The sequence below is a fragment of the Butyrivibrio sp. NC2007 genome, assembly GCF_000421405.1.
Lineage (GTDB): Bacteria > Bacillota > Clostridia > Lachnospirales > Lachnospiraceae > Butyrivibrio.
The window spans coordinates 230,687-274,310 of the sequence record NZ_ATWY01000002.1; the positions used below are offsets into that span (position 1 = coordinate 230,687).

A 43,624-nucleotide genomic window follows, 5' to 3' on the forward strand; every position below is an offset into this window, starting at 1 on the left:
ATGTTGAACTTAAGAGTATACTTTCCTCCGTCGTCTCCGTACACCTCAAGTAAAAGAGCTTTTCCTTCAGCCAGAGTAGCATCCTCGCTGTCGAGATTGCCCTTCATGTATGTGGCCTTGGTTCCCTCTCCGTCCATATAGTCAACCATCTTGGTTGTGATGTTTCCATCCTCATCTGTCTCAGTAACGGGCTTTCTGTCGATGAGTCTGAGCTTTGTAACAGCTGCTCCGTCAGCAACTCCGCCATCTCCCATTACACCCATTACGTAGTATCCGTTGTTTTGGGTTACGAGATCACCCTCAGCATCGATTGAGAATGAACCGTCTCTGCCGTAGTTGAGGATCTGGCTGTCAGGGCTGATGATAAAGAATGATGGTCCTGTGATCATCAGGTCCATAACATTGTTGGTTGTGATGGCTGAACCCTGTGCTGCAATATTTGTATATACAGAACCGAGCTTTGATCCAAGACCGACCTGAGCTATATTGGTGGCTGCAACTCTCTGACCTGCTCCTGTTCCCTCTTTTACAGTCTGATAAAGAACATCCTGGAAGCCGGTAGCCTGTGATTTATATGCAGTTGTATTAACATTGGCAATGTTATTACCAATGACATCCATTTCAAGCTGATGGGTTTTAAGTCCGGCGACAGCCGACCACATTGATCTCATCATAGTACACGTACCTCCAAAACTATTATAAGGCTCTTCCTTTGTACATCCGTGTACCTAAGTGAAATCCATTTTCCGAAGATTTTTACATATCAAAAGACAGGCGGAGATATTCCGTCATATTTTTTATCGAATTATTAAACAAATAACTTTAGAGCTAAATCAAACTTTTTGATATTATTTTTATTCACTTAGTGTATAATTGGTGAAAAGACCATGTATTATGGGAGATGATAATCTATGGATTTCAAACAGAATAACAATTCACCGGAACTTAAGAATGAGATAAAAGACATCGTTGATCTTATTCTCTCCGACTATGAGAAGGGACGCGACGTCGATAAGATGGACGTTTACAACCAGCCCGATCGCGACGCGGTAAAAGACATTGTCATCAAGCTCATTCGCATCATCTATCCGGGCTATTACAGGGACAAGGTTTATAAGAGCTACAACGACAACAACAGAATTGCCGTTGTAATCGAGGACGTTATCTACAACCTGCAGAAGCAGATTGCCATCGCCTTCCACCACAGTCCTGAATATTTAAACGCAACCGACAGCACTCTCGACTGCGGAGCAAGATGCATAACTCATGAGTTTTTCAAGCAGCTCCCCAAGATCAGAGAGTACGTGGACACAGACCTTCAGGCCTGCTATGACGGTGACCCGGCAGCCTACAGCAAGGGAGAGATCATCCTCTCCTATCCGGGGCTTACGGCATCTACTATTAACAGGATCGCCCACGAGCTCTATCTTCTCAAAGTGCCTCTCATCCCCAGAATGATGACTGAGTATGCTCATTCCAAAACCGGTATAGATATTCATCCCGGAGCCACCATCGGCAAATATCTGATGATTGATCACGGAACCGGAATAGTTATCGGCGAGACCTCCATAATCGGTGACAACGTCAAGATCTATCAGGGCGTAACCATCGGTGGTCTCTCCACAAGAGGAGGCCAGCAGCTCAAGGGCACCAAGCGTCACCCCACCATTGAGAACAACGTAACTATTTACGCAGGAGCTTCAATCCTGGGAGGCGAGACCGTCATCGGCGAGGGCTCGGTCATCGGAGCTAACGCCTTCATCACATCATCAGTTCCTGCAGGCAGCAAGATCAGCATGCAGAACAGGTAACTTAAACAAACTCACAACTGGCAAAGATATTATTGACCGCAGCATGGTACTCACCCTTGCTGCGGCTTTTTCTTATAGTCTTAAGGCATTTATCGCAGTCTTTGAAATGAACGTGCAGAAACGCCCAGTGCTCAAGCATCTTGAAGATGACATTCCTATCTTCAGGAATATATTCAGCATAAGCAGCATAGAGCCTATCAAGATATTCCTTAAGCTCACCGGGCTTTAGTCCTTCTCCGCCTTTTAGCTGCCTTACAAGGGACGGATCTGTCAAAAGACCTCTCCCAATCATCACATTATCGAAGGTAAGTTTTTTCGTTTCTTCTATATTAATAGTAGAAACGTTTCCATTGTAGCAAATATCAGCTTTTCCTCCATTTGACTTATAGGCTGATACAGCTCTTTCAAATGCATCGTATCTCGGGCTTCCGCTGTAGAAATCTTCTCTTACCCTTGCGTGGATCGTCAGCTCTTTTACCGGATATTTCGCATAAATATTCATGAGGTTTTCTGCTTCGGCCTCATCCTTAAATCCAAGCCTGGTCTTTAATGACACCTTAGGAAAAGAGCCTTTTTCTATCCCATCAAATATCTCATATAACATCTCATCCAGATGCCCCGGGTCCTGTAAAAGACCTGCTCCCTTATGCCTATTTACAACCGTTGGAGCAGGACAACCAAGGTTTAGATTGACCTCCTCATATCCAAGCTTTTTCATCTCTCCTGCTGCCCAGAGAAAGTCACCGGCATTTCCTGCCATTATCTGCGGAACTACCTGGTTTCCATAATCATCAAACGCGTAGTTCTTGTCGGGAAGCACATCTTTCTTTTCCCTGTTCTTGAAATGATGGACGCTTGTTGCAGTTAAAAAAGGCGTGAAGTACTTGTCTACTCCATCGCCCATTATCTCTTTGTGTATATTGCGGAGGGGATAAAGAGTTATCCCCTCCATAGGTGCATAGTAAAATTTCATTCCGGTCTCTCGTATTTCTTCTCAAATTCTTCCACCGGCATCGGCTTATCAAAATAGTATCCCTGGAACATCCTACAGCCCATATCCTGTAAAAATTCCAGCTGTTCCAAGGTCTCAACGCCCTCGGTAACGACACTCATACCAAGCTCATGCGCCATGTCGATGGTGTAGTTCAAAATAACCCGTGCTCTGTTCTGATTCTCGGTCTTTCTAAGGAATCCCATATCAATCTTGAGCACATCGGCATTAATATCTTTTAACATATTGAGAGAAGAATATCCAGACCCAAAATCATCAATCTCAACCTTAAAGCCTGCCTTTTGCAGTTCAAGTATGAGCTTTGCGCACTTGGTTACATCAGAAGTTACCGCCGTCTCCGTAATCTCAATATTTAGAAGTGCCGGGTCAATCTGGTATCGGTTTATCAGCTCAGTGAATTCCTTCTTGATATCGAGATAATACAGATCTTTTGGTGATACATTTACCGAGATCTGGATCCGATCCCTCTCAGTGCCCTTCCACTTTGCAAGCTGAAGAGCCGCCAGTTCCCATATATACCTGTCAAGCTTGTAGATAAGGTCAGCCCTCTCAAGTACATCAATGAATACTCCGGGCTGGATCAGACCGTTATCCGGATGCATCCACCTGGCAAGAGCTTCTGCTCCGAATATCCTTCCGTCAGAATAAACCTGTGGCTGCAGATAGATTCCAAACTGCCTGTTGATGATGGCAAAGTCAAAGCTTGATAAGATCTCTTTTTCCAAAAGAGCATTGACCATCATCTCATCGCTGTACCAGGCTATCTCGCATACGCCATCTTTCTTGATGGACTTGCAAGCCATATAAGCCCTGTCACACATAAGGGTTATGTCCATTGTAGGGTCTGTGATCTCGTAGATTCCAATCTGCATGTGAAGGGAATAAGACTTGCTGGTAACCTTACTGGTGACCTCTCTTACAAGCTTCTTAAAGTCCTTCTCAACAAACCTTTCCTTCGGCATGCAAATAGCAAAGTGATCGCCGTTTATCCTTCCGTAGATATCATCTTCTTTGACATGCTGGATCATCAGATCGGCGATATTGATAAGGATATCATTACCCTTCTCCAGACCAAAGAGCTGGTTAAAGAGCTTGAAATCCTTGATATTTGAATACAAAAGAATATATCTTTTATCTGTTTCTCTGAGTCTGCTCTGGGCAGCCTCTTTAAAGCCTTCCCTGTTATAAAGTGTTGTCAGCTCATCATGGGTCAGTCTGTACTGCTCTCCTGTTCCGTTCTCAACAATATCCGACAGGTTCTGGATCGTGTACATATAACCGATGGGCTTATTGTTAGAATCCAAAAGATATCTGTAACGAACCCTGTACAGGCGCTCCCTCTCCTGGCTCTCAAAAAGCCTTGTCCAGGCAGCTGAGCTCTGCTCAATACCAAGGCTGTTCATCCAGTCCTTAAAAGCTTTATATACGCTCTCTAAACTGAACTCCGCATGGAGCAAACTAAAGGCGTGCCGATTGGCATAGACACACTTTCTGTTGACATCAAGAAAGATTATGCCCAGGCCCATCTGTTGCACGCCAAAGTTAAGAAGTCTGGCAATAGTTGCCGGCTCCACAGTTTCATCTACATAGTATGCATTTTCCCCATAAGTTTTTTCTGCATCCATAATGTAATTTTACTGTTTTTTCGAAATAAAATCTATCTTATTTTGATTTATTTTGCAATTCAGCTTCTTCTGTTGTGCCTCTCAAGTGCCCACCAGACAAGGACAAGGGCTACAATCGCAAGCAAAAAAAGATACTGAGTCTTTATGGCAAATCTCGAGTGCTCACGACTGTCATTTTCCTTGCCATCCTGATAAAGGATAAGCGTTGTTCCGACATCTCGTGTACTGATTGAAAGTGTGTCAGCCTCCTCATCCACATCCTTTTCAAGCTCGCATACACCCATGACATTGGTCATGGCATAGTAAACACGCTTTTCTGCCACAAGATATCTGGGAATCTCATACTGAAACTCCACTTCATCATAAAGAGTATCTATTTCGCTTTTTTCTCCACCGCTGACACTCTTTTCCGCCTCAACTTCAAAATATACTCCGCTGTTTAAAGAGCCTGTCAGCATCTCTGCCTTTTCTATTCCTTCCTCAAAGCGCTGAACCTCATCTTCGTCATCAAGTTCATCGGTCATGGAATACCTGAATTCCAAAGCAGCATTGCTTCCCTCACTGATCTCTTCCAATTCTCTGGCAGTAAAGCAAGCCTCTACAGCTTTGTAATAGTCGCCAAACCTGATCTCGGGCGCAGCTACTTCAATTTCGCTCTGAGAGCTCTCCATTATCGTTACGGTTCCTGTACCATATGTAAGCTGAGTTGTTTCCTGCATCTATCCCTCCGGACAAATTCTTCTTAATTTGATTATACAACAGAAAAAGCCCGCTAAAAAGCGGGCCTGTACTATCTGTTATTTTGACAGGAAATTTTGAACTTCCTCTTTCTTTGGCATTACCGAAAGCGCTCCTCTTCTAGTGGTGATTATTGAAGCTGCAGCATTAGCAAAATCAAGGCACGAAAGGAGCTTATCCTCACTTAAGTCCTCAAGGCCGTTTTTGCAGACATAATCGATCGCGCAAGCGCAGAATGTATCTCCTGCTCCTGTTGTCTCAATTGTATCAGGATTTCTGTAGCCGTCTTTCTTAACCACCATGTCTTTATACAGGGCCATGCTTCCGTCAGGACCAAGTGTAGCAAAAACAAGTGGTATATCGAATTCCTCTTTAATCTGTCGGGCGCCTTCAAGGACATCACTCATCCCTGTAAAGAGCTCAACTTCATTGTCTGATATCTTTAGAATATCGCAATTCTCAAACCCATATCTCATGGCCTCTAAAGCCTTTTCTTCCGACTCCCACAGAGGTGCTCTGTAATTGGGATCAAAAGAGATCAATGCTCCGGTTTTCTTTGCATGAGAAATTGCCAGCTTTGTTGCTGCAGCTGCCGGTTCATCAGTCATGGAGAGCGTTCCGAAATGGAATACTTTTGTTTCCTCCAAAAGCTCTTTTACCCTGTCCACATCGCCTTCGCTCAACATCATATCCGCTCCGGGCTTTCTGTAGAAAGAAAAGTCGCGATCACCGTTTGCAAGCTTATTTACAAAGGCCAGGGTTGTGTGTACTTCGTTATCCAGGAAAAGACCTCTCGTATCAATTCCCTGCTTCTCAACTCTCTCCTTGAGCATCCTTCCGAAGAAGTCATCGCCGACTTTACCGATGAACGCTGTCTTGTTTCCGAGATTCTCCAGCATGGACAGCACGTTACAGGGCGCGCCTCCTGGATTAGCCTCGAACATGGGATTTCCCTGCTCGCTTTCGGCATTGTTGGTAAAATCTATAAGTAGCTCACCAAGGGCAACTACGTCAAATTTACTCATCTGTCTTTCCTTTCAAGCTCATACATCTCTACATCCATATTCAGCTCTCCAACAGCTTTAAAGCTGATGCCTTCAGCCTTTACATCAGTGAGAACAACCATTGACATAACCTGCTCTCCGTCATTTATGAACAGCTCCATTGAGTAACGGTCAAGGATGAGTCTGAGCTTTATGTTTCCTTTGTTATTTGCCACTCTGCATCTTCTCTGATGCACGATGGCTCTTCTGCTGCCGGAATGCTTTCTGTCTATCTTTACAATGTTAAGCTCAGGGTCATACTCAACGGTTGAGTATGCCTTACCGTTATCTGCAAAGCGAACTTCAAACTTCTTGTAAGAAAGCTCATCCGATAAGCTGCTGACATTTATTGTCATGTCTATGCATCTGCCCTCAATACTTGAGAGTGATACGCTGTCAGATACAAGTACATTTTGTCTGCTAATTCTTTTGCCGTAATAGTTCTCAATCTCTCTGACAGGTTTCTGGATCAGCTTGCCACCTCTAAGGCTGATCTCCCTTGGGAAACTCATCTGACCAAACCAAGGGAAATCATCGCGCCTTATGCCACAGGTATCCCAGTTCTGCATCCATCCGATCATCACTCTTCTGCCGTCATCTGTAAGGATTGTCTGAGGTGCATAGAAATCGATTCCGTAATCAACTGCCTGGCAATTCTCCTCACAAAAATCGCCTTTTTCGTTGAAGGCACCGATCACACATAAGGTTCCGTTTCCGTTGTGGAACTCAAGTTCCTCTGGCAGCATATCTTGTGGGCTTGTAAGCAGGAGCTGCTTACCATCAAGTGAAAAGTAATCAGGGCACTCCCACATAACGCCGAATCTGTGGTTATTCTTGATGACGAGCTTATCATAGGTCCACTTAAAGCCGTCCTCGCTGACAAACTGAAGTATCTGGCCATCTTTGTCCACAGTCTTATTTCCGACTACCATGTAGTACTTGCCGTTTTCTCTCCATACCTTAGGGTCTCTGAAGTCGAATTTGCCTGCACCTTCAGGAAGTACATCCGCTGTGATAACAGGATTTCCATCAAATTTCTTGTAATCTGTTCCATCCCCAACTGCAACACACTGTGTCTGATACTCTGATATTTCCCCGTTTTCTCCCTGAACCTTGTTAACTCCGGTGTAAACAAGGAGCTGCCTTCCATCCTCCATCTCGATGGCGCTTCCGGAAAAACATCCGTCCTTGTCGTACTCTTCATCCGGTGCCATTGCTGCCGGAAGATATTCCCAGGTTATAAGGTCTTTGCTCTTTGCATGCCCCCAATGCATCGGTCCCCAAACCGTATCGTAAGGGTAATACTGGTAAAAGAGATGGTACTCTCCCTTATAGCTGCTAAAACCGTTGGGATCATTCATCCATCCGCATCTGGGAGTCAAATGAAACTTAGGTCTTTGCTCCTCAGGGATAGCCAGCTCTTTCTTAACTTCATATTCCCTTGCCTTATCTAATTTGCCACTCATATTAATCCTTAATCCTTTTTACCAATTACTTAATTTAGAGCTAAAAATCGGGGAGGAGATTTCTCCTCCCCGGGTACTGATTCTTATTTGTAGAACTCATCGAGGTACTTCTGATAGATTGAGAGGTAATTCTCAAGTCCGTAAGCATCTACCTGCTTAAGGTACTCATCCCAATCGCTGTCAGAAAGTCCGTTCATAACGAAGTTACTTCTGCTTGTGTTGATGTAGCTGATAAGATCCTGCTGGATTGTTGTAAGCTTCTCTGTGTCATCAGCTGTCATGAATACGTTAGGATATACATACTTGCAGTTCATGTCATCTGTGTAGTACTCCTTGATCCAGTCAAGACGATACTGAGCATCATCAGGGCATGTAACGTATACACCGTAGTACTCGTCAAGGATTGCAAGAGGTCCGCCTACAGCCTCAGCCTCACGAACTTCAACAGGTGAAGCATCGCCAAGAGGTGCGTGCTTAAGCATCTTCCCACCGTTAGCATTCTCTGAAAGTTCGAAGATATCGAACTCATCATCCTCGCCGTAAGTTCCCCAGTTATTCTGAGGTGACTGGAATGGATCATACATAAGGTCAAGCCATGCACAAACAAATGCAGGGTTGTCGCACTTAGCTGTGATAACACATCTTCCTCTGTCAAATCCGGAAGTGAATGAACCGTTCATAGGTGTTACGTTTGTTGTATCTGCCTTAAGTGCAGCAAGTGGCTCGAAGTCTTCAAGGTTATCGATGTTAGCAACATCCCATGTGAAGCATACGCCGTATCTGTGTGACTTACCCTTTGCTACATATGTTGACCAATCCTGTGTGAAGCACTCAGGGTCAATAAGTCCCTCTTCATAGAGCTTGTGAAGCCACTGCATACCTGACTTAAATCCGTCCTGTGTAGCTGTGCAGATAACCTTCTTGTCGTCTGTAACTGCAATGTGCTGTCCTATATCGTTGTCACCATATCCCTCGCCAAAGCCGTTGATAAGAAGGCTTGGATCCTGGTCGTTCATAATGCAGCTCATAGGGATGATGTCACCCTCGATACCGAACTCTGCCTGGAGCTCTGAAGCGTGATCCTTGAATGCCTTAAGAACTTCTTCGAACTCATCAACTGTTGTGGGCTTCTCAAGTCCAAGGAAGTTAAGCCACTTTGTGTTGATATATGTGAAGTTGTTACCTACTGTCTGGATAGCTGTCTTGTTTGATCCGAGCTGCTCGATCCATGGAAGAGCCCAGATATGTCCCTCTGAATCCTCACACATTGTGCGGTACTCAGGATACTTGTCAAATACTGCCTTAAGGTTAGGCATGTTGTTGTCGATGTAATCCTCTAAAGGAAGAATAACTCCCTGATCTGCATATCTGATAAGATCTGAATTGCTGAAGCTTGCATTGAAGACCATATCAGTAAGAGTGCCCTTGTTGGCCATGTTAAGCTGGATCTTGTCTCCCCACTGATCATTTGAAATTGCTGTCCACTCAACATGTACGTTTGTTGCCTCTTCAAGTCTCTTGAAGATGGTTCTCTTATTGGGATCTGACTCTGTTCCTGATGGATAACTGATGGTACCTGTAATGGTAACCTGATCTGCCAGCGGGAAGCTGATGCCATCTGCTGACACTTCAGCTGTGCTGCTTGATGCTGCCCCTTTGCCGCAGCCTGCAAGCATGCTTACTGACATAGCTGCTACAAGGGCTGCACTGAGTAACCTTGATGTTTTCTTTTTCATTTTCCTCTCCTTTTAAACCTTCTTTTTTTTATAAGATCATCCTTGAATAACAAGGAAGCTCTGTTTCCACTACGTTAGCCTTTTACTGAACCAACCATGATTCCTGAGTCGAAATACTTCTGGAAGAACGGATACATCACAACCAGCGGAAGGCTGGAAACGATGATCGTTGCATACTTAAGGAGCTCTGCAAGCTGTGCTCTCTGAGCTGTACTCTGCATGTCCGCGATCATTCCGGGATCAGGCTCGTTCTGGATAAGTATTGCCCTGAGCACCAGCTGAAGTGGCTGCTTGCTGGCTGAGTTCAAATAGATCATTGCGTCAAAGTAGCTGTTCCACATTCCTACAAACTGCCACAGTGTAAGTACGGCGATAAGGGGTGTACACACCGGAAGCAGAATTCTGAAGAAGAACACCAGCTCATTCGCACCGTCAACATCCGCTGCTTCTCTGAGCTCAGTGGGAATACCTTTGTAATAAGTTCTTGCAATTATCATGTTCCATACACTAAAGGAACCTGGAAGGATTACAGCCCACATACTGTCCAAAAGTCCCATGTTACTGATAAGAAGGTATGTAGGGATAAGTCCGCCGCCAAAAAACATTGTGATAATGAAGATTGTGTTGAAGATCTTTTTTCCCTTAAAATCATCCCTGGACATGGGGTATGCACACAGCAGTGTGATAAATACTGAGATTGCTGCAAACAGAACCGAGTACAGGACTGCGTTAAAGAAGCCGGTCCAGATCTGTGAGTTTGACATAACTCTCTCGTAAGCTGTTAAAGTCCATTTACTTGTATCAAAAACTATACCCTTGTTCTGCAGTGTTATCGGATCCATGAAGGATGCGATGATAATGTAAACTACCGGTCCGATAATAGCTGCTACGAAAAGCCCCAACAGTACGTATCCTGTTAAAAGAAATATCTTATCCCCAATGGAAGCTCTCGCGAATTCACTCTTTTTCATGCTAAGTGTCTTTTCCATCTGAGTTCCTCCTTATAGTCCCTGTCCATCATTCATCTTCTCTACTATCTTATTTACTACAACAAGAAGTATTACATTGATGATGGTGTTAAAAAGTCCAACGGCTGTCGAATAACTGTAGTCACCGTTCAAAAGACCTTTCTTGTAAACGTAAGTTGCTATGATCTCAGATGATGACAGATTCATGTCTGACTGAAGTGCGTATGCCTTCTCAAATCCGATGCTCATGATGTTTCCGGCCTGAAGGATGAACTGGATAACTACCATATCCTTGATAGCCGGCCATTCAACGGCCTTTATCTGCTGCCAGATATTCGCTCCGTCAATCTGTGCTGCTTCCTTGAGCTCTTTGCTGGCATTTGAGAGAGCTGCGGTGTACATGATCGATGCCCATCCTGCTCCCTGCCAGATTCCGCTTATGATGTAGATCGGTCTGAACGCTGCAGGGATTGTAAGGAAGTTGATGTTACTTCCCATCATCATGTTCAGTGGTCCTGTTACGGAAAGAAGGATTCTTACCATACCACAGAGGACGATGACTGAAATGAAGTTTGGCATGTACAGTACAAGCTGGATCTTCTGCTTGATCTTGCTGCTAGCTATTCTGTTAAGAAGCAGTGCAAGTATGATCGGCATCGGGAATCCCCAAAGGAGTCCGAAGATACTCAGCTTCAATGTGTTCATAAGGTATTGCAGGAAATCCGGCGATGACAGGAACTGCTGGAAGTACTTAAGTCCTACCCATTCGCTTCCCAGGATTCCTTTAAAAGGATTGTATTTCTGGAACGCTATGAGGATTCCTCCCATGGGCAAATACTTAAATACAATAGTAAGGATCAGTGCCGGTCCCAAAAAGAATACATAAAGCTGCCAGTGCTGTTTTATATACACCAGCGTGTTATGTAGATTGTTGTCCTTTGCTTTCGCATTCATATAACTCCCCTTCTCACTTTTACATTTGTAACATTTCGTTTGCGTATGTAAAATATAACACGGCATAAATAATGTGTCAATATAGAAATTTTACATTTGTAACATTTTTAATTTACATTTGACACATAGAATTTTACATTTTATAATGAATAAGGTGATTGCGCCCTCTTATGTGCATGAGCCCAGTCTATACTAATATATCGGAGATTTTACATGGCAACTAAAGTTACCCTTCAGGATATCGCGGATGCTCTGGGAGTGTCTCGCAATACCGTATCAAAGGCTATTAATAATACCGGAGTTTTAGCTGAATCGACCAGACAGAAGGTCTTGGAAAAAGCTATAGAAATGGGATATAAACAGTTTTCATATGCAAACTCTGTTTCAGAAATAAGAAACCCTTCCGTAGCAAAAGCAAAAGCCTCCGGAGAGATAGCTCTTTTCACCGGAAGTTTCCTTAACAATTCACATTTTGCTTCTACCATGCTGGATAAGTTTCAGCATGAGGTTTCTTTATTAGGATACAGTCTGACAATGCACAGAGTAGATGAACACAATGTTGCAGAGCTCTCTCTCCCGCTTTCCTTCAGACAGGAAAACACTAAGGCCATTGCCTGCATTGAGATGTTCAATCATCCGTACTGCGAGATGCTCTGCAGCCTTGGTATTCCGGTTCTTATGATCGATGCGCCGGTTGCCAGCTACTGGAAGCCTTTAGATGCAGACATTCTGCTGATGGACAATTTCTCAAGTATATATACTGTTGTCAATGATATGAGTAAAAGAGGTATAACCTCCATCGGCTTTGTCGGACAGGTCACTCACTGCCGCTCTTTCTACGAGAGATTCATGGCCTTTAGAGAAGCGATGTACATCAATAACCTTACTGTTAATGATGACTACTGCCTCACAGAGGTTCACCCTCACGGCGACGATTACAAAGACTATCTATACAAAGCCCTTGAGAACATGAAGAGCTTTCCTGAGATGTTTATCTGCGCCAACGACTTCGTGGCCCTTGACCTGTTGTACGGTCTTAAGATGATGGGTGTTGAATGTCCTCGTGACATCAAGCTCTTTGGCTTTGATGATTCACCGGAGTCCAAGATTGTAACCCCGTCGCTCTCAACCAGCCACATTCACAGCCAGATCATCGGCTACTCAGCTGCAAACCTTGTTATGTCAAGGATTGAACAGCCGGATCTCAATTATCGAATAACCTATACAGAGACGGATCTGATCTACAGAGATTCTACCATGTAAAGATTTTGACTTAATGTAAAAAATGGATATAAAGCCTTGTGAGCTTTATATCCATTTTATTATGTGCTTATTGCTATTATGCTTTCACAGACTCCTTTATGGAATCCCAGTTATAGACTCTTGTGTAATTAGCTCCCGGCAGTTCACAGTCCCTGTTCCAGGGGCGATCAAAGACCTTGACCTGCAAATTTGGTAAATGGTCAAAGAATCCAAATGCAGCCGGAGAATCTTCTACAGCAACATCAAAGTGCATCTTGTAGTAGTCCTCAAGTTCAAGACCAAACTCACTGTTCTTGATAAAGCTGTCACGCCCATACTTGTTAAGGCAATAAAGCTTAACTCTCTTAAGGTCATGCTCATCAAGCCACTGCCTTGAAGCTTGATAGGCACTATCCGGACGTCCTGTTATGATAAAGACGCTGTGTCCCTCATCTATCCAACCATTGATGGTTTTTGATGCCCCGGGTGTCTCTTCATACGCCAAAAGACTCTTTGGAGTATGCGCTTCTATCATCATCTGTTCATACTGCTCATCAGTAAGATCAAAAGACTTCTGAAGATTGAAGGAATGTATAGCTTCGTAGGGAACATCTATATCAAACAAATCTTTAACCAAAGTCGAAAAGCCTTGGGCAGTCTCGCATAAGCAGTCATCAAAATCAACGTAAATATTCATATTATCCTCACATACAATTAGTTTTCAATTCTTCGGAGCAGGTCTTTCTTCTTAAGACCGTTTTGCTTTGCTGCCTTGGGCCAGCCTCTGCCGGCCATAAACATATATGCTGCTCTCGGGAATTTATATGCATCCGCGTAAATGTCGTCAATAGCTGATGAATTCCCAATCACAGCACCCAGTGTCTGCAGAGCTTCAACTACATATTTCACAGGACCGGCCGGAGCATTGATGGTCTGAATGAGCGCTCCCATCATTTCGCCGCCTCCTATAGCAACTCCTCCGCCATAGGAAAATCCGCATTTCTGACTCCACTTTCTCACCTGTCTCAAAACATTTTTTATCTGGCAGCTCTCATAGAAGCCCATGTTTACTACAGTGTAAATCTTTTTATCACCGGGCGGACATATCTTTTCCATAAGCTCCATGACCTTTAGAACTTCTGAAGGAATTCCGTCGACGTACATCGGAAATCCAAGGACAATCTTGTCTGCGCCTGACAGGGTCTGCACGAGTTCTTCAGGCTTATTCAGGTATGGCACAAGACTGATTGTTTCTGCCTCTTCTCCAATGCTTTCTGAGAGCTTGTTAAGGAATTTTGATGTGTTTGAGTTATCGCCTCTAAGACTTCCGTTAAAGAGGATGGTTTTACCGGAAGCCATATCCGAAGCCGGCTGCGAACCGGCAGAAGATTCTTTTACTTCCTGTAACTGAGTGGTTTCCTCAAATCTGATATCTTTGATCACGCCGTTGAAGTTCCGGCAAACAGCTTCCACATAGTGCTTAGCATCCGCCTGATCTTCTTTGGTAAGGTCATGTCCTCTGAAGATGACCGTGATCTTTTTTGACTCAGGATAGCGCATCTTGTGATGCATCTCATTATCTACAATGCGGAAATATGGAAGAACCCATCCGATACTTCTGTCGAATACATTCTTAACAAAGCTGCTAAATCCGCCATAGGTGTACCTGGTCATTACCACAAGCTCATCAGCCTTATGGATGAGATACCCCATCCTGTTATAGCCATCTTTGATAACGCATTCTCCCGGTGTCTTTAACCAGCAGCCAAAACACCCTGCGCAGGGCTTAATCTCTTTTGACGGAGCTATTACTTCCCATCCCTGATAATCCTGTGAAATCTGTCCCCACTCTTTTTCATCAAGATCATGAATCAGTAAATTCATACACTTCTCCCCCTTTAGTAATTCAATAATAGCAATCATCACGCAAAAAGACCAGCCGTTTTCACGACCGGTCTTTTCTTGTTGCGGGTGATTCGTTGTTAAATGAAGAAGGTTATATTAAAATATAAAGTAGTTAGCGATATAGAGACAAGAAAAATGAGGCCAAAAATGCTGAAAAAAATCAACACGCTGAAAGTTAAATTTCCACTGATCAGTTTTTTTACATATTTAGCGCTTGTAAGCGTGGTCCTGATTGCTTGCTATATGAGATTTTCCAGCAATATGAAGGAAACTTATATAGAGCACGGAGAAGAGATACTTAACCTCGCAGCCGAGGACATTGTTATCGACCACATTCCTGATTATCTAAATGGGAACTACGATATTGCCGAATATGAAAAAACCGCAAAAAAACTGGACTTATATCCACGTTATTTTGATGAAGTTTTCTATCTGTATGCCTATCACTTAAATGATGATGGCGTGAATGCAACATATCTTTTTGATGCCCAGGTCAATCATGATGATGAGGCAAGTCAGCTTGGAGAAAATTATGAGATTGAGGAGGATATTCTTGCTCAAATAGCTAACCACGGCGCAGGAGAACCACTTGATGCAGTAACTGATAATACTAAATGGGGATATCTGCTTACCGTTTCCAAACCTCTATTAGATTCCAAAGGCAATTTTCAAGGATATCTGCTGATAGATTTTGATCTCACCAAGGTAAGGAATGATAACAGGGCCTTCTTTTTAAGACTTTTTGGCATTGCCTTTGCCAATATGCTGGTCGTTTTTGCTCTTGGAATGCAGGCCGTAGCAGTCAGGATCACAAATCCCATCGAGAAGATTTTCCTTTGCCTGTCCAAATTCAGATATGCAACCATCAAAGACAGGGAAGAAAATCTCCGCAGTTTACAAGATCTGAAGATCCATACCAACCACGAGATCCAGTCCCTATATGAGACCCTTATTTCAAGCGCTGAAAGCAATCTGCGATATATGAGTGAGTACAAAACTGTCTCTGAAAAGGCTCATACCGATGTCATGACCGGTGTCAAAAACAAAGCAGCCTTTGAGGAAATGGCCATGGTACTCCTTGAAAAGATTGATAATGAAGAATCCCCTGAAATAGCCATTATCATGGCAGACGTCAATAACCTTAAGTATGTCAATGATCAGTTCGGACACAAGGCAGGTGATGAATACATCATAGGCTGTTGCAAGGTGATTTCGGATCTGTGCAAAGAATCCCATATATTCAGGATTGGAGGGGATGAATTCGTTGTTGTCCTTGACGGAAATGATTATACCAACAGGAAATACCTGTATGAAATGTTAAAGTCTCAGTTCATAGACACATTTATAGATGATACAAAAGATCCATGGCAGCGTTATTCAGTTTCTTTGGGTTTTGCTGAGTATCAAGCATCTGATACAGGAATAACAGATGTTATGAAACGTGCTGATGAGGCCATGTACAAGGAAAAAGAGATTTTCAAGAAAACCTATGGCAGCTACAGATGAGCTTGCGATCATTACAGATAAAAAACCGCTCATTATGAGCGGTTTTCATGAATCGGAGTGACGTGATTCGAACACGCGGCCCCTACCTCCCTAAGATAGTGCTCTACCAACTGAGCCACACCCCGATTTGGGTTGTCGCAAGTATCTCGACCAGCGACAAAAGCTATTATATAACGTCCTCGCCATAAAAGCAACCATAAATTTGAAATTCATTCAGATAATCGTACTGACGTACATTTCTTCATATAATATCCCATCACAAATTACCTGCCGATGAACTGAATGATATTCGAGGAAGTTACCTTGGCATAAGGAAGCCTGATATATCTTTCGTTTTCAATGGTGTATTTATCCGAAAGTTCATCAATACTGCCGCCCTTAGCCAGCACACAGGCAAGCTCAAACATGGCAGTCGCCTGTCCTTCTTTGTCGTTGTAGACGGTTCCTACCATTTTGTCATCCTTAACGGCTTCCAGTCCTACATCCGTTCCGTCTATTCCAAGAATTGCCGGCCATTTGTTTCTGGGTATGGCCATGGCTTCGTATGCATCAATGGCTCCCAGGGCCATGTCATCGTTGTTTGAAAGGACCAGCTCAATATCATCGCCGTAGTCCTCAATAAACTGCGTCGCCTTGGTCTGTGCCTGTGCCCTGTTCCAGTTGGCAATGGCATAGCCAAGCTTGTCGATCTCAATCCCCTGCTTTTTCATGGTATTTATGGAAGCCTCAGTCCTGACAATAGCGTCCTGATGCCCGGCTTCTCCCTCTAATACCACGAACTGGATCATGCCATCTCCATTCCTGTCAAGCTCCTTGTTCGTAATGCACGCCCAGGCTGCCAGCTCACCCTCCATGACTCCCGACTGCTCAGCATCTGCTCCCACGTAAAAGAGCTTGTCCCACCTTCCGATGTCTCCCTCAACCAGCTCTCTGTTAAAGAAAATAACCGGCACATCGGCTTTTCTGGCTGCATCTATGACAGCAGTCGGGTCCGTTCTGTCCACAAGGTTTACGCAGATTACATCCATCCCATCCTCTATCATCTTCCTGACCTGGGAATTCTGGGTCTGCTGACTCTGCGCTGCGTTGTAGACTACGATCTCAACATTCTCGTTCTGAAAGCTCTGAAACTGCTCCACAAGCTGCCCCAGAAATGTGTCGTACATGTCATAGGCTGAGACACCAATCTTTATCTTTGATTCACTTTTATTTTCGCTTTGCTTACCGCAGCCGGACAATATTGTTGTCAAAAGACATAATGCAGTAAGCAGCGTTACCAAAACTTTTTTCATATTCACGATCCCGATACTTTCCTAAGATGCTTTAGTGGACCACAGGGAAAAGGATTCTTTGATTGCTCTCATCAAACAGATTGTCCCTGTTTACAACCCTGAAAGGTATCTTCTCATCCTCCATGGGAGTAAGCTTGTTATCAAGGCGCCGTGCAATGGCTGCCACCGACTGATACCCCATGTAATACTCATTTGGAACCACCATGCTGGTAATCAGTCCATCATCCAAATAGCTGACATTCTTAATGGAAATTCCAACGCCGAAGATTGCCGGAGCGCTCTCCTGCTTCAGCGCATATTCAGCTGCACATTCAAGCCCGTTGTTATCAAGAGCGACTATAATATCCGCCTCTGATTCATTCTGTCTTCTGACCACTCTGTCGGCCATGCTGACAGGATCATAATCAGACCAGGCAATCTCTGCCCCAGATGTTTCTATGTTTTCGGTAAATCCTTTAAACCTCTCCGCAAGGGCATTTTGTCTTAAATTGCCGGTGATGATTCCAATCTTCTTGCCTTCAAGTTTATTATCAAAGGCTATCCTAACTTCATTGGCCAGGGCTCTTCCCAGCTCTACGTTGTCAACCTGTATGCAGGCAGATCTGCCCTCAACATCAACGTCTGTATCCGCACTGGTATCGACCAGAAGAAGTACTGCCTTGTTGCTGATATCAGATATCATATTCTCAGTTCCTCTGCTGCTGTTTACCTGAAATACAATACCATCGGCTCCATCGTATATCTCCTCGTTTATCAGCTTGTACTGCTGACTCAGACTTAAGTTTTTACCGGTGGATACCACATTGAGTTTTATATTATTATCCTTGGCAGCCTGTTCAAGTCCCGAAATAAATGTCGTCCATCTTCCTGAGCCGGAATCATCTATGACCACAGACACCTCGGGAGAGTCCTCTCTCATTCCGCTGAGGATAAGAGCAGAGGTTGAAGCTGCAAATGTAATAAACAGAAGTATTGCCACCACAAGGATAAACAGATTTCTATTCTTCATCCGCCTTCTCCTTTCCTGTTTCCAGCATCTTCCGATTCTCCTCATTGTACGGAATAGCCGGAAGATGAATGGTCACAGTCGTGCCCTCATCCGGCTCACTCTCGATCTTAAGTCCGTACTGTTCTCCGAAACGCAGCTGAATTCTTCTCTGTACATTTATAAGTCCAACGCCGGAGCCCTTCTTTCTGACTCTGGTATCATCCGTCAAAAGAAGCTCTGTCTGGCTGCTGCTCATACCAAAACCATTGTCGGATACAGTGATGTAAATATCTCCGTCATCACCCATAAAGCCCTTCACAACTATCTCGCCATCCTCCATGTCTTTTACACCATAATAGACAGCGTTCTCCAAAATAGGCTGAACGATAAGCTTGACGGTACAGTAATTCTTAATCTCTTCATCTATATCAAATTCTATGGAGAAGGCATCTTTAAATCTCACCTTCTGGATATTCATGTAGTTGCTGGCGTGGCGGATCTCATCACCGATGGGGATAATGGTCTTTCCGCTGGATAAGCTGACTCTGAACAAAGACGCCAGCTGCGTTATCATAAAGACCGCATCATTGTACTTCTCACCCTCGATCATCCACACAATGGAATCAAGCGTGTTATACAAAAAGTGAGGATTTATCTGAGACTGAAGGGCATCAAGCTCAGCTTTTCTCTTCTCTTCCTGAGATGCAACCATGTCGCGCATCAGCTCATTTATCTGATCGTAACTGGCCCTGAGAGTCCTTCCCAGATGCTCTACTTCAGATGGTCCACCGATATAAACATCCGGATCAGCCTTTCCCATCTCGATTTCTCTGATGGAATCATTGAGCTTTATAAGAGGTCTTGTAACACGTCTTGCAACAAACCTATTAAGTATCAGCATGGCAAGAAGCGTTATTGAGATTACCATCATAACGAAGTATCTGATATCCTTCATTCCCATGTAAGAATTACTTGTGGGAATGACACTTACCAGCTTCCAGCCCGTGTAGCTCATGGTATCAACGGTAACGATTCTCTCATTTCCCTCAAAGATTTCCTTGTAGCTTCCATCGTCATATCCTGCAGCCCGTGAATTGTTTTCCTTAAAAAGGCCTGCACTGATCTGCATCAGCATTGGATGGTAGATAAGAGATCCTTTATTGTCCATAAGGTACACATATTGCTCTGATGGATTGTCATTGACAGACTCCATCATGTCTTCTATGACGGCGTAGTTCATGTCAACCAAAAGCACTCCCTGCTCGGGAACGCCGCCGTTATTAAGCTCAACATTTCTGCTAAGGGAAGTGACCCAGTAATACTTAAAAGTGGGGTCGTCTACAAATATGTTCTGAACATGGGGAAGTGAAAAATGAAGGTTCTCAGGCTTAGAAAGAGCTGCCTGAAACCACGTCTGACCCGTTACATCCACACCGTCCTTCTCGACGCCTACGGGAGATGCGGCGATGAGAGTTCCGTCCTCCGAAAAAAGAGCGAGACTTATAAGATAGTCCTTGTGTGCCTCGTAAAGAAGGTTCATCTGAGTTATGGGAGTTTCTTTGCTGATGTCCTGATCCTTGACTACGTTATAGTAGATGGCATCAGACATTCTGCGCATGCTTCGAAGATAGTCCTCAAGCGTGATTACGCTCTGATCAAGAGTGAGCTCCGCCGCGTCCGTCAGCATCTTCTCCGACCTAACTGCGAATCTCTGATAAAGAGCCACTCCCATAGCAAGCATACAAACTAAGGCTACAATTGTGAATGAAACCGCAATTGTAACCTGAATACTCCTGGTGGCAATAGGTCTCATGTATCTCGAGATCAGCCACTGCATTTTTAAGTTATCAAACTTCCCCTTCAAAAACTTTTTCAAACCGGCTCCTGTTTATTCCTTGCCGTTTTTATACTTTGACGGCGAAACACCAAACTGTTTTTTGAATACATAGCTGAAATAATTAGGATCGGAATATCCAACTTCCTGGGCTATTATATAGGTCTTTTCATCGGTCTCAAGAAGCATCCTCTCAGCCTTCTCCATGCGGTAGTCCGTCAGATACCCGACAAAGGTCTTGCCGGTCTCCTTCTTGAAAACCGTGGAGAAATAAGCGCTGCTGACTCCGAGATAGTTGCAGATAAAATCCACGGACAGGTCCTGATCCGCATAGTGGTCTGCCACATATTCCTGTGCCTTTGTGACAAAAGACCTTGTGGTGTCATTTCTCTTGTAGTCGATGAGCTCGTGCATCTTAAGGCACACTCCGGTAAACCAGCCGGAGAGCTCCCCGGGCTCCATCTGAGAAGCCACCGAATATACATCACTGCTAAGGTCAAAGACATCACCCAGCTCAAGCTGATTGGTCCTTGCAAACTTGTAGAGCTCACTCACAAGTTCCATGACAAAGAATCTGTAGTTCTGGATAGTGGCCTGTGCTTTTGTGTTGTTCTCTATATATTTCTCCGCTGCCTTTTTAACGTCCTCAGCATCAGCCATCTTCATCTTCTTGAAGACATCCAAAAGAGTATTCTCTTCCGCCGGAGCCGAATCGTCTTTTTCCATAGGCGAAATCTCGGAGATATTGATTGCCTTGGTGTGTCCGTACAAAACCCTGTAGGAGACTGCATCTCTTGCTCCATGATAGGATGTATCAATTTCAGAGAGGCTCTCTGTAGTGCTTCCGACACCTATGGTTACATTCGCTTTACAGATACTCTCTGCAAGTCTGCAGAGTCTGTCGCAGTCATCAGTAAATGCAGATGCATCCTTCTGCGATGGGAGCTGGGCTATCATAACGGTAGACCCCTGATAGGAAAAGAACTTACAGCCCCACTTTTCGTCCATCCTCTCCTCAAGGAGCTTCCTCACCGATACGGACAGTAGCACGGGATTCATACCCTCAGGTATATTGGACTTGCTGACGTGGACGATAGCAGCTACATAAACAGGGCCTGTCAGTTCAATCCTGTAATCGGACATAAACTTCTCAATCCTGTCATCCTCTATTCTGCCTTCAACAAGGGATGCAAAGAAATCCTCCTGCAAAAGAGGAAGTGAATCCATGTAATAATTCTCAAGCTTAGCAACGTTAAGCTTCTCGTCAATATCACGGTCGAGAGCCTCGTGAACTCTCTTAAATACTGCCTTAAGCTCATCGGCATCAATAGGCTTTAAGATATACTCCTCCGCCTCGAGCCTGATGGCTTCCTTGGCATACTCAAACTCATCAAAGCCCGAAAAGAAAATGATCCTTATATTGGGATAGAGGCGCTTTAAGTTCCTTGCCAGCTCCATTCCATCCATATAAGGCATCTTAATATCGGACATAACAATATCCGGCCTTAGCTCCTCTGCAAACTCAAGAGCTTCAAGGCCGTTATGTGCGTATCTGGGAGTATCAAAACCCATTTCCTCCCAGTTAAGTTTTCTCATGATTGCCTGTGCAACATCTTCCTCATCGTCCACAAGCATAACTTTATATTTATTCATAGCTCTCCGACTGATCACTCAGCATATTTCTCGTAAACAATCTTCCACATAAATCCCATGATCACTACAGCTGCCACAATAACTATAAGCGCCGCTATCTGATTGAAGAAAGACACAATTCCCATTGCAATGGCTGATATGCCCAGGAATATTATGATCAGTCCTGCGTAAAAGGTATATTCATTAGGATGCTTGATGCTCTCGGGATTCTCCTTTTTAAGAATCTTAACATCTCTGGTTATTATAAGTCTGATGCCAAAGAACATGCATACTGCAAATGCCAGAATCTCAATTCCCATCTGATTAACTATTGTCTGTATGTCCATAATCACTCTCCTGCATTTTTTCTCTCATCAGGTCATCTACCCTGTTTAATACTATATTAATATCTTTTGTCCCATACAAACAATACACAAAAGAAACATTTGCTTCAATAGCATTTTCTTTAAATATCTTTTTTAATCTCTCCACATCATTCTCAAAGAAGCTCTCTTCGCTCTCAAATCCAAAAGCAACAAACTGTGTTCCGCTTACCCTGAAGACATTTGCATCTCCGAAAATCTCCATCAGAGACTTGGCTGTGAGTACTATTATCTGATCCCCGACTTCATACCCCTCTGCAATATTGATCTCATTGAGTTTTGACAGATCGCAGCGAACACATCCAAAGGATGAGGATAAATCCAGCTCCTGCTCAAGATATTTTTTAAATGCCGTGTAATTACCTGTACCTGAGAGATTGTCTTTGAAAGTATAATGCTGAGCTCTGCTCTGTTCTTCTCTCTCTAAAACCAGCTGTGCCAGGAAGTACGAAATAAGATTTATGATCTCCGATATGGACTCAAGCTTTTTCTGAGGAGCCTCCACAACACCCAATACTCCGAACAGGTGGCCACCGGCTTCCAAAGGACCGATTATCATATTCTCAACCTTATTGGTCTTTAGCATATTGTAGAACCCGGGTATTGAGTTTCTGAAAGCCTCCGGGTCTCTTACTATCAGCCTGTGATCGTTCTTATTGAACTCATCATAGATCTTATCAATAATATCTTCCGACGAGAGATACATCATTGTAAGGTCAAAAGACTCTGCTCCTTCCCTGTACCATTCATAAGTACCTCTGTACTTTCCGTTTTTCTGATCCTCAAAGATAAACAGACGCTTTGCTTCAAGCTCTTTTCCTAAAAAAGCAAGAATAGACCTGATGTTTGCATCCGGAGAATCGGATGAGAGTGCATACTGTAGAGCTCTGTTGATAAAACGATCTCTCTCCATGGCAGCGTTGTCCTTCATCCACCAACGCAGGAACGCAAGCAGCATCAGGGCTGCAAAAATAACAGCACCAAACCTTGTAAAGATTCCGTGGTTGTCCGTGATCCTTCCGGCCATTAAAAATTGTATCAGATCCATTGCTCCGCATACTACAAAGACACCTCCTGCGATATAGAGGTACCTGAGCTTATTCTTCTTACCTGTCCTGTTGCAGTAGAGTGCATTTTCGACAGCCATGATGACAGCGACCGTCATTCCGGCCACAAGATAAGCAATAATGAACCAATGATAGGAATCCAGCATGTCTATTTTAAGAGTATAACGCAGATTGGTAATCCCAAGGATTGGCACTAAGGTGATAAAGAATCCCAGGTGCTTATAGATCCGGCGCTTTTTCTCCGTCAGAGAATTGATCAGGCAAATGCTGGGATAAGCAATCATAAAGGGAAGTGTTTTGTTTATATCTCTACAAACATAGATATGCCCTGTGATGAGCTGGAAAATATTGGTATCGATAAGGAGCCAGATGCCTATCAGTATTGCGCAACATCCCCCTGCAAGAATATCATAGGGGAATTGAGCCTTACTTGATGCACCTGTATAAGCAATGATAAATATAACTCCCAGGAAAATTTCGAGAACGCACAATATAATAGAAAGCAGATTGTTCCTAATGATCATCTGCACAAAGTCGGTTACGGAACATAAGTATATGTCATAGAGACGACCTTTTTTCTGGCCCTCATATATCTCCTCAAACTCAAGTCTGATGGTCTTTCCCGAATCGATCTTGCCAAGTCCGACTTCATGGTATGTGAGGCCATAACCCATTCCGGTAAGGTTTGGCTTACTGTAAAATCTGTAAACCTGTCTTCCGCCAATAAACACTCTTATGTTGGTATTTTCAGATTTAAAGCACAGTGCATCTTTATCGGTGATGCCATTGGAGAGCTTTTTTTCAATGGCAACTCTTCCGTCGTAATCACCTATATCAAGGTCATCGGCGCAGACTTTCTCGCCGCCCGGAAGAGTCCAGCCTTCAGAAAAGCCGTCAATCTTCTCATGGACCGTGATCTGTCTGTCAGTGGACAAGGGCACACCAACAAGGATTGACAGTATCATCAATCCAAAAACGATGGTGTATATCAGATTTATCACAGGCTGCTTACTCTTCATTGCATTCCTTCTTTATCCCGTCGTAGTCCTGTCTCTCAAAGCATTCTTTTATCCGGTTCACTCTGTCTAAATGCTTTTTTGGAATATCAAACTCCGCAAGATCATTTAAAGTCATGCCGATCATTCTGTCATCCTTCTCTTCAGCCGCCTTGCGCAGTGTGTCATAGGCGCTCTGCAAAAGGATGTCGTCATAACTGGGCTCGTCTTTTATTTCTTCAGCAAAGTAAGGCGCAAGCCTCTCCTTATACTTATCAAGATCCTTTAAAAGCTCGTCATTGTGCTGCCTTATATATTCGATATTGTCCTCTTTTCCTGCCATCTCAAGCTTCTCGGCAGCATCTCCGAGGATCATGGCTCCAACCAGCCTTGCAGAGCTCTTAAGGGCATGGACCTTGATGGTATAATCCTTCCAGTTTTCTTCCAAATACAGGCCTTTGATTTCCTCCTCCTTAAGTTCAAGTGACTCATAGAATATCTTAAGCACAGACCTGAATGCATCCTCTGAGCCACTGTTTTCTATAGCCTTTACAGGGTCTATTCCGGGTATTTCCTCATACCACTCCCTGCTAATCTCTTCAATCTCTTTTTCCCCATTCTCCTCGTTAAGCTCAGATTCAGCCATGCCTTCAGGAACGCCTGCAAGAACGTTCGAGATCACCTGACTAAGGCCATAAGGCTGATCACCCTTTTTCAGGTACATGATACCCATAGCACCTCTTCCGCAGTTAAAAGACATAACGGAAGAAACCTTCTGGAACAGAATATGCTCGAAGCCGAATTTATTCCTGATGGCTTTTTCTATAATATCCCTCTCCTCTTCGGTCAGGGTTATGTAATCGACGATTGCAACATCAAGGTCAGGATTGGCATTTCCTGGAAGCGCATAATCAAGATACTTCATATAACACTCATCAAGTTCCCCGGTAAATATCCTTGCTATGGTTACCTTTCCGCCCTTGATATTGATAACAGGCCTTAGTCCAAAGGTGTTAACAAAGCCAAAGGTGGATTTCTTCATTCCTCCGCGCCTCATAAGGAACTCCGCATCACCTGTAACAAAGCTGCAACGGAGGTCCTTCTTGATCTTTTCAAGATCACTGATTATCCTGTCAACCTGTCTGCCCTGGAGAGTCATCTTGTAAGCTATGAGCACAAGCATACCAATAGCACTGGAGTTTACTCCCGAGTCTAATACAGATACATTTCCGTATGCCCTAGCAGCTTCTCTGGCATTGTTATACTCTTCGCTGATACCTGCGGAAACCGTTATATAAATGATCTGATGCGCTTTTTTAACTTCCTTTGCAAAAAACCTCTCGTACTCCTCTACTGTAGGCGGCGAGGAAGTAAATGTTGCTCCTTCTGCCACATAGCGCATTACCTCGTCAGCACTGGCTTCATCATAGTCATAGAATGCCATACCGTCCGACATGATAGAGAACGGGATAACATCAATCTGATAGCCCCAAAGAACCTTTCTCGGAAGATCACACATACTGCTGGTAGCAATAATGATAGGCATCTTCTTGGAATAATCTCTGGAGGAATACATCTTGGCATTCGAAATCTCAGGCCCTTCTGTCCTTATGATCTTGGCCTCAGGAAGGTGATTTAAGATCATCCTCTCCAGCTGATCTCCGGATATAGGCTTTACAAGATATCCGTCAAATCCGCTTCTGTCATAGAGTTCTTTGCTCTCACTGTCAGCATTTGCAGTAAGTGCAATGACAGGGGTATGGTTATTTCGTCCTCCAAGCTGCTTTCTTATATTCTGAAGACACTCTATTCCGTCCATCTCAGGCATGAGGTGGTCCATGAATATGATGTCGTAGGCTTCTTTTGCAGTCATGATCATTGCTTCGAGACCGCTCATGACAGTATCGACAACTATGTCTGTGCCATCAAGGAGTTTCTTCTCAACCTCCAGATTCATTTCATTGTCATCAACGATAAGGACTCTGGCCTCAGGCGCCTTAAATCCCGGCATGTACCTTCCGCCTGCATCTCGCCTGCCAAAGCTCTGAATATTGATATCGCCAATAGGATCTCTTCTGGTTACCTTCTGCTTGAGGACAACGATGAAGGTTGAACCTTCAGTATAGGTACTGTTTACAGTGATCTTGCCATCCATCAGCTCAACCAACTGCTTAACGATGGACAGACCAAGGCCGGTTCCCTCGATCTTGGCGTTTTTCTCCTCATCCATTCTGGCAAAGGCATCAAAAAGGTAAGGAATAACATCCTGCTTTATTCCCATACCCGTATCGATAACAGAGAACAAGAGAAGTACTTCATCCTTTGATGTGTCCTCTCCCTTTTCTATGCGCAGAGTAACAGAACCTTCCTGGGTGTATTTCACCGCATTGTTAAGAAGGTTTACGAGTATCTGCTTTATACGAACTTCATCTCCGAAGAGCTCAGCCGGAATTGTTGGATCAACCTCGAGGTTTAACTTAAGGTTCTTTTGCTGCGCCCTGAGACTTATCATGCTGATGATCTCGGAAATCGTATCACCAAGATTATAGTTTATGGGTACGATATCCATCTTTCCCGCTTCGATCTTGGACATATCTAAGATGTCATTGATAAGCGAGAGCAGCATCTTGCCTGCGCCCTGGATGTTTTTGGCATCGTTTATTATCTCTTCCGACGCATCTTCCTGCCTTAGGATGATCTCATTAAGACCAAGAATTGAATTTATAGGAGTCCTGATCTCATGGCTCATATTGGAAAAGAATCGGTTCTGAGACCTGTTGAGTTCTTCAACCTTCCTGGTCTCTTCCTTAGCTCTTTTGTTCTCCTCGTTAAGGAGCCACTCCTCAAACCACACCATGAAGCAGCAGATAATACCCACAAGTACCATTGATATAAGTGAATCTGCAAAGAAAGCTTCTCTGGTATGCTCTGTAACGCGCTCAGGATAAAAATAACCGACAGCATAAAGGATTACGGACTCAATTGTAAGTACCACCAGTATAAGAGGCTTCCAGAAACCCGAGAGGACAAGACCGGCATAAAGAAACGTGAATATCATCCAAAGAATTCCGCCGCCATATATACCGCCGCCTGAAAAATACACGATTGGAAGCGCGAAAAATACCATGCCCAAAACGATAAGTTTTACCGCTATGGACACACGATTTCTTTTGACAGCCACAAAAGTCACAATGGGAATACCTGTTACAATGATGACCAGCGCTATTATTTCCACAGTATTTTCACCAAGGATAATATCGCCGATAAGCGCCAGGATTATAAATAATTCCGTGACCATGGTAAGGAGAATGAATACTCTCTCCTTAAAGCTTCTTGAAGGGTCTTTTAAAAGAGCTTTTATGTTCTGAGCAATCTTGGTAATCATGAGACACCTCCGTTCCGGCCTTTCTTGCCTGACATAACGCGGTTCATGACTCTCTCAAAATCGCTTATAATGATGGGCTTACTGATAAATCCGTCAAATCCCTCTTTCAGGAACATCTCTCTTGCGCCGCTAACAGCATTGGCCGTAAGAGCGATGACAATGACTTTTCTCTCCCTCTGATCAGCGATGGCCTTAAGCTTTTTCATCGCCTCAACGCCATCCATTTCCGGCATCATATGATCCATAAACACTACATCATACTCACCGAGGTCGTACTTAGCCAGCGCCTCTTTTCCGCTGCCTGCCGTATCAACCTCCATCTTATAGTCTTTAAAAAGACCTGTAGCCACCACCAGATTCATAGGCTCATCGTCAACTATAAGAGCCTTTACTCCCTCAAGATTAAGGGCATTATTTTCAGCACCCACTCGTAAGGATGCAAAATCGTTATCTCCGTTTAGAACCTTTGCAACCGTATAGCCATATACTGGCTTCGGAATTACAATTATCCTGCTCTTTTTACTCAGTTTAAAGTCACGGCCAGCATACACTGCCACCGTAACATTTCCCATTGCCAGCTCTTCAAAGAAATCCGGTGCCTGTTCATACTCATCTACTCCCATGAATACATGGGTTATCTTGCCGGTCTTTAATAGCCTCTTAAGCTCATCCAAAGACGGTGCAGAATATAGGTTGAGCCTAAGGCCTGCTGCAAGATTGGTGGCCATCATCTCGTATGCTCCGCCTACTCTAAAGTCAGCGAGCTTTTCTGCAAGTACGTGGAAGGCAACACCAAGGAACCTGCTTGACTCTACTGAAATACAAGGATTTGGATCAACAACCTCCTGAACGATACTTACCCTAACAATGGTACCTGCACCGGGATTACTCTCAAGGGAAACAAAGCCCTTCATAAGCCTTGTAAAGCCGTAAACGATGGAAAGACCAAGTCCGATACCTCCGGTACTCCTGTTTCTTTTTTTATCCGCCTGATAGCTTCCTGTTGCAACCTTATTGCGGACCTTCTCGGTCATACCTATTCCGGTATCCATGACCTCAATGATGAGGTTGATGCCGTAGCCATGCTTTATACCAAAGACTCTCAGAAGCACTCCACCCTTTTTTGTGAATTTAAATCCGTTGTCTATAAGGTGAGTTATTATCTTTTTTATTTTCTTTGAATCACCCTTTAAAACAGCAGGCAGCGATGGATCAAGGTCGATTGTGAACTCAAGTCCCTGAGCCTGATACATGGTCTCATAATCACTTGCAATATCTCCAAGGATCGAAGTGATCATATATTTCTCTTCTTCAAGGACAGCATCGCCTCTCTCTATCTCACTGTAGTCCTGAATATCCTCAATCTGATTGGAAAGACGAATTCCTGCATCTCTTATAGCTATCACATCATCTCTTGATTCCTTTTTCAGGATAAGAGTGGACATTCCGCTTATTACATTTACCGGAGTTCTAAGCTCATGGGAAATATTCGCAAGGAAGTCCTCCATACCTTTTCTGGCACTCTCCTCGGTATCCTGAATGGATTCTATATCATTTTCAATCCTGCTCATGTTGCGAAGGATCTCGTGAAGTGCTCTGTAAATACTAAGCTCAACCACGATATGAAGAATTATTCTGGAAACGCTTAAGGGATCAATTGTGATACTGCCTGTAGAAACGCCAATGATAAGCTGGCTGAAGGTAACGACAATGTATTCCAGCAAAATAAAAGGCAGGAACTTTCTTCTGCCCATTACAGATGCTGTGATCATAAGAAGAACCGAAACAATGATGATATCGTAGAAACTGGTTATGTGAACACCATGAAAGAAAGCCACCATCATCGAAAAGATCATGAAGAAGTTTTCTCTGAACCTGGTCTCACCATATCCGTTAATATGAATAGCCCAGCAAGCTATTATTCCGCCTGCAATAAGAGGGATGGTCCAAAGTTCCCACCCCTGGGAGATACTCTCTAAAATCGCGCCGATACAGGTGACCGTAATAATAACTATAACAACGTTGTGGGCCCTTAATTTCCGATTCGCTTTTTCGTTCAAAATACAATCCTCTTTACAGGAGACAAAAAGCACAATTAAAAAGGGATGCAGCCCATAAAGACTACATCCCTATTATAACATGACGTTTTTATTATTGAGGTAATTTCGTTAATAAATATACATTAAATTTTACTAAATTACTTCTTAGCAACGTACTTACGGATATCAAGTGAGATAGCTACGAAGATAACCAGACCGATGAAGATGTACTGTGCGTTAGCATCAACACCAAGGTACTGGAGAGCTGCCTTTAAGAGCTCGAATACGGCAACACCGATGATGGCACTTGAAACCTTACCACGTCCACCTGTAACTGATACACCACCGATTGTACAAGCAGCGATAGCTTCCATCTCATAACCAAGACCAAGGTTAACTGATGCACCACCGGCCTTAGCACCAAGCATGAATCCTGCAAGACCATACATCATAGCGGCCTTCATGTAGATAAGTACCATTGTAAGACGAACAGGAACACCGGCAACTTCTGCAGCCTGTGGGTTTCCACCGATTGCATACATATATTTACCGTGACGGGTCATGTTGAAGATGAACCATGTAATTGCTGCTACAATAAGTGCGATCCAGATAAGGTAGCTTATACCAAGGAACTTACCTGTTGCGATGTTTGTGTACTGTGTTGTGTATCCACCAAGAGGTGTAGCACCTGTGTAGATAAGAGCAAGTCCATATACGATTTCCATCATAGCAAGGGTTGCGATGAATGGAGGAACGTGAAGGAATGCGATGAAAAATCCTGTGATCGCACCAAAGCATCCTGTGATAGCAAGCACGATAAGAAGTGCAACGAAGATGTTAAGTGGCTGCATATCAGGGAAGAACTTACCTGAGTAGTCAATCTTCTGAAGAAGTGTACCTGCAATACATGCTGCAAAACCGATCATACGTCCGGCTGACAGGTCACAACCTGCAGTAATAACACAGCCTGCGATACCAAGGGCAATAACAAGTCTTGAACTCATATTCATAAGAATGTTGAACAGGTTGTTTGATGTAAGGAACCTGTCGTTTGTAATACCTGTGTAAATAACCAGGATGAACATAACGATGATAACACCGTTATTTATAAGAAAATCAATTGCTTTTTGCTGTTTTGTCTTAACCATTTCTTTTTCCTCTCTTATAATAGCTGCGGATATCAAAACTGAGTAGCATAGCTCATAACCTTCTCCTGGGTCATGTCTGCTTCTTCAGTTATCTCGCCTCGTAGTTTACCGTTACACATTACATAAATTCGATCTGACATACCAAGAAGTTCTGCCATCTCGGAGGATATCATTATGATAGCCTTACCCTGCTTGGCAAGATCAGTCATAATCTCATAAATCTCATGCTTGGCACCTACGTCAATACCTCTTGTAGGTTCGTCCATTATAAGAATGTCAGGATCATTAGCAAGCCATCTTGATACAATAACCTTCTGCTGGTTACCACCGGAAAGGTTAGCGATGTGCTCCTGCATGCTTGGTGTCTTGATGCTGAGCTTTTCAATGCTGTCATCAACTACTTTGTTGATCTTAGGATGATCAAGAACAAAACCGGCTGTGAGATACTTGTTGTAAACTGAAACGCCTACGTTATCCTTGATTGAAAGACATCCGAAGATACCGTTTCCTCTTCTGTCCTCTGTGATCATACCGATTCCGGCGTTCATTGCATCTCTTGGGCTCTTGATCTTAACCTCTTTGCCGTGAATCTTAATTGTACCGGCTGAAAGGTTTCTTATACCGAACAGACCTTCCATAAGCTCTGTTCTCTGGGCTCCGACAAGTCCTCCGAATCCGAGGATCTCACCCTTCCTTAAGTTGAAGGATACATCCTGGAAGGACTTCTCATGGATTGATGAAAGTCCGTTTACTTCCATAACCACTTCGCCCGGTGTTCTGTCTTTTACAGGATAAATATTTGTGAGCTCACGGCCTACCATCTTGGCGATGATATCATCAATTGTAAGTTCCTTAGCAGGCCATGTTCCGATGTATGTACCATCTCGCATGATGGTAACATCATCAGCGATGCGCTTGATCTCATCCATCTTGTGTGAGATATAGATCATGGCAACTCCTTTTTCTCTGAGCATTTCCATGATTCTGAAAAGCGCTTCAACTTCACTATCTGAAAGAGAAGATGTTGGCTCGTCGAAGATAATAACCTTGGCGTCGTGTGATACTGCCTTTGCAATCTCAACTGACTGCATCTGTCCGATGGACAGTGTATCAAGCTGTGCCTTTGGATCGAAATCCATATTAACTTCTTTCAGCCACTTCTCTGTTTCTTCGTACATCTTTTTATGGTCGATGATCTGAAGTGGACCATATTTCTTTACCGGGAATCTTCCAAGAAACATGTTCTCTCCAACGCTTCTTGCAAGTACCGGCTGAAGTTCCTGATGCACCATGGCTATACCTTTTTTCATAGCCTCATCAGGATTTTCGATTGTTGTCTTTTCTCCGTCGATGTATATCTCTCCGGCATCCATCTTGTAAATACCGAAAAGACACTTCATAAGTGTTGATTTACCGGCTCCGTTCTCTCCCATAAGTGCATGGACGGTACCGGGCTTTACTGCCAATTGTACGTTATCCAGTGCCTTTACACCGGGAAAGGACTTGGATACGCCCCGTAGTTCCAATTTGTACTCTGATGCCATATCGTGTCCCTCTCTACTAACTATCTAACTTGTGTTCCCTTTAAAAAGTGGTGCGGATGCAAGCATCCGCGCCACCGTTTATAACTTTAAAACATCTAAACCGATTACTGCTTAATTACTTAAGTGAATCAAGAACTGACTGTGCGTTGTCTGTTGTTACCTTTACATAGTCACATCCGATGTAGTAATCGTTGCCAGCACCTGTGATGTAGTTGATAGCTGCATCAGCTGCACCGTGTGACTGAGCGATGTGATCGTTGAATACTGTACCTGTCATTGTTCCAGCAAGTACGTCCTCAAGAGCCTCTGTAAGAGCGTCAACACCTACAAGGTAGATGTCCTCACCAACCTTACGTCCAGCTGCCTCGATTGACTGAAGAGCACCAAGTGCCATAGCATCGTTGTTGCAGAATACAACTTCTGTCTCAGGATGAGCTGAAAGTGAGTTAGCAACGAGCTGCTGAGCTGTAGCCTGATCCCAGTTACCTACCTGGTCATCAAGACAATCAACTGTCCAACCTGCATCCTCAAGAGCCTTAACTGAGAACTCTGTTCTGTACTGAGCATCAACGTTCTCAGGGTCACCCTCGATCATGATGTACTGGATCTTGCCATCGCCGTTAAGGTCAACCTTATCCTGACCAAGGTCAACGATGATCTCGCCCTGCATTGTTCCTGACTGACGAGCGTCACATCCAACATAAGTTACGTTCCAGCTGTTAGCTGACCATCTTGCTTCCTCGTCAGCATCAGGCTCACGGTTGATGTATACAAGAGGGATATCAGCGCCAACTACAAGGTCTGTAATTGTTGCAGCTGAAGATGAGTTAACGGGATTGATGATAAGAACATCAACACCCTGTGTGATAAAGTTCTGAATCTGGTTTGTCTGTGTTGCCTGGTCGTTAGCACCATCAACGATTGTGATGTTGTCCTTTGAGAATCCCTGTGAAATGAGATAATTCTCAAGCTCTGTTCTGAAGAGTGTCATGAAGTTATCAGCGAACTGATAGATACAAACACCAACCTTCTTGTCTGCAAGATCAGCATTTCCTGCTGTCTCTGCAACTGCTTCAGCAGCTGTCTCTGCAGTCTCTGCTGCAGGTGCCTCTGTAGCTGTCTCTGCTGCAGGAGCCTGTGTAGCTGTATCTGCTGCTGCCTCTCCGCAACCAACGAGCATAGCCATTGTCATTGCAGAAACTGTTAAAAGACTTACCAATTTCTTTTTCATTTGTAACATCCTCCTTAAAGTAAGTTATTGAGGCACATCATAAGTAGAGCCCCAACGTTTGTTTACAATGGATATGTTAACAAAAGCATTTGTGCAAAAACATAGAGAATTCTTCTTTTTATCTTAGAAATCCTTTTGTTTTTTGTTCTATACTGTGAATTTTGGACAATAAAAGACACTCTGTTTTAGTAATATTTACCTTTCGGAAACGTTTTCTAAAAACAGAGTGTCGTCATGTTGTATCATTGTATGATTTTATCAGTTTACTTTATTCAATTTCTGTGGTTCCATCATCGTAAGTTATAACCCAGTATCCCTTGCCTGTTCCGCAGTCCTCATGATACTCTTTGTCAACTATCACGTGCTCTGCTTCTGAAGGCTGGCCTTCTAAAGGTATGGAATCATTGTTTATATAAGTAATCTTATAATATGAGTCGGGCTTTACTTCCGGTTCTATGACCGCATTGTCAATATTTATATCCTCTTGCACCTTGGGCACGTCAGTTACAGTGACTGTAGGTATGTCGTCATCTGCAACAAGACCTTCAAGCAAGTACCTGTATGCAGGTACTGCAGAGTACAGCACTATGTTGAATATAAAGACGCATAATACTGTTCCTGCGAATATGCTCAAAAATGTAAGAATCCTTCTCATATCTTTTCCTCTTTAATAATTTACTTTGTAGCTTGCTTCCTTGATGATAGGTCCGGCAGGATAGCTATCATAGGTCTGCTTGTAGTATCCGCTTCCCTTTGCTCTTTGCATCTCCGCGTCGAAGATGTACCAGTTGTTTCCAATCTTGACCTCAGTCCAGGCATGAGGTGTTCTGCCTCCAAGAGCTGATGTAACGCTTCCGGTGCAGACTCTTGCTTCATATCCAAGTCCCAGGGCTATATATGCAAAAGCTGATGCAAAGTTGTAGCAGTTGCCCTTTGAATTCAGCAGAATATCTGTCGCGTAGCTCTCAGTCCAGTCGCCCTCGGGTACTCCCAACTTTCTCTCATAGACAGATGCCTTTACGAAGTAGTCAAAGCATCTTTCAAGCTGCTTTTTCTGTGACATGTCACCGGTGGTGCTCATTTCCACCACGGAGGCTACCAGCTTCATGATATCCGTCTCTGGATTTTTAAGTGTTCCGTCGGTGTCCTTCCACTTGATGCCGTATTCTGTATGGATAAAGTGAGGACCTGTTATCTCCCATTCCATCATGTTCTCGGATGCCTGGCTGTTAACCAATCCCCTTATCTGGGTCGTCAGATCTTTATCCAGTCCGTAGAGTGCATTTGATCCTATCCTAACCACCGTATCCGGAATCACAGCTCCCTTAAGCGCAGCCGGAAAACATATAAGCTCTGTCAGATCCTTGTTGTAGAGGCAGTCACTATAGGAGGTGTAGTATGGATTGTTTGTGCTTACCGTAATGGACCTCAAGTTATTGAGTCCCTTAAAGGCATTTGAAGAAATATCGACCACATCACTTCCTATATGAATGGTGGAAATCGATGTATTGCCTCTGAAAGTCGTATAGTCGATACTGGTTATAGTCACTGCCTTGGCGCTTACAGAAGGCACCATGGTAAATGCAAGAGCAAGTATCAGTACGCTGCACCATATCTTTATTCTTTTAAAAGACATTTCGGAAAAGAGTTTCATCAATCAACCTTCGGCTTCTTAATGGTTATAACGTCGCTTTCATTAGCATAGTTGTAATAGTTCTTTATATCCTTCTTGGTTCCGCCCTGGTTCGGGTGCTTTCCGTATCCGGCCCAGGAATTTATCGGATCCGCATATGCCTCGTGATTGTCGCATACGATCTGGCACCACTGATCATCCCACTTGTTAGCATTTACATGCACCCACTTAAGAGGAGGATCATCATCCATTACAGCGTCCAGATAATCCAGGATAAGTCCCAGTGCTCTTGTGGATCCTGCGCAGGTATATTCCTGGCCGATGAAAACTCCGTAGGCTGTTCTGTATATCTTGCTGTTTGAGCTCTTAACCTGGTCCTGTGTCAGCTCCACACCAAGGTCGCAATAAGCTCTGACAATTCCTGTCGCATATACGATCATCTTAATCTGATCGCCATCTTTGTAAGCGTCATGTTTTGGTTTAACGTGATCATACACATGCTGCGCAATCTGATAAGCAATATCTCTTGCTGCAACTTCCTGAGCTCTTGTCATTCCACCGTTGCTGTGCAGGTTTCCGGAAATTACAACCATTCCGTCCTGCTTTTTGCTGGTCTTCTGATAAGAAGGAACAACATACTCATAACTGCTGCTCTGAGGATAAGCCCCTAGAACGATCTGCTTGTCGGCAACACGTTTTTCTTTTATTCCAAACTCTACGTAGTGCTTGATAAGCAGATCCGGATTTGGACCAAAAGCATCACGCAGATCAGAGTAGTTTAAATAGTAATAAAGCGGATTATAGTAATAAGGAGCCCCCGAATAATCCACGCCATTGTACTTAGTTGTGCCCTTTTCCAGTGTTTTTCGTGTATCCTCGGAGAGCTTTATACCATCTCCCTGAGTATATCCGGCTGCCTGAGCTTTTATTGCATTAACCGGGAAAAGAACCAGTCCACAGATCATGGTAATTCCAAACACTGCGCAGACCACTCTCTTCAATGACAACCTCATGAAAAGCACCTCACTTTCGACTGAACTTTGGGTAAAAAAGAGCATAAAAAAAGCCAACAAGATTTTCATACATTAATCTTATCGGCTTATTTTATAAAATATTTATACTAATTCGAATGTTTTCCGTTAATTAAAGTTAACGCTGCAAAAGCAAAACCTGATATCAGCACCAGTAGTCTGATATGATAGTCATCGGCAGTATCTGAAGTATCAGCTCTTCTTGCTCCCAGAACTCTTTGCGAAACAGTGCTGTTACCTGCTGCCTGAAGAGAGTCCATCACCACGTTTCCTGTGGTGGCTGTGAGTCCTGAATTCGTTCTTATGACTGAAATGATTGATGTAGTCCCGGAAGCTGATGTATTCTCACTTCCACTAACCGTTGCAGATTCTCCGGTTCCCGGATCTACCAGTATCAGCTCACCGTTTACCTTTTTGATATTGTAGAGGTCATTAACAGGTTTGCCGTTTTCATCAACTATGATGACAGTGGTTATCTCGTTAACCGATTTTCCTACACCGGTCTGGCTTCCGTTAATAACTACTTTTTCTATCCTGTGTCCCTCAAGGAGTGATCCTGAGGTAATGGTAAAACTGTCATCCGTAAGAGTCTGACCCTGGTTGTTTTTAACCGTAGTGCCTGCCTCAACTGTAATATCCCTGGCTTTTACATTTACCGTTCCTGTAACAGGAAGGACATTAAACTTGGCGGGAAGAATATTGCCGGCTGAATCCTTGATGATAAAATCAGCAGCACTCCTTAATGGGTGATCATCAGCGTCATAGAAAACAACTTCCTGTGAATCGCCGATATTTGTGACCTTGGCAAAGGCCTTAACAACATTAACCCAGAAGTTCTGTCCACGGTAAGTAAACTCTGTGCCCTGTCCATTATCCGCATAGGATTTGGTTCCGATAAACTGACCATAGCACTCGTAGAGGTATCCGATAATGGGATTATCGCTCTCTTTGTCTTTTACCACAATCTCAAAACCACCAACGATATGCTCTTTGCCGTCAAAGACGATTTCCTTGCACTCTTCCCCATTTTCAAGAAACAGTGCTCTGATCTCCAGCGTAACATCAGAAATAGGATCGGCTACTTCTACAGGTTTATCTTGATCTTTTGGATCTTCTGTTTCCTGTGGGTCTTTTGGATCCTGTGGATCTTCTGTTTCCTGTGGGTCTTTCGGATCCTGTGGATCTTCTAATTCCTGTGGATCATTTGGATCCTGTGGGTCTTCTGTTTCCGCAATAGTTCTTTCTCTTATTACACCGTCAACATGAATTGTGACGTCGGCATTAGGATAGCCGGTTGTAGCACTTTTAATGACATACCAAACAACGTAGTGCTTAGTCTCATCAAATTCTCCAACCGCTTCCTTTATGTCTGCCGCCTGTGGGAGCCTGCTCAGCATCTGTGAAACCTCATTGGATGCTGTGAATCCATCAGATAAAAGAGACTCCTCAGAGCCATCAACTGCATGAGCACTCTCAGAATAAGAAGTAGAAACTGCTCCGTCAACTCTGATAGCAGATGAATACTGGGCTGCAGAGTAGTTACCGGGTTCTTCCGGTATATCAGCCCCGACTGCTGCTCCTCTTATAAAGAAGCACACATCAAGAGCTCTTTCGGTATCCTCCATGATATCTGTCTGGATAAAGTCCTGATCGCTATTTAGTTCTTCAGCTCTGACACTGATTGACGTGCTACCGCTCCCCAGCACAGCACAAAATATCATCAGCGTCATCAGAATGCAAAGCGCATTCCTGACCCGGATTTTCATAACGAATGCAACTCCCAAAATTGATTTATATAAACATACTGAAATATCATAGCAAATATTCTATCATATCAGCTATCATATCTGCGTGTTTTTTTGTATGGAATCAAAATATCCTCATGGCATCGGATATAGATGAAACACCGATTATCTCTACATCTTTGAAGGTACTTTTTAGCTTGGATTCAAGAGCTCTGGGTACAATGCAGGTCTTAAAGCCGAGTTTCCTTGCTTCTGACACTCTGGCTTCTGCCATGTTTACTGAACGCACTTCTCCTGATAATCCAACTTCACCGAAGGCAATCACATCTCCGCTTATGGGTTTGTTCTTAAAGCTTGAGATTAGTGCAAGGCAGATTCCAAGATCAAGCGAAGGCTCTGCTATTCTCATTCCTCCTGCAAGATTTACATAGGCATCCGATTCACCCATCTGAAGACCTACTCTCTTTTCAAGAACTGCCATTAAGAGATTAACTCTGTTGTAGTCTGTTCCGTTTGCCTGTCTCTTTGGAAATCCGAAATTGCTCCTGCAGACAAGGGCCTGAATCTCAATAAGTATCGGTCTTGTTCCTTCGACAGAGCAGGTCACGATTGATCCGCTGGCATTTTCAGGTCTTCCATCCAGCATGAACTCTGAAGGATTGGTAACCTCCACAAGGCCCTTCTCCTGCATCTCGAAGACTCCGATTTCGTTGGTGGAGCCAAAACGGTTTTTTACTGCCCTGAGAATCCTGTAGGATGCATGCCTGTCGCCCTCAAAGTAAAGAACAGTATCAACCATGTGTTCAAGAACTCTTGGTCCTGCAACCTGGCCTTCCTTGGTCACATGTCCCACGATGAATATTGAAATATTCATGCTCTTGGCAATGCGAAGCAGCACCGAGGTAGACTCCCTGACCTGAGAAACACTTCCCGGAGCTGATGAAACAGCCTCATTGTACATGGTCTGAATTGAATCGATGATGACAACCTTGGGTTTAGCCCTCGTAATAGCTTCCTCAATATTTCCAAGATTGGTCTCACACATGAATTTGAGTTTATCCGAGAACTCCCCTATTCTGTTGGCTCTTAGCTTGATCTGGCGAAGAGATTCCTCACCTGAAATATATAAAACGTCTTTATCATCAGATGAAATATTGCCTGCCACCTGCAAAAGGATAGTTGACTTACCAATTCCCGGATCGCCTCCCACAAGGATGAGCGAACCCTTAACAAGTCCTCCTCCGAGGACTCTGTTCAGCTCCCCTATGTGTGTGTCGTACCTCTCCTCGTCATTCATCTCAATGTCCGAAAGAGCCTTTGGAGCCTCATATGCTCCACTGCTGCCCGTCGAGGCACTTATCCCCTTGGCCGGCTTTGCAGCAGGCTTAACCGTCTCCTCAACAAATGTATTCCATTCCTTACACCCCGGGCACTGTCCCATCCATTTGGATGACTCATACCCGCAGCTCTGACAGAAAAAAACTGATTTGATCTTTGTTGCCATTTAACCTCCCTTATACCCCTACAATTAAAAAGAGCTTTCCTTATCAGGGAAAGCTCTTTGATAATATTTTGTTATTTACAGACCTTGACCTCTACAGGGCCTTCGCCTGACAGTTCCACGCTGATGTTCAGCTTGCCGCCAAGATTGGTAGTCATCTTGCCGATGCTGTTTCCGCCAACAGATACACTGTACTCAGTGTTCTCCAAAAGTCCAAGTGTGATCTGTGCATCGCTGTCACCTTCTACACTGAACTCCACCCCGTTATCTGTCTCTTTGAAACCTGTGACAGCAGTTCCGGGAACTGACTCATAAACAAAGTTCTCATTACTCTCGAGCTTTGTGATATCCTTGTAGGTCTTTACCTTGAGGATATTACCGTTGTGCTCAAAATTCTCCAGCTTCTTCTTTTCCGGAAGCTTGTAATTGCCAAAGCTTACAGTGCCATCACTTTCAGCTTTGATCAACTGTTCTACGACAGCCATAGTAGCCCTCCTAAGCATGTTGCACTTTTAATAAGTAACCCATATATAAAGTATATCCTACTCCGACACATTATTAAATTAAATTTTTCTTATTTTTTGGCCGTCTTTTTTGTTGCCTTTTTGACCGGCTTTTTAGTGGTCACAGTGCTCTTTGTCTTGGATGTGCCCTTGCTCTTCGTGGTCTTGACGGACACCTTCTTGACAGAAGAACTCTTTCCGTCTTTTCCGACAAAGACAACCTTGTCATCCTTAAGAGTTACCGTAACATCCATACCTGCCTTGATGTTGCCCTTAAGAAGTTCTTCGGCCATTGCATCCTCAATGGTGGACTGGATAGCTCTTTTAAGAGGTCTTGCACCCATCTTGGCATCGGAATTCTTGGTAACCAGGTACTTCTTAACTGCAGGTGAAATGGTAAGATTGATATCCATCTGAGCCTTGCATCTCTTGGAGAGATTCTGAGAAAGAAGTGTTACGATATCCATCATCTCTTTCTCTGTAAGGGTATGGAATACCATGATCTCATCAATACGGTTGATGAACTCGGGTTTAAAGAGCTTTTTAACCTCTTCCATAACGCCGTTTTTCATGTCTTCGTAGTCTCTCTTGGCATCAGGTCCGGCGCCAAAACCGAGCTTCTTGGGATCAACGATCTTCTGAGCTCCCACATTGGAAGTCATGATAAGGATGGTATTTTTAAAGCTTACCTTTCTGCCCTTGGAATCTGTGATGTGTCCGTCATCAAGCACCTGAAGAAGGATATTGAAGATATCCGGATGAGCCTTCTCAATCTCATCAAACAGGATTACGGAATATGGATGGCGACGTACCTTCTCAGAGAGCTGGCCTCCATCATCAAATCCGACATATCCGGGCGGTGATCCGATCATCTTGGATACCGAATGACCTTCCATGTACTCAGACATATCAACTCTTATAAGAGCATTCTCATCACCAAACATTGCCTCTGCAAGTGCCTTGGACAGCTCTGTCTTACCTACACCTGTAGGACCCAGGAAAAGAAATGATCCAATAGGTCTGTTTGGATCCTGAAGTCCAACTCTTCCTCTTCTGATAGCCTTGGATACTGCCTTTACAGCATCCTCCTGACCGATAACTCTCTTGTGGAGTACAGACTCAAGTTTAAGGAGCTTCTCAGACTCTTTTTCTGCGATCTTCTTAACAGGGATTCTGGTCCATTCAGCCACAACCTCTGCAATGTCATTCTCATTAACGATGAAACCTGATGTGAGGTTCTTCCTCTTCTCTGCAGCTCTTACCTTCTGGAGCTTATTAAGGAGCTGGTTCTGCTGCTTGTTGTATAATCCGGCATTGGCAAAGTCGCCTGCCTTTAAGGCATTTTCTATGCTGATGTCGAGATCCCTGATCTTCTGCTCAAGGTCTTTTACCTTAGAGGAAACGCCCATGGTGCGCAGTCTTACGGCTGAAGCTGCTTCATCGATAAGGTCAATGGCCTTATCCGGAAGGTTTCTGTCATTGATATATCTCTCGGAGAGCTCAACTGCAGCCTTGATAGCTTCAGGAGTAATGGTAACTCTGTGGTGCTCCTCGTATTTGCTGACAATTCCGTTAAGAATTGCTGTAGCTTCTTCCTTCGTAGGCTCATCCACATTTACAGGCTGGAATCTACGCTCTAAGGCAGCGTCCTTCTCCACATACTTGCGGTACTCAGTGATGGTTGTCGCACCGATCATCTGGATCTCGCCTCTGGCAAGAGACGGCTTAAGGATGTTGGAAGCATCGATGGCGCCCTCTGCGCCGCCGGCACCGATAAGAGTGTGCATCTCGTCTACAAAGAGGATGATATTGCCATCATCTGCAACTTCCTTAATGACCTTCTTGATTCTCTCCTCAAACTCACCTCTGTATTTGGAACCTGCGATCATACCTGAAAGATCCAGGGTTACAAGTCTCTTGTTCTGTACTGTAAGCGGAACATCGCCTGAAGCAATTCTCTGGGCAAGGCCCTCTACAACCGCAGTCTTACCTACACCCGGTTCACCGATAAGGCATGGATTGTTCTTGGTTCTTCTTGAGAGGATCTGGATTACTCTCTTAATCTCCCTTTCTCTTCCGATAACAGGATCGAGCTTACCTTCGGTGGCAAGTGCTGTCATGTCTCTGCTGTACTGAGCCAGGATTGATGCTTTCTTGCCGGTCTTCTGTGCAATTGCTTTCTTACCAAGATCCTCTTTTACAATATTGGGGTCCTCGCCCATGGCAGCAAGGGTCTCAGCATAAATCTTCTGAGCAGGTACGTTGAGAGTGCTGATAAGTCTTACAGCTACGTTCTCTCCCTCTTTGATAAGGGCAAGAAGAATATGCTCTGTTCCTGTCTTGTCTGCATGGAAACGCTCTGCCAGCTTGTGAGCCTCCTCAAGGACCTTCTCAGCTCTTGGTGAGAAGCCGTCCCTGTCAAGGGTCCTGACATTGCTATCGGGAACGATAAGGTCTCTTATCATGTCCATCATCCTGTTCTCATCGATACCGTTGTCGATAAGGATCCTGGATGCCACACATCCATCCTCTAAGATAAGTCCCATGAGGATGTGCTCTGTTCCCACATAATTAAGTTTAAGTGTCCTTGCTGTCTTCTTGGCCAGCTTAAGGACGTCATTGGCCATCGCCGTGAATTTAGATTCCATATATTAATCCTTTCTGTTAAAGGTTTGTGTAAGCCTCGTAATTGTCATAGAGTTCATCTACCAGTGAATGGATATCATCCCTGCCTATTCCCTTACAAATAGCTCTGGCAAGTACTACTGCCAGCTCGCTCCTCGCTTCCTTAAGGGCCTTGAGCTTGTTGATATCAAGGGCGATTATCGCACCTCTCCTCCTGTCAATCTTCACAAATCCTTCCTGCTGAAGAATGGAGTATGCCTTGTTGACCGTATGCATGTTGATGCCTATGGTCTCTGCCAGCTGCCTTACACTGGGAAGCTGTTCTCCCTCCCTGAACTGAGACGTGGCAATTCCCAATATGATCTGATTACAGAGCTGAACGTATATCGCCTCATCACTGTTAAAATCAATTTCTATGATCATAGATCGCGCCTCCTTACTGTGATATGTTTAGTATAACACATATTACAGAATTTTCCTACTGCCTGGAAAGAGTCCTTTGTTGGCGCTGTTTTGCTGTTTTGCTGGCGTCGCCAGCCCATGTGCCAGCCTCACATCCCGCCCCGGCTGCGCGGACATTGTAGCACAAAATATTAGGACTGCAAGGGCTGCCCGATCTTGTAGCTCAGCGTACTGTCCCTTGCAGTCCTAATATTTTATGCATCTTGGTCACTAAGCCGGGGCAGCATGTTAGGTTATCGAAGATCTCTAAGTTTTTTCATGTCCCGGTGGACATAACCTGCGCTTCTGCCACAGATTTCTGCTAAGTTCTCTCCTTCATCTGCACATTTCTCATGTCCCAGACATGGATATGTGGCTATCTGCCACATACTTCAGCTAGAGCCCCCCTTGTGCAAGCTTTTTTCATGTCCCGGTGGCAATATCCTATGCTTCTGCCACAGATTTCTGCTAAGCCCCCGCTTTCATATGCACATTTCTCATGTCCTAGACATAGATATGCGGCTATCTGCCACATACTTCGGCTAAAGACAACCCCTTGTGCAAGCTTTTTTCATGTCCCGTATACAATAACCTGCGCTTC

At 44.0% G+C, this 43,624-nt stretch carries 33 protein-coding genes and 1 tRNA gene (1 of these 34 only partly in view); 3 read left to right on the forward strand and 31 right to left on the reverse strand.

The features are described from left to right. Window positions 1–674, reverse strand: the 5' end (the start) of a protein-coding gene (locus G632_RS20890; protein WP_022767491.1) for a flagellar hook protein FlgE. The gene continues 709 nt to the left of window position 1, outside the view; 674 of the gene's 1,383 nt are visible here — the first part of the coding sequence; the start codon lies at window positions 672–674; its stop codon lies beyond the left edge, outside the window. 237 nt (window positions 675–911) lie between these two features. Between G632_RS20890 and epsC the strand changes: the two genes are divergently transcribed. Next, window positions 912–1,811 (forward strand): serine O-acetyltransferase EpsC, encoded by a 900-nt coding sequence (epsC, locus tag G632_RS0102690; protein ID WP_022767492.1) that lies wholly within the window; start codon window positions 912–914, stop codon window positions 1,809–1,811. 1 nt (window position 1,812) lies between these two features. Here epsC and G632_RS0102695 read toward each other — a convergent pair whose 3' ends face one another. The 8 genes from G632_RS0102695 to G632_RS0102730 form a co-directional block, all read right to left on the reverse strand. Next, window positions 1,813–2,784, reverse strand: coding sequence for a tRNA dihydrouridine synthase (locus G632_RS0102695; protein ID WP_022767493.1), 972 nt, complete (start codon window positions 2,782–2,784; stop codon window positions 1,813–1,815). Next, entirely contained in the window at window positions 2,781–4,448 is a 1,668-nt protein-coding gene (locus G632_RS18625; protein WP_022767494.1) for a putative bifunctional diguanylate cyclase/phosphodiesterase, read from the reverse strand. Before G632_RS18625 ends, G632_RS0102695 begins: the two co-directional genes overlap by 4 nt. Window positions 4,449–4,507: 59 nt before the next feature. Then, complete coding sequence (locus G632_RS0102705) at window positions 4,508–5,167, reverse strand: hypothetical protein (protein ID WP_022767495.1); 660 nt, start codon at window positions 5,165–5,167, stop codon at window positions 4,508–4,510. A gap of 78 nt (window positions 5,168–5,245) precedes the next feature. Continuing rightward, on the reverse strand, window positions 5,246–6,211 hold the full coding sequence (locus G632_RS0102710; protein WP_022767496.1) for a carbohydrate kinase family protein: 966 nt from the start codon (window positions 6,209–6,211) through the stop codon (window positions 5,246–5,248). Next, window positions 6,208–7,695: a glycoside hydrolase family 32 protein gene (locus G632_RS0102715; protein WP_022767497.1), complete on the reverse strand. Its 1,488-nt coding sequence runs from the start codon at window positions 7,693–7,695 to the stop codon at window positions 6,208–6,210. Before G632_RS0102715 ends, G632_RS0102710 begins: the two co-directional genes overlap by 4 nt. 83 nt (window positions 7,696–7,778) lie before the next feature. Further along, window positions 7,779–9,431 carry an ABC transporter substrate-binding protein gene (locus G632_RS0102720; protein WP_022767498.1) on the reverse strand — a complete coding sequence of 551 codons (1,653 nt, stop codon included), beginning with the start codon at window positions 9,429–9,431 and terminating at the stop codon, window positions 7,779–7,781. A 74-nt stretch (window positions 9,432–9,505) separates the two neighbouring features. Then, the gene (locus G632_RS0102725; RefSeq protein ID WP_026512345.1) at window positions 9,506–10,402 is read right to left on the reverse strand and encodes a carbohydrate ABC transporter permease; all 897 of its coding nucleotides are present in this window, start codon (window positions 10,400–10,402) and stop codon (window positions 9,506–9,508) included. Between the two features lie 30 nt (window positions 10,403–10,432). After that, a complete protein-coding gene (locus G632_RS0102730; RefSeq protein ID WP_022767500.1) occupies window positions 10,433–11,353 on the reverse strand; it encodes an ABC transporter permease in 921 nt (306 codons plus the stop codon). Window positions 11,354–11,566: 213 nt separating this feature from the next. Between G632_RS0102730 and G632_RS0102735 the strand changes: the two genes are divergently transcribed. Then, entirely contained in the window at window positions 11,567–12,616 is a 1,050-nt protein-coding gene (locus tag G632_RS0102735) for a LacI family DNA-binding transcriptional regulator (RefSeq protein ID WP_022767501.1), read from the forward strand. A 76-nt stretch (window positions 12,617–12,692) separates the two neighbouring features. Here G632_RS0102735 and G632_RS0102740 read toward each other — a convergent pair whose 3' ends face one another. Both G632_RS0102740 and G632_RS20895 read right to left on the reverse strand, forming a co-directional pair. Then, the gene (locus tag G632_RS0102740) at window positions 12,693–13,292 is read right to left on the reverse strand and encodes a 2-dehydropantoate 2-reductase (protein WP_022767502.1); all 600 of its coding nucleotides are present in this window, start codon (window positions 13,290–13,292) and stop codon (window positions 12,693–12,695) included. Between the two features lie 17 nt (window positions 13,293–13,309). After that, window positions 13,310–14,479, reverse strand: coding sequence for a flavodoxin family protein (locus G632_RS20895; protein ID WP_022767503.1), 1,170 nt, complete (start codon window positions 14,477–14,479; stop codon window positions 13,310–13,312). A gap of 282 nt (window positions 14,480–14,761) precedes the next feature. Between G632_RS20895 and G632_RS0102750 the strand changes: the two genes are divergently transcribed. Next, complete coding sequence (locus tag G632_RS0102750; RefSeq protein WP_196802261.1) at window positions 14,762–16,006, forward strand: GGDEF domain-containing protein; 1,245 nt, start codon at window positions 14,762–14,764, stop codon at window positions 16,004–16,006. 52 nt (window positions 16,007–16,058) lie between these two features. Here the strand turns inward: G632_RS0102750 and G632_RS0102755 are convergent. The 20 genes from G632_RS0102755 to G632_RS0102850 form a co-directional block, all read right to left on the reverse strand. Beyond that, window positions 16,059–16,131 (reverse strand) — tRNA-Pro (locus G632_RS0102755). Between the two features lie 138 nt (window positions 16,132–16,269). Next, the gene (locus tag G632_RS0102760; protein WP_022767505.1) at window positions 16,270–17,298 is read right to left on the reverse strand and encodes a galactose ABC transporter substrate-binding protein; all 1,029 of its coding nucleotides are present in this window, start codon (window positions 17,296–17,298) and stop codon (window positions 16,270–16,272) included. Window positions 17,299–17,329: 31 nt separating this feature from the next. Beyond that, entirely contained in the window at window positions 17,330–18,307 is a 978-nt protein-coding gene (locus G632_RS0102765) for a sugar ABC transporter substrate-binding protein (protein ID WP_022767506.1), read from the reverse strand. Beyond that, on the reverse strand, window positions 18,297–20,162 hold the full coding sequence (locus tag G632_RS0102770; RefSeq protein WP_022767507.1) for a cache domain-containing sensor histidine kinase: 1,866 nt from the start codon (window positions 20,160–20,162) through the stop codon (window positions 18,297–18,299). Before G632_RS0102770 ends, G632_RS0102765 begins: the two co-directional genes overlap by 11 nt. Window positions 20,163–20,174: 12 nt before the next feature. Beyond that, a complete protein-coding gene (locus tag G632_RS0102775; RefSeq protein ID WP_022767508.1) occupies window positions 20,175–21,773 on the reverse strand; it encodes a response regulator in 1,599 nt (532 codons plus the stop codon). Between the two features lie 14 nt (window positions 21,774–21,787). Beyond that, a complete protein-coding gene (locus tag G632_RS0102780; protein WP_022767509.1) occupies window positions 21,788–22,099 on the reverse strand; it encodes a hypothetical protein in 312 nt (103 codons plus the stop codon). Beyond that, window positions 22,077–24,221 (reverse strand): GGDEF domain-containing protein, encoded by a 2,145-nt coding sequence (locus G632_RS0102785; RefSeq protein WP_022767510.1) that lies wholly within the window; start codon window positions 24,219–24,221, stop codon window positions 22,077–22,079. Before G632_RS0102785 ends, G632_RS0102780 begins: the two co-directional genes overlap by 23 nt. Beyond that, on the reverse strand, window positions 24,211–27,582 hold the full coding sequence (locus G632_RS18635) for a DegV family protein (protein ID WP_022767511.1): 3,372 nt from the start codon (window positions 27,580–27,582) through the stop codon (window positions 24,211–24,213). Before G632_RS18635 ends, G632_RS0102785 begins: the two co-directional genes overlap by 11 nt. Then, window positions 27,579–29,642, reverse strand: a complete 2,064-nt coding sequence (locus G632_RS0102795; RefSeq protein WP_022767512.1) for a hybrid sensor histidine kinase/response regulator — start codon at window positions 29,640–29,642, stop codon at window positions 27,579–27,581. Before G632_RS0102795 ends, G632_RS18635 begins: the two co-directional genes overlap by 4 nt. Window positions 29,643–29,779: 137 nt before the next feature. Continuing rightward, a complete protein-coding gene (locus tag G632_RS0102800; RefSeq protein WP_026512348.1) occupies window positions 29,780–30,769 on the reverse strand; it encodes a galactose/methyl galactoside ABC transporter permease MglC in 990 nt (329 codons plus the stop codon). Window positions 30,770–30,801: 32 nt separating this feature from the next. Further along, the gene (locus G632_RS0102805) at window positions 30,802–32,313 is read right to left on the reverse strand and encodes a sugar ABC transporter ATP-binding protein (protein ID WP_022767514.1); all 1,512 of its coding nucleotides are present in this window, start codon (window positions 32,311–32,313) and stop codon (window positions 30,802–30,804) included. Window positions 32,314–32,428: 115 nt separating this feature from the next. Continuing rightward, entirely contained in the window at window positions 32,429–33,544 is a 1,116-nt protein-coding gene (locus G632_RS0102810; RefSeq protein WP_022767515.1) for a galactose ABC transporter substrate-binding protein, read from the reverse strand. Between the two features lie 268 nt (window positions 33,545–33,812). Continuing rightward, the gene (locus tag G632_RS0102815) at window positions 33,813–34,199 is read right to left on the reverse strand and encodes a hypothetical protein (RefSeq protein ID WP_022767516.1); all 387 of its coding nucleotides are present in this window, start codon (window positions 34,197–34,199) and stop codon (window positions 33,813–33,815) included. 12 nt (window positions 34,200–34,211) lie between these two features. Then, window positions 34,212–35,198 (reverse strand): transglutaminase domain-containing protein, encoded by a 987-nt coding sequence (locus G632_RS0102820; RefSeq protein WP_022767517.1) that lies wholly within the window; start codon window positions 35,196–35,198, stop codon window positions 34,212–34,214. After that, on the reverse strand, window positions 35,198–36,178 hold the full coding sequence (locus G632_RS0102825; RefSeq protein WP_022767518.1) for a hypothetical protein: 981 nt from the start codon (window positions 36,176–36,178) through the stop codon (window positions 35,198–35,200). The genes G632_RS0102820 and G632_RS0102825 overlap by 1 nt, the downstream gene beginning before the upstream one ends. A gap of 119 nt (window positions 36,179–36,297) precedes the next feature. Continuing rightward, window positions 36,298–37,974 (reverse strand): hypothetical protein, encoded by a 1,677-nt coding sequence (locus G632_RS0102830; protein ID WP_022767519.1) that lies wholly within the window; start codon window positions 37,972–37,974, stop codon window positions 36,298–36,300. A gap of 103 nt (window positions 37,975–38,077) precedes the next feature. Continuing rightward, window positions 38,078–39,457, reverse strand: coding sequence for a DNA repair protein RadA (gene radA / locus G632_RS0102835; protein ID WP_022767520.1), 1,380 nt, complete (start codon window positions 39,455–39,457; stop codon window positions 38,078–38,080). 71 nt (window positions 39,458–39,528) lie between these two features. Further along, window positions 39,529–39,939: a hypothetical protein gene (locus G632_RS0102840; protein ID WP_022767521.1), complete on the reverse strand. Its 411-nt coding sequence runs from the start codon at window positions 39,937–39,939 to the stop codon at window positions 39,529–39,531. Between the two features lie 89 nt (window positions 39,940–40,028). Then, window positions 40,029–42,605 (reverse strand): ATP-dependent Clp protease ATP-binding subunit, encoded by a 2,577-nt coding sequence (locus tag G632_RS0102845; protein WP_022767522.1) that lies wholly within the window; start codon window positions 42,603–42,605, stop codon window positions 40,029–40,031. 16 nt (window positions 42,606–42,621) lie between these two features. After that, complete coding sequence (locus G632_RS0102850; RefSeq protein ID WP_022767523.1) at window positions 42,622–43,005, reverse strand: GntR family transcriptional regulator; 384 nt, start codon at window positions 43,003–43,005, stop codon at window positions 42,622–42,624. Window positions 43,006–43,624 lie beyond the last annotated feature (619 nt).

What these genes read in the sequence shown, in the direction of transcription:
- G632_RS0102830 (WP_022767519.1), bottom strand. Translation starts at nt 37,974, where the DNA reads ATGAAAATCCGGGTCAGGAATGCGCTTTGCATTCTGATGACGCTGATG.
- G632_RS0102780 (WP_022767509.1), bottom strand. Translation starts at nt 22,099, where the DNA reads ATGGACATACAGACAATAGTTAATCAGATGGGAATTGAGATTCTGGCA.
- G632_RS0102720 (WP_022767498.1), bottom strand. Translation starts at nt 9,431, where the DNA reads ATGAAAAAGAAAACATCAAGGTTACTCAGTGCAGCCCTTGTAGCAGCT.
- G632_RS0102740 (WP_022767502.1), bottom strand. Translation starts at nt 13,292, where the DNA reads ATGAATATTTACGTTGATTTTGATGACTGCTTATGCGAGACTGCCCAA.
- G632_RS20895 (WP_022767503.1), bottom strand. Translation starts at nt 14,479, where the DNA reads ATGAATTTACTGATTCATGATCTTGATGAAAAAGAGTGGGGACAGATT.
- G632_RS0102715 (WP_022767497.1), bottom strand. Translation starts at nt 7,695, where the DNA reads ATGAGTGGCAAATTAGATAAGGCAAGGGAATATGAAGTTAAGAAAGAG.
- G632_RS0102785 (WP_022767510.1), bottom strand. Translation starts at nt 24,221, where the DNA reads ATGAAGAGTAAGCAGCCTGTGATAAATCTGATATACACCATCGTTTTT.
- G632_RS0102725 (WP_026512345.1), bottom strand. Translation starts at nt 10,402, where the DNA reads ATGAAAAAGAGTGAATTCGCGAGAGCTTCCATTGGGGATAAGATATTT.
- G632_RS0102820 (WP_022767517.1), bottom strand. Translation starts at nt 35,198, where the DNA reads ATGAAACTCTTTTCCGAAATGTCTTTTAAAAGAATAAAGATATGGTGC.
- G632_RS0102710 (WP_022767496.1), bottom strand. Translation starts at nt 6,211, where the DNA reads ATGAGTAAATTTGACGTAGTTGCCCTTGGTGAGCTACTTATAGATTTT.
- G632_RS0102810 (WP_022767515.1), bottom strand. Translation starts at nt 33,544, where the DNA reads ATGAAAAAGAAATTGGTAAGTCTTTTAACAGTTTCTGCAATGACAATG.
- G632_RS0102800 (WP_026512348.1), bottom strand. Translation starts at nt 30,769, where the DNA reads ATGGTTAAGACAAAACAGCAAAAAGCAATTGATTTTCTTATAAATAAC.
- G632_RS0102735 (WP_022767501.1), top strand. Translation starts at nt 11,567, where the DNA reads ATGGCAACTAAAGTTACCCTTCAGGATATCGCGGATGCTCTGGGAGTG.
- G632_RS0102815 (WP_022767516.1), bottom strand. Translation starts at nt 34,199, where the DNA reads ATGAGAAGGATTCTTACATTTTTGAGCATATTCGCAGGAACAGTATTA.
- epsC (WP_022767492.1), top strand. Translation starts at nt 912, where the DNA reads ATGGATTTCAAACAGAATAACAATTCACCGGAACTTAAGAATGAGATA.
- G632_RS18625 (WP_022767494.1), bottom strand. Translation starts at nt 4,448, where the DNA reads ATGGATGCAGAAAAAACTTATGGGGAAAATGCATACTATGTAGATGAA.
- G632_RS0102760 (WP_022767505.1), bottom strand. Translation starts at nt 17,298, where the DNA reads ATGAAAAAAGTTTTGGTAACGCTGCTTACTGCATTATGTCTTTTGACA.
- G632_RS0102730 (WP_022767500.1), bottom strand. Translation starts at nt 11,353, where the DNA reads ATGAATGCGAAAGCAAAGGACAACAATCTACATAACACGCTGGTGTAT.
- G632_RS0102695 (WP_022767493.1), bottom strand. Translation starts at nt 2,784, where the DNA reads ATGAAATTTTACTATGCACCTATGGAGGGGATAACTCTTTATCCCCTC.
- G632_RS0102850 (WP_022767523.1), bottom strand. Translation starts at nt 43,005, where the DNA reads ATGATCATAGAAATTGATTTTAACAGTGATGAGGCGATATACGTTCAG.
- radA (WP_022767520.1), bottom strand. Translation starts at nt 39,457, where the DNA reads ATGGCAACAAAGATCAAATCAGTTTTTTTCTGTCAGAGCTGCGGGTAT.
- G632_RS0102750 (WP_196802261.1), top strand. Translation starts at nt 14,762, where the DNA reads ATGAAGGAAACTTATATAGAGCACGGAGAAGAGATACTTAACCTCGCA.
- G632_RS0102705 (WP_022767495.1), bottom strand. Translation starts at nt 5,167, where the DNA reads ATGCAGGAAACAACTCAGCTTACATATGGTACAGGAACCGTAACGATA.
- G632_RS0102805 (WP_022767514.1), bottom strand. Translation starts at nt 32,313, where the DNA reads ATGGCATCAGAGTACAAATTGGAACTACGGGGCGTATCCAAGTCCTTT.
- G632_RS0102840 (WP_022767521.1), bottom strand. Translation starts at nt 39,939, where the DNA reads ATGGCTGTCGTAGAACAGTTGATCAAAGCTGAAAGTGATGGCACTGTA.
- G632_RS0102775 (WP_022767508.1), bottom strand. Translation starts at nt 21,773, where the DNA reads ATGAATAAATATAAAGTTATGCTTGTGGACGATGAGGAAGATGTTGCA.
- G632_RS18635 (WP_022767511.1), bottom strand. Translation starts at nt 27,582, where the DNA reads ATGATTACCAAGATTGCTCAGAACATAAAAGCTCTTTTAAAAGACCCT.
- G632_RS0102845 (WP_022767522.1), bottom strand. Translation starts at nt 42,605, where the DNA reads ATGGAATCTAAATTCACGGCGATGGCCAATGACGTCCTTAAGCTGGCC.
- G632_RS0102765 (WP_022767506.1), bottom strand. Translation starts at nt 18,307, where the DNA reads ATGAAGAATAGAAATCTGTTTATCCTTGTGGTGGCAATACTTCTGTTT.